This window comes from Bradyrhizobium sp. 482_C4_N1_8 (genome assembly GCF_052075965.1).
GTDB classification, from domain to species: domain Bacteria; phylum Pseudomonadota; class Alphaproteobacteria; order Rhizobiales; family Xanthobacteraceae; genus Bradyrhizobium; species Bradyrhizobium barranii.
Genome location: NZ_CP197231.1, coordinates 1408128 through 1463725 on the forward strand (window position 1 = coordinate 1408128; position 55598 = coordinate 1463725).

Annotated in this window: 53 protein-coding genes (1 of these 53 only partly in view); 30 read left to right on the top strand and 23 right to left on the bottom strand. The window is 65.0% G+C overall.

Annotation, left to right across the window (positions count from 1 at the left end; translation table 11 throughout):
* Window positions 1–121, top strand: partial view of a TetR family transcriptional regulator gene (locus tag AB7Z56_RS06595; protein ID WP_063981105.1) — the end only. 560 nt of this gene lie to the left of the window's left edge; the window shows 121 of its 681 coding nt (coding positions 561–681); its start codon lies off the left edge, out of view; it ends in the stop codon at window positions 119–121.
* Between the two features lie 151 nt (window positions 122–272).
* Here the strand turns inward: AB7Z56_RS06595 and pyk are convergent, their stop codons facing one another.
* Both pyk and AB7Z56_RS06605 read right to left on the bottom strand, forming a co-directional pair.
* On the bottom strand, window positions 273–1709 hold the full coding sequence (gene pyk / locus AB7Z56_RS06600; RefSeq protein ID WP_063981106.1) for a pyruvate kinase: 1437 nt from the start codon (window positions 1707–1709) through the stop codon (window positions 273–275).
* Complete coding sequence (locus AB7Z56_RS06605; protein ID WP_063981107.1) at window positions 1706–2305, bottom strand: DUF1036 domain-containing protein; 600 nt, start codon at window positions 2303–2305, stop codon at window positions 1706–1708. The genes pyk and AB7Z56_RS06605 overlap by 4 nt, the downstream gene beginning before the upstream one ends.
* 180 nt (window positions 2306–2485) lie before the next feature.
* Between AB7Z56_RS06605 and AB7Z56_RS06610 the strand changes: the two genes are divergently transcribed.
* From AB7Z56_RS06610 to AB7Z56_RS06620, 3 genes are all read left to right on the top strand, one after another.
* Complete coding sequence (locus AB7Z56_RS06610) at window positions 2486–2788, top strand: DUF1244 domain-containing protein (protein WP_063981108.1); 303 nt, start codon at window positions 2486–2488, stop codon at window positions 2786–2788.
* A 197-nt stretch (window positions 2789–2985) separates the two neighbouring features.
* Window positions 2986–3258, top strand: a complete 273-nt coding sequence (locus tag AB7Z56_RS06615; protein WP_014492426.1) for a DUF2312 domain-containing protein — start codon at window positions 2986–2988, stop codon at window positions 3256–3258.
* 152 nt (window positions 3259–3410) lie between these two features.
* Window positions 3411–3836: a hypothetical protein gene (locus tag AB7Z56_RS06620; protein WP_063981109.1), complete on the top strand. Its 426-nt coding sequence runs from the start codon at window positions 3411–3413 to the stop codon at window positions 3834–3836.
* Between the two features lie 945 nt (window positions 3837–4781).
* On the opposite strand, the gene AB7Z56_RS06625 is transcribed toward AB7Z56_RS06620, so the two are convergent.
* The 3 genes from AB7Z56_RS06625 to AB7Z56_RS06635 all read right to left on the bottom strand — a co-directional run bounded on the left by AB7Z56_RS06625 (window position 4782) and on the right by AB7Z56_RS06635 (window position 10730).
* Window positions 4782–6389, bottom strand: a complete 1608-nt coding sequence (locus tag AB7Z56_RS06625) for a DUF882 domain-containing protein (protein ID WP_283017559.1) — start codon at window positions 6387–6389, stop codon at window positions 4782–4784.
* Between the two features lie 285 nt (window positions 6390–6674).
* A complete protein-coding gene (locus tag AB7Z56_RS06630) occupies window positions 6675–8867 on the bottom strand; it encodes a L,D-transpeptidase family protein (RefSeq protein WP_063981111.1) in 2193 nt (730 codons plus the stop codon).
* A gap of 366 nt (window positions 8868–9233) precedes the next feature.
* Window positions 9234–10730 carry a sigma-54-dependent transcriptional regulator gene (locus AB7Z56_RS06635; protein WP_063981112.1) on the bottom strand — a complete coding sequence of 499 codons (1497 nt, stop codon included), beginning with the start codon at window positions 10728–10730 and terminating at the stop codon, window positions 9234–9236.
* A 127-nt stretch (window positions 10731–10857) separates the two neighbouring features.
* Here AB7Z56_RS06635 and AB7Z56_RS06640 point away from each other — a divergent pair, with 127 nt between their 5' ends.
* The 10 genes from AB7Z56_RS06640 (at window position 10858) to AB7Z56_RS06685 (ending at window position 22824) form a co-directional block, all read left to right on the top strand.
* Window positions 10858–12765: a M3 family oligoendopeptidase gene (locus AB7Z56_RS06640; RefSeq protein WP_063981113.1), complete on the top strand. Its 1908-nt coding sequence runs from the start codon at window positions 10858–10860 to the stop codon at window positions 12763–12765.
* Between the two features lie 225 nt (window positions 12766–12990).
* On the top strand, window positions 12991–15978 hold the full coding sequence (locus AB7Z56_RS06645) for a cell division protein (protein ID WP_063981114.1): 2988 nt from the start codon (window positions 12991–12993) through the stop codon (window positions 15976–15978).
* Between the two features lie 140 nt (window positions 15979–16118).
* A complete protein-coding gene (locus tag AB7Z56_RS06650; RefSeq protein WP_008136857.1) occupies window positions 16119–16271 on the top strand; it encodes an aa3-type cytochrome c oxidase subunit IV in 153 nt (50 codons plus the stop codon).
* A 138-nt stretch (window positions 16272–16409) separates the two neighbouring features.
* On the top strand, window positions 16410–17537 hold the full coding sequence (locus tag AB7Z56_RS06655) for a Re/Si-specific NAD(P)(+) transhydrogenase subunit alpha (protein WP_063981115.1): 1128 nt from the start codon (window positions 16410–16412) through the stop codon (window positions 17535–17537).
* Between the two features lie 10 nt (window positions 17538–17547).
* Window positions 17548–17865: a proton-translocating transhydrogenase family protein gene (locus AB7Z56_RS06660; RefSeq protein WP_063981116.1), complete on the top strand. Its 318-nt coding sequence runs from the start codon at window positions 17548–17550 to the stop codon at window positions 17863–17865.
* A gap of 39 nt (window positions 17866–17904) precedes the next feature.
* The gene (locus tag AB7Z56_RS06665) at window positions 17905–19302 is read left to right on the top strand and encodes an NAD(P)(+) transhydrogenase (Re/Si-specific) subunit beta (protein WP_063981117.1); all 1398 of its coding nucleotides are present in this window, start codon (window positions 17905–17907) and stop codon (window positions 19300–19302) included.
* 212 nt (window positions 19303–19514) lie between these two features.
* The gene (locus tag AB7Z56_RS06670) at window positions 19515–20315 is read left to right on the top strand and encodes an alpha/beta hydrolase (protein ID WP_135216416.1); all 801 of its coding nucleotides are present in this window, start codon (window positions 19515–19517) and stop codon (window positions 20313–20315) included.
* Window positions 20316–20375: 60 nt separating this feature from the next.
* Window positions 20376–21473, top strand: a complete 1098-nt coding sequence (locus tag AB7Z56_RS06675; RefSeq protein ID WP_063981119.1) for a calcium:proton antiporter — start codon at window positions 20376–20378, stop codon at window positions 21471–21473.
* A 13-nt stretch (window positions 21474–21486) separates the two neighbouring features.
* The gene (locus AB7Z56_RS06680) at window positions 21487–21771 is read left to right on the top strand and encodes a cupin domain-containing protein (RefSeq protein ID WP_063981120.1); all 285 of its coding nucleotides are present in this window, start codon (window positions 21487–21489) and stop codon (window positions 21769–21771) included.
* Window positions 21772–21864: 93 nt separating this feature from the next.
* Window positions 21865–22824: a hypothetical protein gene (locus tag AB7Z56_RS06685; RefSeq protein ID WP_063981121.1), complete on the top strand. Its 960-nt coding sequence runs from the start codon at window positions 21865–21867 to the stop codon at window positions 22822–22824.
* 86 nt (window positions 22825–22910) lie between these two features.
* Here AB7Z56_RS06685 and AB7Z56_RS06690 read toward each other — a convergent pair whose 3' ends face one another.
* Both AB7Z56_RS06690 and rpsU read right to left on the bottom strand, forming a co-directional pair.
* Window positions 22911–23564, bottom strand: a complete 654-nt coding sequence (locus tag AB7Z56_RS06690) for a tetratricopeptide repeat protein (protein WP_166080021.1) — start codon at window positions 23562–23564, stop codon at window positions 22911–22913.
* Window positions 23565–23708: 144 nt separating this feature from the next.
* A complete protein-coding gene (gene rpsU, locus AB7Z56_RS06695) occupies window positions 23709–24008 on the bottom strand; it encodes a 30S ribosomal protein S21 (RefSeq protein WP_063981123.1) in 300 nt (99 codons plus the stop codon).
* A 264-nt stretch (window positions 24009–24272) separates the two neighbouring features.
* On the opposite strand from rpsU, the gene aqpZ reads away from it, so the two are divergent.
* Window positions 24273–24995 carry an aquaporin Z gene (gene aqpZ, locus AB7Z56_RS06700; protein WP_063981124.1) on the top strand — a complete coding sequence of 241 codons (723 nt, stop codon included), beginning with the start codon at window positions 24273–24275 and terminating at the stop codon, window positions 24993–24995.
* Window positions 24996–25031: 36 nt separating this feature from the next.
* Here the strand turns inward: aqpZ and AB7Z56_RS06705 are convergent, their stop codons facing one another.
* On the bottom strand, window positions 25032–26138 hold the full coding sequence (locus tag AB7Z56_RS06705; RefSeq protein ID WP_063981125.1) for a 5-(carboxyamino)imidazole ribonucleotide synthase: 1107 nt from the start codon (window positions 26136–26138) through the stop codon (window positions 25032–25034).
* Window positions 26135–26623: a 5-(carboxyamino)imidazole ribonucleotide mutase gene (purE, locus tag AB7Z56_RS06710; protein ID WP_063981126.1), complete on the bottom strand. Its 489-nt coding sequence runs from the start codon at window positions 26621–26623 to the stop codon at window positions 26135–26137. The genes AB7Z56_RS06705 and purE overlap by 4 nt, the downstream gene beginning before the upstream one ends.
* Window positions 26624–26764: 141 nt before the next feature.
* On the opposite strand from purE, the gene AB7Z56_RS06715 reads away from it, so the two are divergent.
* Window positions 26765–27478 (top strand): GGDEF domain-containing protein, encoded by a 714-nt coding sequence (locus AB7Z56_RS06715; protein ID WP_084794966.1) that lies wholly within the window; start codon window positions 26765–26767, stop codon window positions 27476–27478.
* Between the two features lie 62 nt (window positions 27479–27540).
* On the opposite strand, the gene AB7Z56_RS06720 is transcribed toward AB7Z56_RS06715, so the two are convergent.
* The 3 genes from AB7Z56_RS06720 to AB7Z56_RS06730 form a co-directional block, all read right to left on the bottom strand.
* Entirely contained in the window at window positions 27541–27792 is a 252-nt protein-coding gene (locus AB7Z56_RS06720; protein ID WP_063981128.1) for a hypothetical protein, read from the bottom strand.
* Window positions 27793–27813: 21 nt separating this feature from the next.
* Window positions 27814–28032 carry a hypothetical protein gene (locus AB7Z56_RS06725; RefSeq protein ID WP_014492449.1) on the bottom strand — a complete coding sequence of 73 codons (219 nt, stop codon included), beginning with the start codon at window positions 28030–28032 and terminating at the stop codon, window positions 27814–27816.
* 128 nt (window positions 28033–28160) lie between these two features.
* The gene (locus AB7Z56_RS06730; protein WP_063986093.1) at window positions 28161–28367 is read right to left on the bottom strand and encodes a YdcH family protein; all 207 of its coding nucleotides are present in this window, start codon (window positions 28365–28367) and stop codon (window positions 28161–28163) included.
* 329 nt (window positions 28368–28696) lie between these two features.
* Here AB7Z56_RS06730 and AB7Z56_RS06735 point away from each other — a divergent pair, with 329 nt between their 5' ends.
* A complete protein-coding gene (locus AB7Z56_RS06735) occupies window positions 28697–28879 on the top strand; it encodes a YdcH family protein (RefSeq protein WP_008131172.1) in 183 nt (60 codons plus the stop codon).
* A gap of 141 nt (window positions 28880–29020) precedes the next feature.
* Here AB7Z56_RS06735 and AB7Z56_RS06740 read toward each other — a convergent pair whose 3' ends face one another.
* Window positions 29021–30124 (bottom strand): NAD(P)/FAD-dependent oxidoreductase, encoded by a 1104-nt coding sequence (locus AB7Z56_RS06740; RefSeq protein WP_063981129.1) that lies wholly within the window; start codon window positions 30122–30124, stop codon window positions 29021–29023.
* 202 nt (window positions 30125–30326) lie between these two features.
* Here AB7Z56_RS06740 and AB7Z56_RS06745 point away from each other — a divergent pair, with 202 nt between their 5' ends.
* The 6 genes from AB7Z56_RS06745 to AB7Z56_RS06770 all read left to right on the top strand — a co-directional run bounded on the left by AB7Z56_RS06745 (window position 30327) and on the right by AB7Z56_RS06770 (window position 38074).
* Entirely contained in the window at window positions 30327–33005 is a 2679-nt protein-coding gene (locus tag AB7Z56_RS06745) for a sensor domain-containing protein (protein WP_063981130.1), read from the top strand.
* Window positions 33006–33141: 136 nt separating this feature from the next.
* Window positions 33142–34602, top strand: coding sequence for a glycerol-3-phosphate dehydrogenase (locus AB7Z56_RS06750; RefSeq protein WP_063981131.1), 1461 nt, complete (start codon window positions 33142–33144; stop codon window positions 34600–34602).
* A gap of 75 nt (window positions 34603–34677) precedes the next feature.
* On the top strand, window positions 34678–35835 hold the full coding sequence (locus AB7Z56_RS06755) for an ABC transporter ATP-binding protein (RefSeq protein WP_063981132.1): 1158 nt from the start codon (window positions 34678–34680) through the stop codon (window positions 35833–35835).
* The gene (locus AB7Z56_RS06760) at window positions 35832–36746 is read left to right on the top strand and encodes an ABC transporter permease (RefSeq protein ID WP_063981133.1); all 915 of its coding nucleotides are present in this window, start codon (window positions 35832–35834) and stop codon (window positions 36744–36746) included. The genes AB7Z56_RS06755 and AB7Z56_RS06760 overlap by 4 nt, the downstream gene beginning before the upstream one ends.
* A 4-nt stretch (window positions 36747–36750) precedes the next feature.
* A complete protein-coding gene (locus AB7Z56_RS06765) occupies window positions 36751–37563 on the top strand; it encodes an ABC transporter permease (protein ID WP_063981134.1) in 813 nt (270 codons plus the stop codon).
* 13 nt (window positions 37564–37576) lie between these two features.
* Window positions 37577–38074, top strand: a complete 498-nt coding sequence (locus AB7Z56_RS06770) for a DUF6622 family protein (protein ID WP_063981135.1) — start codon at window positions 37577–37579, stop codon at window positions 38072–38074.
* Here the strand turns inward: AB7Z56_RS06770 and AB7Z56_RS06775 are convergent, their stop codons facing one another.
* The 5 genes from AB7Z56_RS06775 to AB7Z56_RS06795 form a co-directional block, all read right to left on the bottom strand.
* Window positions 38075–39067 carry a hypothetical protein gene (locus AB7Z56_RS06775; RefSeq protein ID WP_063981136.1) on the bottom strand — a complete coding sequence of 331 codons (993 nt, stop codon included), beginning with the start codon at window positions 39065–39067 and terminating at the stop codon, window positions 38075–38077. It lies immediately after the preceding gene.
* 211 nt (window positions 39068–39278) lie between these two features.
* Window positions 39279–40145, bottom strand: coding sequence for a carbohydrate ABC transporter permease (locus AB7Z56_RS06780; RefSeq protein WP_063981137.1), 867 nt, complete (start codon window positions 40143–40145; stop codon window positions 39279–39281).
* Complete coding sequence (locus AB7Z56_RS06785) at window positions 40142–41014, bottom strand: carbohydrate ABC transporter permease (protein WP_063981138.1); 873 nt, start codon at window positions 41012–41014, stop codon at window positions 40142–40144. The genes AB7Z56_RS06780 and AB7Z56_RS06785 overlap by 4 nt, the downstream gene beginning before the upstream one ends.
* Before the next feature lie 97 nt (window positions 41015–41111).
* On the bottom strand, window positions 41112–42497 hold the full coding sequence (locus AB7Z56_RS06790; RefSeq protein WP_063981139.1) for an ABC transporter substrate-binding protein: 1386 nt from the start codon (window positions 42495–42497) through the stop codon (window positions 41112–41114).
* Between the two features lie 208 nt (window positions 42498–42705).
* Window positions 42706–44595 (bottom strand): AsmA family protein, encoded by a 1890-nt coding sequence (locus AB7Z56_RS06795; RefSeq protein WP_283018935.1) that lies wholly within the window; start codon window positions 44593–44595, stop codon window positions 42706–42708.
* 271 nt (window positions 44596–44866) lie between these two features.
* Here AB7Z56_RS06795 and AB7Z56_RS06800 point away from each other — a divergent pair, with 271 nt between their 5' ends.
* Genes AB7Z56_RS06800 through AB7Z56_RS06810 form a run of 3 tightly spaced genes read left to right on the top strand, consistent with a single transcriptional unit; the run spans window position 44867 to window position 46899 of the window.
* The gene (locus AB7Z56_RS06800; RefSeq protein WP_028151658.1) at window positions 44867–45574 is read left to right on the top strand and encodes a CoA transferase subunit A; all 708 of its coding nucleotides are present in this window, start codon (window positions 44867–44869) and stop codon (window positions 45572–45574) included.
* Window positions 45575–45590: 16 nt separating this feature from the next.
* Window positions 45591–46241 carry a 3-oxoacid CoA-transferase subunit B gene (locus AB7Z56_RS06805; RefSeq protein ID WP_011089829.1) on the top strand — a complete coding sequence of 217 codons (651 nt, stop codon included), beginning with the start codon at window positions 45591–45593 and terminating at the stop codon, window positions 46239–46241.
* A gap of 22 nt (window positions 46242–46263) precedes the next feature.
* Window positions 46264–46899, top strand: coding sequence for a GNAT family N-acetyltransferase (locus AB7Z56_RS06810; RefSeq protein WP_063981141.1), 636 nt, complete (start codon window positions 46264–46266; stop codon window positions 46897–46899).
* Between the two features lie 98 nt (window positions 46900–46997).
* Here AB7Z56_RS06810 and AB7Z56_RS06815 read toward each other — a convergent pair whose 3' ends face one another.
* The 3 genes from AB7Z56_RS06815 to AB7Z56_RS06825 all read right to left on the bottom strand — a co-directional run bounded on the left by AB7Z56_RS06815 (window position 46998) and on the right by AB7Z56_RS06825 (window position 49470).
* Window positions 46998–47876, bottom strand: a complete 879-nt coding sequence (locus AB7Z56_RS06815) for an SUMF1/EgtB/PvdO family nonheme iron enzyme (protein WP_063981142.1) — start codon at window positions 47874–47876, stop codon at window positions 46998–47000.
* Between the two features lie 52 nt (window positions 47877–47928).
* Window positions 47929–49026 (bottom strand): copper-containing nitrite reductase, encoded by a 1098-nt coding sequence (gene nirK, locus AB7Z56_RS06820; RefSeq protein ID WP_063986094.1) that lies wholly within the window; start codon window positions 49024–49026, stop codon window positions 47929–47931.
* Window positions 49027–49263: 237 nt separating this feature from the next.
* The gene (locus AB7Z56_RS06825; protein ID WP_063981143.1) at window positions 49264–49470 is read right to left on the bottom strand and encodes a hypothetical protein; all 207 of its coding nucleotides are present in this window, start codon (window positions 49468–49470) and stop codon (window positions 49264–49266) included.
* Between the two features lie 159 nt (window positions 49471–49629).
* On the opposite strand from AB7Z56_RS06825, the gene hemN reads away from it, so the two are divergent.
* Window positions 49630–50982, top strand: a complete 1353-nt coding sequence (hemN, locus tag AB7Z56_RS06830; RefSeq protein WP_063981144.1) for an oxygen-independent coproporphyrinogen III oxidase — start codon at window positions 49630–49632, stop codon at window positions 50980–50982.
* Window positions 50983–51323: 341 nt separating this feature from the next.
* Window positions 51324–51521: a DUF1858 domain-containing protein gene (locus AB7Z56_RS06835; RefSeq protein WP_014492467.1), complete on the top strand. Its 198-nt coding sequence runs from the start codon at window positions 51324–51326 to the stop codon at window positions 51519–51521.
* A gap of 86 nt (window positions 51522–51607) precedes the next feature.
* Here AB7Z56_RS06835 and AB7Z56_RS06840 read toward each other — a convergent pair whose 3' ends face one another.
* On the bottom strand, window positions 51608–52318 hold the full coding sequence (locus AB7Z56_RS06840) for a Crp/Fnr family transcriptional regulator (protein WP_039153608.1): 711 nt from the start codon (window positions 52316–52318) through the stop codon (window positions 51608–51610).
* Window positions 52319–52458: 140 nt separating this feature from the next.
* On the opposite strand from AB7Z56_RS06840, the gene AB7Z56_RS06845 reads away from it, so the two are divergent.
* A complete protein-coding gene (locus tag AB7Z56_RS06845; RefSeq protein WP_063981145.1) occupies window positions 52459–53670 on the top strand; it encodes an NnrS family protein in 1212 nt (403 codons plus the stop codon).
* Window positions 53671–53672: 2 nt separating this feature from the next.
* Here AB7Z56_RS06845 and AB7Z56_RS06850 read toward each other — a convergent pair whose 3' ends face one another.
* The gene (locus AB7Z56_RS06850) at window positions 53673–54710 is read right to left on the bottom strand and encodes an AraC family transcriptional regulator (protein WP_063981146.1); all 1038 of its coding nucleotides are present in this window, start codon (window positions 54708–54710) and stop codon (window positions 53673–53675) included.
* A gap of 202 nt (window positions 54711–54912) precedes the next feature.
* Here AB7Z56_RS06850 and AB7Z56_RS06855 point away from each other — a divergent pair, with 202 nt between their 5' ends.
* Window positions 54913–55533 carry a response regulator transcription factor gene (locus tag AB7Z56_RS06855; RefSeq protein ID WP_063986095.1) on the top strand — a complete coding sequence of 207 codons (621 nt, stop codon included), beginning with the start codon at window positions 54913–54915 and terminating at the stop codon, window positions 55531–55533.
* Window positions 55534–55598: the final 65 nt, after the last annotated feature.

The following is a 55598-nucleotide window of genomic DNA, read 5'->3' on the forward strand; positions in this document are numbered from 1 at the left end:
TGCGGTGCAGACCGTGACGCTGCTGGCCCTGCGCGCCGTCGGCGTGATGGACGCCCGCGCCCGCGGTCTGGTGGTGCAGCAGACGCTGCTGCCGACCGCGAAAGCGCTGGTCGGGGCCTGAAGAGCAGGTCGCGACCGGGGCCGAGACCCGATTCCGCTCAGGTCATTGCCCGAGCGCGCCTTTCCACAAAACCCGAGCACCTTCGCCGGCAACGCCGGCTACTGTGCATGGGGTTGTTTTCGTCTTTTTTTGTTTGCCGGGCTCCCGCGGACTAGATATCCGCGCCGCCCTCGGGGCCGACCGAGGCGATGCGCACCATGTTGGTGGTGCCGGGGATGCCGAGCGGCACGCCAGCGACGATGATCACGCGCTGGCCGGCGCGGACAAAACCGTCGCGGAAGGCGATCTGGCCGGCGCGGCTCACCATGTCGTCCTGGTCGCGCGCGTCTTCCGCCACCACACAATGCACGCCCCAGACCACCGCCAGCCGGCGTCCGGCCGCGATGTTGGGCGTGATCGCCACGATCGGCGGCTTCGGCCGCTCGCGCGCGACGCGCACTGCAGTCGAGCCCGAGCTGGTCCAGCAGATCAGCGCCGGCAGATCGAGCGTCTCGGCGATCTGGCGGGCGGCGTCCGCGATGGCGTCGCCGGCGGTGGATTCCGGCGCGGGGCGCTGCGCGGTGAGCACGGAACGATAAATCGGGTCGCGCTCGACCTCTTCGCCGATGCGGTTCATGGTCGAGACCGCCTCGACCGGGAATTTGCCGGCCGCCGATTCCGCCGACAGCATGATGGCGTCGGCGCCTTCATAGACGGCGGTGGCGACGTCCGAGACCTCGGCGCGGGTCGGCACCGGCGACTGGATCATCGATTCCAGCATCTGGGTCGCGATCACCACCGGCTTGCCGGCGCGGCGCGCCATGCGCGTCATCTGCTTCTGCAGGCTCGGCACGCGTTCCAGCGGCAGCTCGACGCCGAGATCGCCGCGCGCCACCATCAGCGCGTCGGAGGCCTCGATGATGTCGGCGAGGCGGTCGATCGCCTGCGGCTTCTCGATCTTGGCCATGACAGCGGCGCGGCCGCGGATCATCTTCTTGGCCTCGATCACGTCGTCGGCGCGCTGCACGAAGGACAGCGCGATCCAGTCGACGCCGGTCACCAGCGCGGCCTCGAGGTCAGCGCGGTCCTTCGGCGTCATCGCGGAGACCGGCAAATCGGTGTCGGGCAGGCTGACGCCCTTGCGGTCGGACATCCGGCCGCCGACCACGACACGCGTCACCGCGTGCTCTTTCGAGGTCTCCTCCGCGATCAGGCGCACCTTGCCGTCGTCGAGCAGCAGCGAATGGCCGGGCCTGAGTGCAGCCAGGATCTCCGGATGCGGGAGATTGACGCGCGTGGCATCGCCCGGCGTCTTGTCGGAATCGAGCGTGAAGATCTGGCCGTTCTGGAGCTGGACTGCGCCTTCCGCGAAGGCGCCGAGCCTGAGCTTCGGGCCCTGGAGATCGACCAGGATGCCGATCGGCCGGCCATAACTGCTCTCGACGTTGCGGATCGTCGCGACCAGCTCCCGCATCTTGTCATGCGGGGTGTGGCTCATGTTGATGCGGAACAGATCGGCGCCGGCCTCGAACAGGCGGCGGATCATCGCGAGGTCCGAAGAGGCAGGTCCCAGGGTCGCGAGAATCTTGATACGGCGAAGACGCCTCATGGCTTATTTCCAGACGGTGGCGAGGGAGCTGGCGGAAGGCCAGGCGCGGCGGGGGGCGTACCACCGGGCGGACTATTGGGCAAACCCGGAACGCCGCCACCCGGGCCGACAGGGCCCGGCAGGCCGGGCACGCGCTGCTGCTGTGACGGCTGCTCGTTGGCGTCGGTCAGCTGCACTGTCCAAGCCCGCTGCTCGCCGGTATCGACCTCGAAATAGCCGGTCCGGTCGTAGCCGCGCGCGAGGCAATCCTCGGTGCCGCGGATGGTGAATTCCTTGTCGCGCGAGCACATGAAGGCCTGGCCCGACCATTCGCCGCCGCGGTCGTAGTCGATCGCGTAGATGTAATAGTAGCGCGCGACCAGCGTTCCCCGCAGCAGGGTCTCGCAGGAGCGGGACGAGATGTTCCACCAGCCCTCGGTGGTCCAGCCCTCGGCGTCCTTGTAGCCGAGCGCAATGCCGACCCGGCTCGAGGTGTTGTTGCAAAGCCGGAAGTCGGCGGAGGCCGGGCTGGCCCACAGGCACAGCAGGCCACCCACCAGCACCGGGACCAACCGGGCGAGCAGGCGAAGGGGGGCGCGGGGAGATTCGGCGATCATTGTCGCGGAACGTATACCAGATGATTGACGATTTGGCGTAGGGCCGGGGAACCGGCCTTCGGGTTGGCTCTGGCGCCGTTTGCGCCGTGATATGGCAAAATCTGTGACAAGGGCCCACCTGATCCCGTAAGGGTGACCCCCATCGGGGGCAGAACCAATTCAGGCCGAAGGGATCCAGCCATGGCAATCGACGACAAAACCAGAACGGAGCTCGAGGCGGCCGCTTTCCGGCGCCTGGTCGATCATCTGAAGACGCGGACCGACGTCCAGAACATCGATCTGATGAATCTGGCCGGCTTCTGCCGCAACTGCCTGTCGAACTGGCTCAAGGACGCTGCCGACGCGCAGGGCGTGAGCTTAAGCAAGGACGAGAGCCGCGAGGCCGTCTACGGCATGCCCTACGAGACCTGGAAGTCGAAATACCAGGGCACGGCCGCGCCCGAGCAGCTCGAGGCGATGAAGAAGGTTCACCCCGGGCACTGAACGGCCTCGCCGGCAGTCCGGCGGTGAGTCGCACCACACAACTCTTTCTTGGCCTCGCCGCAGGAAGGTGTGGGCGCGCTGTGGACGAGCGCGATGCTTGCTTGAACGCGAGAGCCGCGAACCCTAAGGGTCAACCAGCACGCGCGGTGAGGATGCCGGCGTCACCTCGTTTTGCCAGTTCCATTGGGAGTACCAAGATGGCCACCTCCGCCGCCGTCCGCGACGACGAGCCCGCGACGAAATTTGCCAAGGACCAGCTCAAATCCATCATCGAGCGCATCGAGCGGCTGGAGGAAGAGAAGAAGGCGATCTCCGACGACATCCGCGACGTCTATGCCGAGAGCAAGGGCAATGGCTACGACGTCAAGGCGCTGCGCACCATCGTGCGCATGCGCAAGCAGGACCCGAACGAGCGCGCCGAGGCCGAGACCATCCTCGAGACCTACATGCAGGCGCTGGGAATGCTCTGAGGCGATGCGCCTCTAGCACTGCTGCCGTAGCCCGGATGGAGCGCAGCGAAATCCGGGTTCTCGCAGTATGGAAGCATTCCCCGGATTACGCTTTCGCTCCATCCGGGCTACAAGCGTGGCGTGTTGCACTTCGTTTGTGAACGGAGACCGCTGTGACTGCGCCGCCGCTGCCGCGCGAGGTGAGCCGTGCCTTCGGCGCTCTTCCGGCGCCGATCGGCAAGCGGTTGCTCCAGGTACGTGAGCTGATCTTCGCGACCGCTGCGGCACATCACGATGTCGGCAAGCTCACCGAAACGCTGAAATGGGGCGAGCCGGCTTACCTGACCGATGAGACCGGCAGCGGCAGCACGATCCGGCTCGGCCGCCTGAAGGACTCCGAGCGCGCCGCCATCCTGTTCAACTGCAAGACGACGTTGATCGATACCTTTCGCGAGCGCTTTCCCGATGAGTTCGAATATCGGCAGACCAGGGCTTTGCTGTTGCCCCTATCCGGCGCGCTGCCGAAGCAGGAGCTCACCGTCTGCCTCTCGCTGGCGTTGACATATCATCTGGATCGGCGGGTCAGGAAAGCGAGATAGAAGCTGCAGGCTTCGACACTGTAGTCTTGGAAGTGGCGAGGACGCCATTGCGCCGGTCCGGCACGCAGCCTCGATCCGCAAGATTGTCGGTCTCGGTCTCAATTGCCGCGTCCGCGTTTGGCGTCTCGTCGGGCCTGCGCCCGCTTGTTGGCCTGCGAGACTCTTCCGATTTTTTCCGGTGGGAGTTTCTTGAGCCGGCGACGGCTTGGGATGGACCGCATGCCGTCATGCGAAGTTGGGGTCGTCTGCGGGCGAGAAAACTGACGCGCCCGACGGAGTGCTAACGCCCGTCGCGCCGCTTCCCCGAGCTCCCGTCGTGCTTCAAACTTCCGGATGCGCCTCAGCTCGTTCTTGACGCGCTTGATGGCGGCAGCGAAAACCGATTGGCGCCGGTTTGCATGCTCTGCCGTGCCGGAGAAACTCTTGCCGCGCGGGTCGGCTGTTCCCTTTGTTTCGCGGCGTCGATGCCGCGACAATGTACGCTCCCTGTCGCGCAGATCCCGAAGTCGGGCGCGAAGGCTCTCAAGTCCATCGCGCTCCATCTCTCCGACCACGGGATGGTGCGTGCTCAATATGACTTCGCGCTCGTCGTGGTTCAGAAGGCTGAGCTCAGACTTGCATGGAACTGACATCGCATGCTCCTACTTCGCTGTGGCGACTTCCCTTGAGATGCGGCGCCGCTGCGGAAACGCGGAACACCAAGGCAAACGCAATCGCGTCCTCGGACTTTGTCATCGCGTCCGTTCTGGGCGCATTGCCACAATGCGCGTTTGGAATGCGTAGCGATACCGGGTGGATTACCCGTTGGAAGTGGGGGAATCTCCCTTAGTGCGGATGCGCACCAGGCCGGGACGACACTTGAGCGTGTGGCGCTGTCGTGCCCCAGGATTGCGCTGCGCTTCATCCCGGCTTGCGGGACTACCGAACGGCGTGAGGGGAAAGATCTCAGCGCAGCGCCGCGGTGCGCATGACGAACGACGTCGTCTCGAGCTTCGCGGTCGCACTGCCCGTAAAGCTATCGCAGGACAGGCCCTGCATCGGATCGTCGGCAAAGCCCATCGCGATCACGGCCTGCGGTTTGACGAAATAGCCGCGCAGGGCAACGGTATCCAGCTCGCCCATCAACGTCACCGACATCGCGCGGCTGGCGCTCGGCGACAGCATCACGATCTTGAGCCAGATGCTTTCGCCCCTGGCGGCGGAGAGGCGGGTCGCGGTTGCGATCCTGCCGTCGATGCTCTTGCCGACCACCGTGTTGATCTCGGTCGCGGGCGCAAGGCCGCGCGTCGTGGCAACGGGGCGGCCTGTGCGCGGGACCAGCGCGGAGGCGGCGACGACGTTGGCGCGGTCGACCGGGGAGGCGGACGCCGGCGCATAGGCCAGCGCCTGATAGGCCGCGCTGGAGACGGACGCGGTTGCTTGCGGCTCGGTGGCGGCGGCGAGCGCCTGGCGGGCCTTCAACGCCGCCACTTGAGCTGGCGTCGCCTGCTGCGGGGTCGCAGGGGCATCCCAGAAGCCGCGGGCATTGATGATGTCGGCCGGGGTCTCCGGCTTGCCGGCCGCAGGCTTGTCAGCCACGGGCGCGGGCTTCGGCTTGGGCGGTGCAACGAGCTGCGCATCGGCCGAAGCGAGCTGGATCGCAGCGGCGATCTGCGGCTTGGCGCGCGGTGTCGGCACCGGATCGGCCGGCTTGGCCGCGGCGGCAACCACGGTCGGCGCAACAGACTTCGCGGCCGGGGCGGGCGCGCCCTCGTCATCCTCGTCGCTGCTCGTGGCGGCGGGAGCCGACTTGCTCTTGAACAGAGCGGCAAAGAAACTCGGCTTGCTGCCGGAATCGTCGCCGGTGCCGCGGCGCTCGATGTCGGCCTTGGCCAGCTCATAGCCCTTCAGCGGCGTGCCGTCGGTCGGAACGTGGACCGTGCGGCCATCCGGGAACACGCGGGCGAGCTGGTCATGCGTCATGCGCGGCCAGTGCCGGATGCTGCCGGTATCCAGATGGACGAAGGGCGAGCCGGAGGTCGGATAGAAGCCGACGCCGCCGCGCTGCAGGCGCAGGCCGGCGAAGCGGATCTGCTCCAGCGGCACGCCCGGAATGTGGAAGTCCATCGCATGCCCCAGCATGTGCTGGCTGAAGCGCGCCACGCCGGAGGAGCGGCGGCGGAGCATCGCGTTGGTGGCGGGGGAGCGGTAGGAGGAAATGATTTGGATCGGCTGCTTGCCGTCGACGTCGCGATAGACTTCCCAGAGGATGTCGAACAGGCGACGGTCCATGACCGTCTCGTCCTGGGTCCGCCAGTCGCGCAGGAAGTGGTTGAGCTGCTTCAGCGCGGCCTCGTCGAAGCGGCCATCGCGCTTGAAGGTGACGGTGAGGTCTTCGCCGGAATGGGTGTGGTGGAACGAGAGCGTCTTGGTCTCGTTCAGCGCGGCGGCGTCATGGACCGAGCCCGCGGCAGCAAGCAGCAGTGCGGAAGCGAGGCCGATCCGGGATCCGGCCTTCACTCCCGCATGGGACAACGACAGCACTGCGAATTTGCGTGCGAAACCTGTCAGCACGAATGAGCCCACCCAGTCGACGAGCGTTCAAAATGGACTCTCCCGGCAACCCCGTTAGCGCGCGAAAGAGGATGAACGCTTTCTTAAAGCGAGAAGGTTAATTCGAGGTTGACCTTCTCGACCCCAAACCAAGTCAGAATACGAACCTAAGCGGTTCAGTGTGGCAAAAAAACGCCCGCTGCCGGAGTTCGGGTGGAGAATGGTTAACGTTAAGCGACCCCATCCAGGGGGATGAGGTCGCTGATCTTACTAGAGAATTTCCGACAAAGACCGATCGGGGAGGCCTCAGCGGGTAAACACCCGCTGCTGCTGCGGCCGGCGGCCGACCGGAGCCGGCGGCGGGGTCGGCGCCCCGAACAGCCGCTCGAAGAAGTTCGGACCCGACGAGCCGAAGCCGCCGCCATTGTTGGCAATCGCCACGCCCGAGGGCAGCGTCGTCGCCGGGCGTGAATAGCTCGGCTGGGAGTGAGCAACGACGTTCTCGAGGTCCTTGCCGCGGCCGTTCTTCAGGATGTTGATCATGGTCGCATCACGGCCATAGACGTCCTTGCGGATTTGCAGCTTGCCGCCATCGTCCACGAACGCGGTCTGGTAGGTGATGTTGACCGGGATCGGCGTCGGGAATTTCAGGTCGATCTCGCTCTTGCCGTACATGCTGCGCACGCGCTCCGGCGTGTACTTCTCGTTCGGCATGGCGATGTTGAGCAGAACGGAGGCGTACTGATCCGGGTTCTGCACGCGCATGCAGCCATGGCTGAAGGCGCGATCGTCCCTGGCGAACAGGTTCTTGTCCGGCGTGTCGTGCTGATAGACCAGGAACTTGTTCGGGAAGTTGAAGCGGATGCGGCCGAGCGCGTTGGCTTCACCGGGCGGCTGCGAGATGTGCACGGAGCCGTCGCGGTTCTGCTCGAGCTTGAGGCCCATGCGCTGGAGCACGGTCGGGTCCTGCTGAAGCGCCGGCAGGTATTCGTTGTAGACGATCGACGGCGGCACGTTCCAGGTCGGATTGACCGTGATGTACTTCATCGTCTCGGTGAGCAGCGGGGTCGCATGCGTGCCCGGCTTGCCGGTGACGACGCGAGTGGTCCAGACCTGCTGGCCACGCTGCATCACCTTCAGTGTGTAGTCAGGAATATTGAGGATGACATAGGCATCGCCCAGCGAGGGGACGCCGAGGTCGCGCGGCAGCCAGCGCCAGCGCTCCATGTTCACCAGCACAACGTCGATCTGCTTGTCGCGCTTCGGCGTGTTGATCGCCTTGACGGTCTTGTCGTCGAGGATGCCTGTTACCTTCATCTCGGCGCTATTCTGGAATTTGCGCACGGCTTCGGCGACGGTGGCGTCATAGCGGGTGTCGCCGGCGTTCTCGGGGAGGCCGAGCTTGGCGCGGAGCTGCGGCACGCGCGGATCTTCGACGACGATTTCAGCCTGCTTCTTGCCGGCCGGGGTGTATTTCAGCGCCGGACCGTCGCCGATCTCGATCACCGGGCCGCTGCCCTGGCCGCGCAGCTCGGCGAGCTTGGCCTTCAGCTCCTTGTAGAGCTTCTGCGGCGGGTTGTAGCTGTCGAGCGCTGCGGAGGCGTCGGCTGCGGTCGTGACCTTGGCGAGCACCTCGCTCGAATCGACCGGATGCTCGGGATAGAGGATGTCGCCGCTGACCTGCGACCAGTGCATGCGGCCGCTCTGGGCCTGGCGCGCATAGTCGAACATGCTGGCGGTGAGCTTCAGCTCGGCATCGGCGAGCGCATCGGGCGTCGTGGCGGCGGCGAAATCCGGCACCGGATAGTCGGCGGGATTGAGACCATCGGAGGCCGCATCCTTCAGCCGCGCGATCACGCCCTTGGCCGCGGCGGTCAGGCTGCCGGCCTGGGTCCAGACCGGCGCGAAGTCGCGTGCACCGTAAAACTTCTCGATCGCGGCGCGCTCGTTCTTGCGGTCGAAATGGCGCGAGGTCTTGGCGCCGATGATGTCCTTGAGCTTGTCGGCGACCGGCTGGTCGGCGGCGGGAACGTTGCTCGCGGCCTTCACCGGCTCGGCGGCCGGAGCCGCAGCGGGGGCCGCAGGCGCGGCCGGCGTTGCCGTCGCGGTGTCGGCCTTTGCCGGTTCGGATTTGGCAGGCTCGGTCTTGGCGGTTTCGTTCTTCGGCGCCTCAGCTGCAGGCGTGGTGGCGACGTCGGAAGGTTTGGTCTCGACCTTGTCGGGAGCCGGTGCGGCTTCGGCCTTCACCGGTTCCTTGGCCGGCTCCTTTGCGGAATCCTGAACCGTCGCGGTGGTGTCGAGCTTGATGTCGGATGCGGTCGGGGGCGGGACGTTGGCGGGCTCGGGGCGCGGGATCGCGGCTTCGATCGCGAGTTCGGCGGCGCTGCTGCGCGCCTGATCCTGCGCCAGGGCCGAGCTGGCCGATACCGTGAGGAAGGTCGCCGCGACCGTCATCAAGACGCGGTCAAAGCCCGCACGGTGGTTCAAACAGTCACGCATTGTGTCGCACCCCTCGGGTGAACTGTCCCTCGTGGAACAGCTTCATTATCGCCTAATGAGCTTCGGGCTAAACTGCGCCGGCCGCTCGAAAGTTGCACGCCTGCACGCAACGATTCATACGCGGACGAACGAATCCTACGCAGACGATATACAGGCCCCGTTTGGGCGGCCAGCGCTACCCGGGACAACTCACGACAAACTGACTTCAAGAAAGCCCGTTTGCAACGGATTGTGCGGCTTTGGCAGACGCTTTTCCATGTGTCTGTCACTTCCAAGTCACGGTTCACGTCGCAGCCGGATTTTGCCGTAATGCGAAGGGCTTGCGGCGTCATCGCAACGCCAGGCGAACCTCCGTTCGCATGAGGCTCAGGGCGTCTCCTCACCGCTTTTGCCGCCATGTCCGGGAACCCCGGCTTCGTCGAGCTTGCGGTAGAGCGTGGACCGGCCGATTTTGAGGCGGCGGGCGACCTCGGACATCTGCCCCCGATAATGCGAGATCGCGAAACGGATGATCTCGCTCTCCATGTCCTCCAGCGGGCGGACGTCGCCGGTGGGGGTCAGCATGGAAAGGGTGCCCGCCAGCGGCAGCGGCGCGATCGGTATTTCACCACCCGACACCACCGAGGGCGCCGCGATCGGCTCGAGCATCAGCGGCGCGGTCGGGATGTCGGTCTCGAGATGCGGCTGCGAGGTGAGCAGGGGGAAGTCGGCAAGGTCGAGCTGGTCGCCCTCGCTCATCACCACCGCGCGGTAGACCGCGTTTTCGAGCTGGCGGATGTTGCCGGGCCAGTCGAGCTGGGCGAGGTGCGCGACGGCCTCGCCGCTGATGCCGGTGATGAGGCGATTCTCCTCGGCGGCAAAGCGCGCCAGGAAATGCCGGAGCAGATACGGGATGTCCTCACGCCGCGCCCGCAGCGAGGGGATCGTCAGCGGCAGCACGTGGAGGCGATAGAACAGATCTTCGCGGAAATGGCCCTGCTTCACCCGCTCCAGCAGCCTGCGGTTGGTCGCGGAGATGATCCGGACGTCGACCTTCAACGGCTTGCGTCCGCCGACCGCTTCGACCGCGCCTTCCTGAAGTGCGCGCAGCAGCTTGACCTGCGCGGTGAGCGGCAGCTCGCTGACCTCGTCCAGGAACAGCGTGCCGCCATGAGCCTCGACGAACTTGCCGGTGTGCCGTTCGGTGGCGCCGGTGAAGGCGCCCTTCTCGTGACCGAACAGGATCGACTCGACCAAATTGTCGGGGATCGCACCGCAATTGACCGCGACGAACGGCTTAGCCTTGCGCTCGCCGCTGCCATGGATGGCGCGTGCGAACATCTCCTTGCCGACGCCGGACTCGCCCTCGATCAGCACTGGGATCGACGAGCCCGCGGCCTTCTGCGCGGCACGCATCACGGCCGCCATCGCCTCGGCGCGGGTGATGATGTCGGAGAAAGTCAGCCGGCCCTCGCGGCTGTGACGGATACGCTGCAACTCGCCCTTGAGCGCGGAGGCATTGAGTGCGTTGCGCAGAGAGACCTGGAGCCGCTCCAAGCCAACCGGCTTGACGACGAAATCGGCCGCGCCCGCGCGCATCGCCGAGATCACGTTGTCGATGCCGCCATGGGCGGTCTGCACGATGACGGGGACGCCGAGGCCGGCCTCGCGGATTTTCGCCAGCACGCCCATGCCGTCGAGGCCGGGCATCACGAGATCGAGGATGACGGCGTCGATCGCCGGTGCATCGGGGGCGGTGAGGGCGGCGATCGCGGCGTCGCCGGAGTCCACGACGACCGTCTCATAGCCGCATTTCTGCACCATGTTCTCGACCAGCCGGCGGGCTACTGCGTCGTCGTCGGCGATCAAAATACAGGCAGCCATGGTGTTCCCCGCACGCTACTACTATCTGTCTCGAATCGGGTCACTCTGGCCGAAGCCGATTAACGCACTCTTAAACCTTGATGCCCCCGCCCGCCGTCGCGCTTGTTGAACACAGGTTTCCCACACAATGAATTCGCGCTCCAAATCTGCTCTCAAGAAATCTGCCTCCAGCAAGCCCGCTCTCCGCAAGCCAAGCACCAGGAAATCCGCCGCCAAGGCAAAGTCCTCCAAATCTTTGCCCGCAAAGCCTGCGGGCAAGACCGGCAGGCTTCCGGAGTGGAACCTCGCCGACCTCTATTCCGGGATCGATGCGCCGGAAGTGGCGCGCGATCTCGAAAGGATGGACGCCGATTGCGTCGCGTTCGAGACCGACTACAAGGGCAAGCTCGCTACAGGGACAGCAAACGAAGATGGCGGAAAATGGCTCGCCGAGGCGGTGCGACGCTATGAGGCGATCGACGATCTCGCCGGCCGTCTCGGCTCCTATGCCGGTCTCGTCCATGCCGGCGACAGCGTTGATCCCACGATTTCAAAGTTTTACGGCGATGTCTCCGAGCGGCTAACGGCGGCGTCCACGCATCTCTTGTTCTTCGCGCTCGAGCTCAACCGCGTCGATGACGATATTTTGAACCGCGCGATGCAGGCCGCCGAGCTCGCGTATTACCGTCCTTGGATCGAGGATCTGCGCAAGGAGAAGCCGTACCAGCTCGACGACAAGCTCGAGCAGCTCTTCCTCGAGAAGTCGCAGACCGGCTATTCCGCCTTCAACCGGCTGTTCGACCAGACCATCTCCGGCCTGCGCTTCAAGGTCGGCGCCAAAGAGCTCGCGATCGAGCCGACGCTCAATTTCCTGCAGGACCGTGACGGCACAAAGCGCAAGGCTGCGGCCGAAGCGTTGACAAAGACCTTCAAGGCCAATGAGCGCACCTTTGCGCTGATCACCAACACGCTCGCCAAGGACAAGGACATCTCCGACAATTGGCGTGGGTTCAAGGACGTCGCGGATTCTCGGCATCTGAGCAATCGCGTCGAGCGCGAGGTGGTGGACGCGCTGGTCGCCTCGGTGCGCGCGGCCTATCCAAAGCTGTCGCATCGCTATTATGCGTTGAAGGCGAAGTGGTTCGGCAAGAAGCGGCTGGCTTATTGGGACCGCAACGCGCCGCTGCCGTTCGCCGCGACCGACGTCATCGGCTGGCCCGATGCGCGCAACATGGTGCTGACGGCCTATCGCGGCTTCTCGCCCAAAATGGCCGAGATCGCCGAGCGCTTCTTCACCGATCGCTGGATCGACGCGCCGGTTCGCCCCGGCAAGGCGCCGGGCGCGTTCTCACATCCGACCACGCCGTCGGCGCATCCTTACGTGCTGATGAACTACCAGGGCAAGCCGCGCGACGTGATGACGCTCGCGCATGAGCTCGGCCATGGCGTGCACCAGGTGCTGGCCGCGAAGAACGGCGCGCTGATGGCGCCGACGCCGCTGACGCTGGCCGAGACCGCGAGCGTGTTCGGCGAGATGCTGACCTTCCGGCGGTTGCTGGCGCAGACCAAGAGCGCCCGGCAGCGCCAGGCGCTGCTCGCCGGCAAGGTCGAGGACATGATCAACACGGTGGTGCGGCAGATCGCGTTCTATTCGTTCGAGCGCGCGGTCCACACCGAGCGCAAGAACGGCGAGCTCACCGCGACGCGGCTCGGTGAGATCTGGCTGTCGGTGCAGGGCGAGAGCCTCGGGCCGGCGATCGAGATCAAGGCGGGCTACGAGAACTACTGGATGTACATCCCGCACTTCATCCACTCGCCGTTCTACGTCTACGCCTATGCCTTCGGTGATTGTCTCGTGAACTCGCTCTACGCCGTCTACGAGAATGCGGCCGAGGGCTTTGCCGAGCGCTACCTCGACATGCTCGCCGCCGGCGGCACCAAGCATTATTCCGAGCTGCTGCGGCCGTTCGGGCTCGATGCCAAGGATCCCAAATTCTGGGACGGCGGTCTCTCGGTCATCGCCGGGATGATCGACGAGCTCGAGGCGATGGGCTGAGGCGAAGCGCGAGTTCCTTCCGGGCGCACGGAATGCGGGTGCCGCAGGTTTTTTTGCGGCCCCCAGTTCCATCCGTGGGCGTGGGCGACCTTCGCGGCGGAGGCCGGCGATTTGCTACGTGCGATTGAACGTTCGCGCGGCCCGCAAGACTAACTCAACAGATACTCGGAAATGATTTTCTACTATTGATTGTGGATTGATCGGTTTCTCCCTGGGGAGGCACCCATGCTCCATCAAGGGCCCGCCACGCCGGTTCCGATGGCGAGAAATGCTGCCGCCGTCGATCAGGAAACGCCCTGGTGCGAGAAGCACCATCAGATCGTTTGCGATGAGATCGAGGCGATCAACACCCGCCGCGAGCCGGAACGGCGCCTCGACGCCGACGGCCTGCAACCCTGCCAGTTGCTCGACGTCGTCGGACTTGCGTTGTCCGGCGGTGGCATTCGCTCGTCGGCCGTTTGCCTCGGCGTGCTCCAGGCACTGAACCACCACAACCTGATCGGCCGGATCGACTATCTCTCCACGGTGTCGGGCGGCGGCTATATCGGCACCTCGCTCAGCGCCACCATGACGACCGCACGGCGCTTTGTGTTCGGCGAGAGACCCGCCGGCGGAACCGTCACGTCCGCCGAGATCAGCGATACGCCGTCGGTCGGACACCTGCGCAACTATTCCAACTATCTGATCCCCGCCGGTGCCCGCGATCTCCTGACCGGAGTTGCGATCGTCGTGCGGGGACTGGTCGCCAATATCGGGTTGACGTTGCCCATCGTGCTGCTGCTTGCCGCCATCACCATCTGGTCAACGCCGCTGCGGAGCTGCCTGACGGATGCGAACATCTTCGGCATCAGTCTCAACAACAGGTCGTTGTGCGAGCTGCATGATTTCAGCGACATCGATCGTTACGGTTTCAGCACATTCGGCCTGGTCGTCGCGCTCGTGATGTTCGCTTGCAGCGGGCTCGCCTATTTCACCTCCCGCTCCGTCCGCGGCAGCGGTCCCAGCGTCGTGTTCGCCTATATTGGCGGGATCGCATTGTTGCTGGGCGTCGCGTGCGACTTCGCCCGGTTTCTCAAGGTCCAGCATTTTGCGTTGAGCCTGTCGATCGCAATCATCGGGGGCGTCCTGTTTTTCGGATGGGCGCTCAAGCAGTCGCTCGCGAGCCCCGGCAAGCGGCAGGAGTTCCGTTCGCACTGGCCGAGCATGGGCGCGACCTTCCTGGTGCTGCTGGCGGTGATCGCCTTCTTCGAGTTTCAACCCTTCATGCTGGAGCAGATGTTCGATGTCGCCGAGAGCAGCGCAATCGGTGGACCGGCTGCTGCGGTTGCGATCACCTGGATCAAGTCGCTCGCGGCAGTGGCTGCGCCAATCGGTGTCTTCGTCACCGCGTTCAGGCAGCAATTCGTGGAATTGCTGAAGGGCAACAGCGCATCCTCGCAATGGGGTTCGCTTGTGCTCGCGGTCGTGGCCAAGGTCGCGCTATGGATCGCGGGCCTTGCGCTTCCGCTCGTCATCTGGGTCGCATACCTCTATCTATCCTATTGGGGCATCGCCAACGATCTGTTCGAGAGGTGCCCGTCCGTTATGGGCGCAACCTCCCAGCGAGAGTGCCTGGTCAATGCCAAATCGAACGCGCCGTCCGGAAGCCTCGCAGGCAGGATTCAGTTCGATGTCAGCAAGGGGACCTTGTCGGCGGAAATCACGCCGAAAGCCGCACCGCAGGTCGTGGCAGATGCCGAGCAGTTGACGCCGATCTGGCACACGCCCGCCTGGCTCCTGTTCCTGGCTCAGAAAGCGGGGCAGGTGGTTCAGGTTCGTTTTCCCAGCCTGTTCCAGGGCAATGCTTCGGAGCTCGCCTACTCCTACAGCCTGCACATGGTGATCCTCTACACGTTCGCCGGCGCCCTGCTGTTCGCCATCTCGTTCTGCCTGACGCCGAATGCGAACTCGTTGCACCGGCTCTATCGCGATCGCCTGAGCAAGGCCTTCCTGTTCGATCCGACGCGTTCGGCCGACGGGCGCGTCGCGCCCGCCGAAGCCAGTCTCGACCAGGGGCGCGATTTCAAGGCGCTCGATCGCATGAAGCTGACGGATCTCTACGCCGCTCCGGCCGCGACGGCCCGGATTCCAGGGCAGCCGGCTGCGCCGAAGCTGCACGCGCCCTATCAGCTCATCAATACGGCGCTGAATATTCAGGGCTCCGACTTTGCCAACCGGCGCGGACGCAACGCGGACTTCTTCGTGTTCTCCGCCCTGAACGTCGGCAGCGAGGCGACGGGCTATGCGCCCACCGATCTGGTGCAGGACGACGAGCAAAGTCTCGATCTCGCCACCGCAATGGCGATTTCCGGAGCCGCGGCCTCCTCGAACATGGGTTCGAGCTCGATCAAGGCGCTGACGCCCACGCTTGCGCTCCTCAACGTCCGGCTCGGCTATTGGCTGAAGAACCCGCGTTACGTCGATGAGCGTGTCCGGCCGCAGCGCCGCTCCACGCCGATCTATTTCTGGTCGGAGATCTCGGGGCGCCTGTACGAGAACAGCGACAGCGTCTATCTGACGGACGGCGGTCATATCGAGAATCTCGGCGTCTACGAGCTGTTGCGCCGCCGCTGCAAGGTGATCATCGCGGTCGATGCGGAAGCCGATGCGCCGATGAATTTCGGTTCCCTGATGACGTTACAGCGTTACGCCCGCATCGATCTCGGCGTCCGCATCGACCTGCCATGGACGCCGATTCGCGAGCGCACGCGTGCGCTGATGGCGCGCAATGCCGACAAGGCGGGTGATCCCGGCGCGGCCGACGAGCGCGACGACATTGCGCGAGACCACGTCCACGTCGCGATCGGCACCATCGACTACGGAGGCGACGAGCAGGGTTATCTCGTTTACGTCAAATCGTCGCTCAATGGCGACGAGAACGACTACATCCGGGACTACGCGCGGCGAAACGACCGCTTCCCGCACGAGACCACGGGTGACCAGTTCTTCTCGGAGGAGCAGTTCGAGGTCTACCGCGCGCTGGGCTTCCACATGGCGCACGGTTTCCTGTCCGGTGACAATCCGGTCGCGGTCGGGTCCGGCGTCGATCCGCATATGGCCCGATTCACTGAAGCGGGCGAGCCGGCGATCGACGCGGTCCGCGAGGCGCTCGGTCTTCCGGTACCTCGGCGGCAAACCGCGAGCGTCACCGCCACGATGATCGATCAGGGCTGAGCAGCGCGACAGCCGGATTCCCGGCAATCGGAATTCCAAATCACCTGATTTGCCCGAAAACCGGCCATCGGTGCCGTTGCCCTGCCCGAAGGTTTGCGGTATCCCAGCCCAAGAATTCGACTTTCGACTGGGGACAATACATGGCTGACCATAGCGAAGTGGCGTACACCACCGCCGACGGCAACGACTACGTTGCCCACGAGCAGACCTATGAGGGCTTCATCAAGCTGGTGAAGTACGGCACGGCCTCGGTCGCGCTCATCGTGATCCTGATGGCGATCTTCCTGACCTGACCTATCGGCAGCTGCACACGTCAGCAGCAGCTGCCGCCTACAAAATTTGCATCCAAGCCGGTCCCAAAACCGGTATCGAACGCTGCGGGAGTAACGCTTAAGTTTGCGCGCGCGCTGTCCCGCGTCGCCGGAGGGCCTATGAAGATCGCCGTTGCCAAGGAAATCGATCCGTCGGAGCCGCGTGTCGCCGCTTCGCCTGATACGGTGAAGAAGTTCAAGGCGTTGGGCGCCGAGATCGCCGTCGAGCCGGGCGCCGGCCTCAAATCGGGCCTGCCGGATTCCGAATTCACCGCCGTGGGCGCCACCGTCAGCGCCGATGCGCTGAAGGACGCCGACATCATCATCAAGGTGAAGCGTCCCGAAGCCTCCGAGCTCGCGCAGTACAAGCGCGGTGCGCTCGTCATCGCCATCATGGACCCCTACGGCAACGAGGCCGCGCTGAAGACGATCGCCGATTCCGGCGTCTCCGCCTTCGCGATGGAACTGATGCCGCGCATCACCCGTGCGCAGGTGATGGACGTGCTGTCGTCTCAGGCGAACCTTGCCGGCTACCGCGCCGTGATCGAGGGGGCCGAGGCCTTCGGCCGCGCCTTCCCGATGATGATGACTGCCGCCGGCACCGTGCCCGCCGCAAAGGTGTTCGTGATGGGCGTCGGCGTTGCCGGCCTCCAGGCGATCGCGACCGCGCGCCGTCTCGGCGCCATCGTCACCGCGACCGACGTGCGGCCCGCGACGAAAGAGCAGGTGGAATCGCTCGGCGCAAAATTCCTCGCCGTCGAGGACGAGGAGTTCAAGAACGCGCAGACCGCCGGCGGCTACGCCAAGGAAATGTCCAAGGAATACCAGGCCAAGCAGGCCGCGCTCACCGCCGAACACATCAAGAAGCAGGACATCGTGATCACGACGGCGCTGATTCCGGGCCGGCCGGCGCCGAAGCTCGTTTCGGCCGACATGGTCAAGTCGATGAAGCCGGGTTCGGTGCTGGTCGATCTCGCCGTCGAGCGCGGCGGCAATGTCGAAGGCGCGAGGCCGGGCGAGGTCGCCGATGTCGATGGCATCAAGATCGTCGGCTACACCAACGTTGCCGGCCGCGTCGCGGCGTCCGCCTCCAGCCTCTACGCGCGCAACCTGTTCAATTTCATCGAGACCCTGGTCGACAAGGGCAGCAAGGCTCTTGCCGTCAATTGGGACGACGAACTCGTGAAGGCGACGGCGCTCACCAAGGACGGCGCCGTGATTCACCCGAACTTCCAGCCGAAAGCTTAGGAGAGCCGCCATGGAGCATGTTGCACAGGTCGTCGACCCCTTCGTCTTCCGGCTGTCGATTTTCGTCCTTGCCGTCTTCGTCGGTTATTTCGTGGTGTGGTCGGTGACGCCGGCGCTGCACACGCCGCTGATGAGCGTGACCAACGCAATCTCCTCGGTGATCGTGGTCGGCGCGCTCCTCGCCGGCGGCGTCGCCAATGTCTCGAGCGGCTCGGGCTGGGCACGCGCCTTCGGCTTCGTCGCTCTGATCTTCGCCTGCATCAACATCTTCGGCGGCTTCCTTGTCACCCAGCGGATGCTGGCGATGTACAAGAAGAAGTCGAAGTAAGCGGCCACCTCGGGCTGAAGGGATCAATGGGGACCTGAGATGAGCGCCAACCTCTCTGCATTTTTGTATCTCGTGGCGGGAGTGCTGTTCATCCTGTCGCTGCGCGGGCTGTCGAGCCCGGCTTCGTCGCGCCAGGGCAATCTGTTCGGCATGATCGGCATGGCGATCGCGGTCGCCACCACGCTCGCCAACCATCCGCCGGCAGACGGCCTCGCCTGGGTGCTCGTCATCGTCGGTATCGCGATCGGCGGCGGCATCGGCGCGGTGATCGCCCGCCGCGTGCCGATGACCTCGATGCCGGAACTGGTCGCCGCCTTCCACTCGCTGGTCGGCATGGCCGCGGTGCTGGTCGCCGCCGGCGCGTTCTACGCGCCGGAAGCCTTCGACATCGGCACGCCCGGCAACATCCATCCGCAGAGCCTGGTCGAGATGTCGCTCGGCGTCGCCATCGGCGCGCTGACCTTCACCGGCTCGGTGATCGCGTTCCTGAAGCTGTCCGCGCGCATGAGCGGCGCGCCGATCATCCTGCCGTTCCGCCACGTCATCAACATCGCGCTCGCGATCGCGCTCGTCGTCTTCATCGTCGGGTTGGTGATGTCGGGCAGCGCGCTCGACTTCTGGCTGATCGTCATCATCGCGCTGGCGCTCGGCGTGCTCATGATCATCCCGATCGGCGGCGCCGACATGCCGGTCGTGATCTCGATGCTGAACTCCTATTCCGGCTGGGCTGCGGCCGGCATCGGCTTCACGCTGGGCAATTCCGCGCTGATCATCACCGGCGCGCTGGTCGGCTCGTCGGGTGCGATCCTGTCCTACATCATGTGCCACGCGATGAACCGGTCCTTCATCTCGGTCATCCTCGGTGGCTTTGGCGGCGAGACCGCCGCGGCCGGCGCTGGCGGCGGCGAGCAGAAGCCCGCCAAGCTCGGCTCGGCCGACGACGCCGCCTTCATCATGAAGAATGCGCAGAAGGTCATCATCGTGCCCGGCTACGGCATGGCGGTGGCGCAGGCCCAGCACGCGCTGCGCGAAATGGGCGACATCCTGAAGAAGGAAGGCGTCGAGGTGAAGTACGCCATTCATCCGGTCGCGGGCCGCATGCCCGGCCACATGAACGTGCTGCTCGCCGAGGCCAACGTCCCCTACGACGAGGTGTTCGAGCTCGAGGACATCAACTCCGAATTCGCGCAGGCCGACATCGCCTTCGTGATTGGCGCCAACGACGTCACCAACCCGGCGGCCGAAGAGGACAAGACCTCGCCGATCTACGGCATGCCCGTCCTCCAGGTCTGGAAGGCCGGCACCGTCATGTTCATCAAGCGCTCGCTCGCCTCGGGCTATGCCGGTATCGACAATCCGCTGTTCTATCGCGACAACACCATGATGCTGCTCGGCGACGCCAAGAAGGTCACCGAGAACATCGTCAAGGCGATGTAGGGCGGGAAGGCGAGCGGACCGTGGCCCTGAACAAGGAGTGGCACCGGTCCCATCGCATGCCACCGAAGGCGACGCGCGAGCAGCGTGTCGCGTGGCACGTTGCCCATGCGGCGGCGTGCGGCTGCCGCGAGATTCCCTTGAGCATCCGGCCGGACGTTCTCAAACTGCTCACGAGCCGCCGCAAATCCTGAACTCCGGAATGGCGGGCCGCGATGACATTCCTGAAATGGACCGCCACCATCCTCGCGGCCGGCTACCTCGCCGGTCTCGTCCTGTTGTTTGCCAAACAGCGCGCCATGCTGTTTCCGATTCCGACGGCCGAGCGCACGGCGCCTGCCGCCGCGGGACTTCCAGACGCCGAAGAGCATGTCCTGACGACGTCTGACGGCGAGAAGGTCATCGTCTGGCACGTGCCGCCAAAGCCTGGCCGTGCCGTGGTGCTGTTCTTCCACGGCAACGGCGATTCTCTGGCCGGCCTTGCCGGCCACTTCAAGGCGATCACGGCTGACGGCACCGGTCTCGTCGCGCTGTCCTATCGCGGCTATTCGGGCTCCAGCGGCGCACCGGGCGAAGATGGCCTGCTGCGCGATGGCGCGGCCGCGTACGCGTTCGCGGTGGCGCGCTATGACGCCCGGCGCCTCGTCGCCTGGGGCTTCTCGCTCGGGACCGGCGTTGCGGTCGCCGTCGCCTCCGAACATCCGGTCGGGAAGCTGATCCTCGAGGCGCCCTATTCGTCGATCGCCGACGTCGCCGCCGCGCATTTCTGGTTCGCTCCGGTTCGCCTCCTGATCCGCGACCCCTTCCACTCGGATGAGCGCATCGCACGCGTCACGGCTCCGCTCCTGATCATGCATGGCGCGCAGGACCAGACCATCCCGATCGCATTCGGCGAGAAATTGTTTGCGCTGGCCCGCGAGCCGAAGCAGTTCGTCCGCATTCCCGGCGGCGGGCACGACGATCTCGGCAGCTTTGGCGCCATCGAGATCGCACGAAACTTCATCAATGGGTCCTGAGGGCTGACGGATGCGATCTTCTCGCGCATAATCGGTCTCCCATTGGAAGGAATCGCCCGCATGAGCGCACACGGACCGATGCCGCGGTCGTCCTGGATCTTCCCCGCTCTGGCGGTGCTGCTGTTCCTGATCGTGACCGCGACCGGCTACAGCTTTACGCTGACGGCGGGCGGAGCCCTGTTCGCGATCGTGCTCCTGGTGATCCTGTTCGGCACCGTCTTCGCGGCCGTTCATCATTCCGAGGTGATCGCCGAGCGCATCGGCGAGCCCTATGGCACGCTGCTGCTGACGCTGGCGGTGACCATCATCGAGGTCGCACTGATCACCACGATCATGCTGGGCGACAAGCCGGCCCCGGAGCTCGCCCGCGACACCGTGTTCGCGGTCGTGATGATCGTCTGCAACGGCCTGGTCGGCCTCTGCGTCTTCATCGGCGGCATGCGCTATCGCGAGCAGGGCTTTCAGGTCTCGGGCGCCAACGTCTATCTCAGCGTGCTGATTGCGATGGCAACCATCACCCTGATCATGCCCAACTACACGCTGACGACGCCGGGCCCGATCTATTCGACGCTCCAGCTCGGCTTCGTCGATCTCGCAACGATCGTGCTCTACGGCGTGTTCCTCTACACCCAGACCGTCCTGCACAAGGACTACTTCGTCCACGAGAGGGCGGACGGCGAGGGCGGGGAGGCGCATTTGTCGGGCAGAATGCTGGTGCTCAGCATCGTGCTGCTGCTGATCTCGCTGCTGGCGGTCGTCCTCCTCGCCAAGAAGTTCTCGCTGGTGGTGGACGCGGTCGCCGTTCAGATCGGCGCCCCGCCGGCGTTCGCGGGCCTCCTCGTCGCCCTCCTGATCCTGATGCCGGAGGGTGTCTCGGCGATTGCGGCGGCGCGCAAGAACGACCTCCAGAAGAGCATCAACCTGGCGCTCGGGTCCTCGCTCGCAACCATCGGCCTGACCATTCCGGCGGTCGGGATCGCCACCTACCTGCTCGACCAGCCGCTCGTGCTGGGCCTGAACCCGGCGAACACCGCACTCCTGTTCCTGACATTCTTGTTGAGCATGCTGACCTTCGGCACCGGCAGGACCAATGTCCTGTTCGGGCTGGTCCATATGGTGGTATTTGCCGTCTACGTGTTCATGGTTTTCGTGCCGTAGAAGGAAATTCCCGATGCTTGCCGCCAAATCCGAGGTTCAGATCGACAACGAGCAGGTCCGGGTGACCGAGTGGCGGCTCGACCCGGGCAGCGCGACCGGGCATCACACCCACGGCATGGACTATGTCATTGTTCCCGTCGTCGCCGGCGAGATGACCATCGTGGCGCCCGGCGGCGAGCGTTCCAAGGCGCAGCTCGCGGCCGGAAAATCTTACTTTCGCAAGGCCGGCGTCCAACACGACGTACTTAACGAAACCTCAACCGAGATCGTGTTCCTTGAGATCGAGCTGAAGCCGTAAGGCGGGCGAACCCTTTGCCATCGATCCGTCGCAGTTGATCCCTTACAATGCCCCAAAGTTCCCGCATCTGATCGCGCGGGGAGTGGCCGAGAAATGCTGAAATACCTCGCTAAAATCTCGATGGATATTCTCCCCTCGGTGCTCGCGACGATCATCGGGGCGTACATCGTTAACCACTACATCAACGCCAAGCCGGCGGCCGATGCCCCCGCGGCCGTGGTAGCGCCTGCCGATGCCGGCAAGAGCGGCAAGCCCTCCGATGTGGCCAACCTCCCGGCGCCCGGCGTCAAGGCCAAAGGCGTCTCCGAGAAGAGCGTGACCGACAAGGCGGCGGCCGAGAAGCCGGCCGACAAATCCGGCGAACACCCGGCCGAGACCAAGGCCGCGGACGTTGCTCCCGCCGAGGCCGGCCCGCGCGGCCGCAACCCGGCGCGTGAGAAGGCGGCCGCCAAGTCCGCTCCGGCTGTCACGGCTCCCGCCACCACCCCGGTGGTCGAGGCCAATTCGGCACCGGCGTCCCCGGCTGCGACGCCCGACGCCAACGATCTCGCGCGCGCCGCGATCGAGCGCCTGCGCAAGTCGCCTGAGGGCAAGGCCGCCGAGGCCAGATCTTCCGAAACCAAGTCTTCCGAGAGCAAGCCTTCCGAAGCCCGGCCGGCTGAAACCAAGTCGGTCGAGAGATCGCCGGAGCCTGCGGTTCGGGAAGCCTCCCGCACCCCGGAAGCCCCGCGCGTCATTCCTGCTGAGCCGTCCGCGCTCCGTCCGCTGCCGCCGCCGATCACGGTGTCGACGCCTTCGTCCGAAGCCTATGGCAATGGCGGCGCGTCGCCGGTCAATCCGCCCTACACCGCCTCGATCGGCAACGACGATCCGAACCGGATGACGCCGCCGGCCGACATTCCGGTGCCGGTGATCGCGCCGCCACTCGACCTGCGTGCCGATGCCGGCGCGACCATGCCGCGGCCGAAGAAGACCAATGTCGCCGACGAGATGCTGTCGGGCATGAAGTCGATGTTCCACTCCGTCCTGCCGAAGAGCGCCACCCCCGATTAAGGCGGTGGCTGAGAGCGTCTTCGAGCGACGTGGACACCGCTTCGCGTGAAGAAAACGCGTCAAAACGAGCAGCTCTAGCCGCGCTGTCAGCCGCCGACGCGGGCGAGACCGCTGCGGGCGGTATCGTCGCGTGGACGTAGCGCGACCGCCTTGTTGTAGGATGTGGCCGCCTTGGCCTTGTCACCCAGCCGCTCATAGGCCTGTCCGCGCGTGGTCCACACCTGCGCGTTGTGCGGATCGACCTCAGAGGCCTCATCGAGATCGGCCGCCGCTTCCTTGACCTTGCCGAGGGCGAGATAGCTGATGGCGCGGCCGAGCAACGGCTCGACCTTTTGCGGATTGAGCCCGTTGGCGGCGCTGAAATCGGCGATGGCGAAATTATGCTCGTTGTTGCCCTGATAGATCAGGGCGCGACCATAAAGTGCCTGCGCGTTATAGGGATCGAGCGCGACGGCCCGGTTGAACTCGTCCAGCGCGCCAGCCGTCTCCCCCGCCTTTGCCAGGGTCTGGCCTTTTGCGGTGTGAGCCTGGGCCTCGCTGACATTGCCGGCGCTGACCGCGCTGTCGGCGGCCGTCGCAGCCGCCTTGGGCGCCTCCTGCGGCTTCTCCTTCTCGGGCATCATGGAGCCGAGATCGAAGGAGCAGCCGCACAGCACGATCCCCATCAAGCCGAGCGCGAACGGCTGTCGCCAGATCTGGCGTAGCCGCGCCAAGCGGCGTTCGGGGAAAGGGGAGGCCATCTACGGTTCGCTCGCGCTGGTGCCGCATCGGTAGTGCCCCCGTCCCAGAGAAGGCACCGCTCACAAAACAATAACGCGGGCCAAGGGCCCGCGTCATCGAAAACTGAAGTCTTGGAAAACTGAAGTCTTGCAAGTCAGGCGGAATCAGCGCGGTCCGCGCGGACCCGCACCCGGGCCGCTGCTACGGCCGCCACGATCACCACCGGGACCGGCGCCGAACACCGGCTTCGGCTTCATCGGCAGCAGGCCTTCGCGCTGCAGCTTCTTGCGGGCCAGCTTGCGCGCGCGGCGCACGGCCTCGGCCTTTTCACGGGCCTTCTTCTCGGAGGGCTTCTCGTAATGACCGCGGAGCTTCATCTCGCGGAAAATTCCCTCACGCTGCATCTTCTTCTTCAGCGCCTTGAGGGCTTGATCGACATTGTTATCGCGAACGAGAACCTGCACGCGGCATCCTCTTCAGTGGATCGGATTTGAATTCTGGTAAGTCAAAGGGGATGGCGAAACGCACAAGCCCTTAACCTTGAGGGCGCGGATGTATCAGACAAAACCCGCGATGTCCACCTGCCAAGCAGATTTTCGGGCCAAGTTCAGCCATTAAATAAGGCGAAAATACCTCCGTACGGCCCCGATTTGGGTGATTCGGCGCCAAGGGTGGGGCAGTTCCCGGAGCTTTGCTCCGGAAATTCCTGGAATTAGGGGAGACGTCACATGGATATGAAGAAATACGCTGCCGAGGCGATCGGCACATTCTGGCTCACATTCGCAGGCTGCGGCAGCGCGGTGATCGCCGCCGGCTTTCCGCAGGTCGGAATCGGCCTGGTCGGCGTGTCCCTGGCGTTCGGCTTAAGCGTCGTCACCATGGCCTATGCAATCGGGCACATCTCGGGCTGCCACCTCAACCCGGCCGTCACCGTCGGGCTTGCCGCCGGAGGACGCTTCCCGGCGGGACAGATCCTGCCTTACGTGATCGCACAGGTCTGCGGCGCGATCGTCGCCGCCCAGCTGCTTTACATAATCGCCAGCGGTGCTCCCGGATTCGACGTCAGCAAGGGTTTTGCGTCGAACGGCTACGACGCGCATTCGCCCGGCCAGTACAGCCTGATCGCCTGCTTCGTCACCGAGGTGGTGATGACCATGATGTTCCTGTTCGTCATCATGGGCGCCACCCATGGCCGCGCGCCCGCGGGCTTCGCTCCGCTCGCGATCGGGCTCGCGCTGGTGATGATCCATCTCGTCAGCATCCCCGTCACCAACACGTCGGTGAACCCGGCGCGCAGCACCGGGCCCGCACTGTTCGTCGGCGGCTGGGCGCTGTCGCAGCTCTGGCTGTTCTGGGTCGCTCCGCTGATCGGCGGCGCGCTGGGCGGGGTGCTCTATCGCTGGCTCAGCGAGGAGCCCTCTGGCGTCGTCGCGGGCGTGAAGACGGCCTGATCGAAAGGCGGGATCGCGGCATGCGCCGCGGTCCCGCTACTTGCCCTTCGTCGGCCTGACTTCGGTGACGTGGCCCATCTTGCGGCCGGGGCGCGGCGCGCCCTTGCCGTAGATGTGCACGGTCACGCCCGGCACGCTCAGCCACTTCTCGTAATCGTTGATCTCGTCGCCGATCAGATTGGTCATGGTGACGATTTCGCCGTGGCGCACGGCCTTGCCGAGCGGCCAGCCGGCAATGGCGCGGATGTGCTGCTCGAACTGCGAGACTGAGGCGCCGTCGAGCGTCCAGTGTCCGGAATTGTGCACGCGCGGAGCGATCTCGTTGACCAGCACCTTCGGCCCGGTGCCGTTGGCGAGCACGAACATCTCGACCGCGAGCACGCCGACATAATCGAGCGCCCCGGCGATCTTGCCGGCGATGCTGCGCGCTTCTTCCGCGAGCGCATCCGGAATCTGTGCGGGGGCGCGGGATATCTTCAGAATGTGGTCGCGGTGCTCGTTCTCGGTGACGTCGAAGCACTCGACCTGGCCGGTCGCCGAGCGCGCCGCAATCACGGAGATTTCGCGCTCGTACGGGATGAAGGCTTCGAGGATCGCCGATTTGGTGGCGAGGCTGGTCCACACCTTGGCGATGTCGTCGCCCTCGCGGATGATGGCCTGGCCCTTGCCGTCGTAGCCGAAGCGGCGGGTTTTCAGCACCGCAGGGAGGCCGATCCGGACGATCGCCTCGCGCAGCGAGGAGACCGAGGTGACGTCGGCATAGGCTGCGGTGCCGATGCCGAGCCGCGTCACGAAATCCTTCTCGGCGAGCCGGTCCTGGGTGGTCTCGAGGATCTTGCGGTTGGGCAGCACCGGGCGGCGCGCGTCCAGCACCATCGCGGCGGCAGACGGCACGTTCTCGAATTCGTAGGTGATGACGTCGACGTCGTTGGCGAACAGCTCGAGCGCTTCGACGTCGGCATATTCGGCGCAGGTCGCGTTCAGCACGACGTCGAAGGCGGGCGAGTCCGGATCGGGCGAGAATACCTGGCAGCGCAGGCCGAGCCGCGCCGCAGCCATGGCGAGCATCCGCCCCAATTGTCCGCCGCCGAGGATTCCGATGGTGTCGCCGGGCTTCAGCTTCACCTGCTTTGCGTCAGTCACGCCTTGTCCTCCGGGCGCTCCGCAACCGCCTCGGTCTGTGCCTTGCGCCAGGCGGCGAGACGGTCGGCCAGGGCCGGATCGGACAATGCGAGCACTGAAGCCGCAAGCAGCGCCGCGTTGATCGCGCCGGCCTTGCCGATGGCGAGGGTGCCGACCGGGATGCCCGCGGGCATCTGCACGATCGAATAGAGCGAATCGATGCCCTTGAGCGTCCTGGATTCGACGGGAACGCCGAACACGGGCAGTTCCGTCAGCGCCGCCGCCATGCCGGGCAGATGCGCAGCGCCGCCCGCGCCGGCGATAATGACCTTGTAGCCCGCCGCCTTGGCGCCCTTGGCGAATGCAAACAGCCGGTCGGGGGTGCGGTGTGCCGAAACGATGCGGGTATCGGCGGCAACGCCGAGCGCTGCGAGCGTGTCGGCGGCATGCCGCATCGTATCCCAGTCCGACTGGCTTCCCATGATGATGGCGATCGGCGCGGTCATGACGTCAATTGTGCTCGGAAAACAGAAAGATAGGCCAGATTAACGGTTCCGGCCGGTGGCTCGCAAGGCGGTGGCAAGGAGAAGGGAATGCACTATCCTGTCTTGGTGAATCCCCGCAAGCCTTCATTGAGCAGGATGCCCATGAAGAAACCAAAAAGGGCGAGCGCTGCGAAGGCCAAAAAGGGCCGAAAGACCAGCGCCAGCCGCTCCAAAGCCGCCCCCAGGCGACTGGCGAAGCGCTCGGCCAAGCCGGCGCGGCGCGGAGCGTCGGCCGCCGACGACCTCAGGGCGACCATCCGCGGCTTGCGGGGCAAGCTCAAGGAGGCGGAACGCCGGGTCGCGGAACTGGAAGCTGCGGCCGACACCGATTTCCTGCTCGAGATTCCGAACCGGCGCGGCTTCGAGCGCGAGCTCGCGCGCGCCATCGCCTACATGAAGCGCTACCGCGCCAGCGGCGCGCTGATCGTCCTCGACGTCGATCGCCTGAAGCCCATCAACGATTCCTTCGGCCATGCCGCCGGAGACGAGGTGCTCAAGGCGATTGCGGCCACCCTGACGCGGCAGGTCCGCGCCTCGGACGTGGTCGGCCGGCTTGGTGGCGACGAGTTTGCGTTGCTGCTCTGGAATCTCAGCGAGACCGACGCCAAGGCGAAGGCAGCGGCCTTCGAGCAGGCGATCGACGAATTGTCGTTTGCCTTTCGCGGTCAGCGCGTGACCGCGGGCGCCTCCGCAGGTGTCGCGCTGCTGGGGGCGCAGTCCGATGCAGGCCGCGCGCTGGAGGAGGCTGATGCCGCCATGTATGTGCGCAAGGCGCACCGGCGGCACGAGCCGCTGATCAGGCTGGTCAGCAACTAGGGCACGATCTTCGCGACAAATGCGGACCGCGTTGCGCGGAGATCATGCTCAAGCAACAACCCTTACAGCGTGGCCAGATCTTCCGGCACGTTGCCGAATTTACGCAGCAGCGTGGCGTCGCCGAATTCGCCGGTCATGGGATCGCCGCTGCGGCTGAACGCAACCGCGCCGATATGGCCGGCACCGTGCGCCAGGATCTCGGCGCGCCGCAACGCGGCCGCCGAGCTCTGGCATTCCTCCGCGGCGCCCGCGACAGGCGATCCGTCGGCATCGATCAGGAAGGGCATTGCAACGTAGTAGGTCACATCCGACATGGCGTTGCTCCGATGTTGAACTCAGGCGGCGCTGCTGTTGCTCCGCACCTTGCTGCGTGCGGTCTCGGGAATGCAGCCGGCTGAAATCGCCGCCTGTAATTCTTCCAGCTCTGCTTCCAGATATTCGTTGGCCATGATCAGCGCCTTGATGGTGCTACGCAGATTGCCGTCGCACATCGCGATCGCCTGGTCGCAGGCCTGTTCATAATGGCTGTTGTCGAGAAGGGCGGTTGCCGACATCTGCGTTGTCCTCGGGGGTTTCCTGGGCGTTTCCTGGGGCGTTGGGATGTCCAAATGTTCCTATTTTGTTCTTTTCGAGTCAAGCGGATTCGGATGCGGCGTGCTGCCACGAAAAAGGGCCTCGCGGTTCAGGCGATGATGTCCGGCGTGATCTGGTCTTCGATGAACGCGATACGGTCGCGCAACAACAGCTTGCGCTTCTTCAACCGTTGTAACCGCAACAGGTCGGGGGCAGGCGATTGATGCATCGCATCGATCGCGGCGTCGAGATCTCGGTGTTCTTGCTGCAACCGGGTGAGCTCGGCTTCGAGCTCACGCTCGTCTTCATTGGTCATGTTCGCGGTGGCCGAAAACCCGATGGGCGTGAGATTCAAGGCTGTGGATGCCCTGTGGAAATTATCGTCCTTGCGCGCCGTGATCGCAAGCGATCTCGGGCCGCCGCTCACCGAACTCTCGCAAGATATTTCGACGATTCGTTGCGGCGTTGCGCAAGCACGTTGATATCATGGATTTTTCCAGCGTGGTTCCTTACTCACGATTCGTTACATATGAATTTTCAAAAATGACGCTGCGACGACGGATACATATCGACAGAACGAATCGGTGATGTACACTTGTTTGTCCGGATCGAATCCAAGGTTTCCCCCTACCGAGGAGGTTTCGAATGACAATTCAGGCACATCTGGTTGAATTGGAACGGAAGCACAAAACGCTCGAAAACGAATTGCACGAAGCTCTCGTGCACCTTTCAACAGACGACCTGCAAATTGTTGAGTTGAAGCGACGGAAGTTGATGGTCAAGGACCAGATCGAGCGTTTGAAGCACACCGGCGACACGCTCCACTAGTAACCCCTGTAACAGTGTAGAGTTGAACTTACCCTTTCATGCAGGGGTGAGAGCTGTTGCGCTCATCCCTGCATGAAGGTGCGCAGCGTGCAAAGTTATTTGCGCGGCGCTTGGAGCCTTTCCGCTCCGATGGAAAATCCCCTAGATGCCTGCGAGCTCAGCGACGTGATCCGCGATCGCGAGCGACGACGTCAGTCCCGGCGATTCGATGCCGAACAGGTTGATCAGGCCTTCGACGCCGTGATCGCGCGGGCCCTGCATCAGAAAATCCTGCGTGGCCACCGCCGGCGGCACGATCTTCGGGCGAATGCCTGAATAGCTCGGCATCAGCGCGCCGTCGGGCAGCGTCGGCCAGTATCTCCGGATCGCCGGATAGAAGCGTTCGGCGCGTGACGGATCGACCTCGTAATTGATCGTCTCGATCCACTCCACGTCGGGGCCGAAGCGTGCCTGCCCGGCCATGTCCAGCGTCAGATGCACGCCGAGCCCGCCTGGCTCGGGCACCGGATAGATCAGGTGCGAGAATGGTGCTCTGGCGTTGCAGCTGAAATAGTTTCCCTTGGCGAGATAGGCCGGCGGAATCCGGTCGATCGGCATGCCGTCGATATGGCGTGCGACCGTTGTCGCCGAGAGCCCGGCGGCGTTGACGAGCAGGCCGCATTGCAGCGTCATCGGCGCTTCGCCGCCGGCCTCGATCTCGATCACATCGCCGGCTGCCTTGGCGCGGATCAGCGGGGTGTGAAACGCAAAGGCCGCGCCGGCCGCCTCGGCCTCGCCGCGCAGCGAGAGCATGTAGGCGTGGCTGTCGATGATGCCGGTCGATGGCGAGAGCAGCGCGGCATCGCAGGCGAGCGCCGGCTCCAGCGCGCGTGCGGCTTCGCCCGTGAGCAGCTGCATGTCGAGCACGCCATTGGCCTCGGCATGCGCCTTGATCGATTGCAGCTTCTCGGTCTCCTTGGCGCTGGTCGCGACGATCAGCTTGCCGCAGTTCTTGTGCGGGATGCCGCGCTCGCCGCAGTAGCGGTACAGCTCATGCTTGCCGCTGACGCACATGCGCGCCATCCAGCTGCCGGCGCGGTAATAGATCCCGGCATGGATCACCTCGCTGTTGCGCGAGGAGGTGATGGTGCCGATGGCCTCGGCTTCCTCGAGCACGATCACCTCGCGCCCGGCCTGGGCAAGCTTTCGAGCCACCGCGAGCCCGACCACGCCGGCTCCGATGACGACGCAGTCGACCCTATCCATGGTTGTGCAGTGTATCCATTGAAAGCATCGGTGGCATCAGGCCTGAGAACCACGGCACCGGGCCGTTTTCCATTAAGGAAGCATTTATCATGTCAGGGCAATTGCCGTATTTGGCGTCACATTTTTCTGTTGCGCGTACAGGCGTTTACCCGATCCAAACCCGTGAAGCCAGACAATCCGACGTTGAAAGCGCGGGTGGCTGATGGCTGAGAAGAACTGGCACGTGGGCAGCACGCTTCCGATTGCTGTGCAGGCCGTCGTGTGCCTGGGCAGCGCGGTCGCGCCTGCGCGCGCCTTTGCGCTCTCGGACAGCTTCGCGCCACCAGGCAAGCTCGATCCCAATTTGGTCTGGGAAGCGCTGATCGGCGGCATCGTCGTCTGTGCGTTCCTGGCCGCCATCGCGCTGTGGATCCATTCCTCGCTGCGCCGCACCAAGCGCTTGCAGCTGCGGCGCAACGCCTTCGTCTCCTCCGCCATGAACAATCTCAACCAGGGCGTGGTGATGACGGATGCGCAACGACGCATCATGTTCTGCAACGACCGCTATCTCGAGATCTACGGCCTGGCGCGCTCGGATCTGTGGACCGGGATGACCGGCTACGACATCCTCGAACTCAGGCGCAAGCGCGACGTCCTCGGCGGTGTCTCCGACGATGAGTTCTACGAGAAGGCGGCGAGCCCCAACGGCCTGATCACCGAACTGCCTGATGGCCGCGCCATCCTAGTGAAATATTTCGTGTTGCCGAACGGCGGCTCGGTCGCGACGCATCTGGACGTCAGCGATCAGCGCAAGCTGTCACGGCAGCTCGCCTCCACCAAGCAATTCCTGGAAACCGTGCTGGACCACGTGCCGGCCTGCGTCGCCGCGAAGAACATCGAGGACGGTCGCTACATCTTCGCCAACAGCGCCTATGAACGGTTCTGGGGGTTCTCGCGCGACCACGCCGTCGGCAAGAATGCGCGGGAGCTGTTCGCGCCCATCTCGACGGCCAGCATCGAGGCGGCCGACAAGGCGGCACTGAATTCGCCGGACGGCCAGTTCCGCAATGAATTCGAGGTCGACCGCGCCGGTGAACGGCGCATGGTTGCCTCGATCCGGATCGTGGTCCGCGACGAGAGCAACAAGCCCGAATTCCTGATGCTCGTGTTCGAGGATATCACCGACCGCCGCTCGCTGTCGCAGGAGCTGGAGAGCACGAAGAAGTTCCTGGAGCTCGTGGTCGACAACATTCCGGTGGCGCTGATCGTGGAGCAGGTCAAGGACGGCCGCTACCTGCTCGCCAATCGCAGCGCGGAGACCATCCTCAACCGCCGGCGCGAGGAGGCCACGGGCCTGACCGCCTCCGACATCTTCAATCCCAAGGAAGCCAAGCTGATCATCGCGCGCGACGAGGCCGCGATCAAGAAGCGCGGGATGATTACCGAGGAGCACCCGATCTCCACCAAGGACGGCCTGCGGCTGTTCCTGACCCGGCGGGCGACCGTGCTCAGCGATGCCGGCGAGCCGCAATATCTGATCAAGACCCACGAAGACGTCACCGACCGCCGGCAGACCGAGTCGCGCATGGCGCACATGGCCTATCACGACGGCCTGACCGATCTGCCGAACCGCGCCGCCTTCCTCCAGGCGCTGACCCAGATGATCGAGGCCTGCGAAGGCACCAGCGAGGAGTTCGCCGTGCTCTGCCTCGACCTCGACGGCCTCAAGGAGGTCAACGACGTCTTCGGTCATGCGCTCGGCGACAAGCTGTTGATCGAGGTGGCCCAGCGGCTTCAGGATTCCGCGCGCGGCGGCGTGGTGGCGCGCCTGTCCGGCGACGAGTTCGGCCTCATCATCGACGGCAAGCAGCCGGAGGCGGGCCTTGCGCTGGCGCAGCAACTCGGCGAGGCCGTTGCCCAGGAATTTCAGATCGACGGCCGGGCGGTCCGCGCCGGCGTCACCACCGGCATGTCGATCTTCCCGCATAATGGTGCCGACGGCGCATCGCTGCTGGCCAATGCCGGCGCGGCGCTGTTCCGCGCCAAGCAGAAGTCGCGCGGCACGATCGGCCTTTACCAGCCGGAGATGGACCAGCAGATCCGCGACCGCCGCGTGCTGCACCAGGACCTGTCGAAAGCGATCAAGAACGGCGAATTGTCGCTCGCGTTCCAGCCGCAGGGCATCGCGCGCCACAGCGTCGCCGAGAGCGAGATTATCGGCTTCGAAGCGCTGGCGCGCTGGCAGCATCCGGTGCGCGGCCAGGTCTCGCCGGCCGAGTTCATCCCGATCGCGGAGGAGAGCGGCCTGATCGTCGAGATGGGCGAGTGGATCCTGCGCGAGGCCTGCCGCGAGGCGGCGTCCTGGCCGAAGCCGCTCCAGGTCGCGGTCAATTTGTCGCCGGCGCAGTTCATGCACGGCGACGTGGTCGGGCTGGTCCATTCAATCCTGATCGAGACGGGCCTGGCACCCGGCCGGCTCGAGCTGGAAATCACCGAAGGCGTGCTGATCGAGGACTTTGATCGGGGTCTTGCACTGCTGCGCCGGCTGAAGGCGCTCGGTGTGCGCATCTCCATGGATGATTTCGGCAGCGGTTACTCTTCGCTGAGCTATCTCCAGGCGTTCCCGTTCGACAAGATCAAGATCGACCGCGCCTTCATCATGAATCTCGGCCGCAACCCGCAATCGGCGGCTATCGTCCGCGCCGTGATCGATCTCGGCCACGGCCTCGAAATGTCGATCATCGCCGAGGGCGTCGAGACCCTCGATCAGCTCGTCTTTCTTGCCAAGGAGGGCTGCGACGGCGTGCAGGGCTACCTGCTCGGCAAGCCGCTGCCGATCGGCAAATATGCCGGCCTCGTCGGCCGCGCCGAGACCATGGAGCTTGCGCTGAAGACCGGCTAGAGCGTTATCGAGCCAAGCGGATACCGGTTCGCGCAAAGAAAACGCGTCAAAACAAGAATCCAAAGCCTCGTTCCGATTTCATCGGAATGGAAATGGCTCTAGTGATGGCGGGCGCTAGCTCCCATTCGACGGCTTCATGGCGGATTACGACCTTGCGATCATCGGCGGTGGCCTGAACGGTGTCAGCCTCGCCCGCGATGCGGCCGGCCGCGGCCTGCGGGTCATTCTGCTGGAGCAGGGCGATCTCGGCGGCGCGGCGTCATCCGCGACGCCACGGCTGATCCATGGCGATCTGTCGGTGCTGGAACGCCGCGGTTTTCGGCGGGTGCGCCGGGCGTTGGCCGAGCGCCGGACGTGGCTTGCCATCGCGCCGCATCTGGTCCGGCCGATGCGCTTCGTGATCCCGGCCCATTCCGAGGAGCGTCCACCCTGGCTGCTGCGTGCCGGCTTATACCTCTATGACGGCCTCACCGGTCGGAGCGGCCTGCCTGCCGCGACCACCCTCGACATCACGCATCATCCGGTCGGCAACGCGCTGAAGCGCCCGTTCGGAACGGCTTTCGAATATTCGGACTGCGTCGTCGATGATTCCCGCCTGGTGGTGCTGACGGCGCTGGACGCCGCCGAACGCGGCGCTGCGATCCGGACCGGGACGCGCTGTGTCCGCGCCGATCGAACCGACACATGGCGCCTCGCGGTGGTCGATCGTGGCCATCGCCGCGTGGTCACGGCCCGGGCGCTGGCCAATGCCACCGGCGGCTGGACGTCGATCGTCGCAGAGACCGTGCTGCGCCAGCCGCAGCCTGCCATGGCGGCCATGCAGATGAGCCAGATCATCGTGCCGCGGCTGTTCGAGTCCGATAACGTCTACGTCTTCCAAAACAGCGATGGGCGGCTGATCTTCGCGAGCCCCCTTGAGCGCGATTTCACGCTGATCGGCACGGTCACTCGTGATTTCACCGGTGATCCCGCGATCGTGGCGATGCCTGGGGCTGACGTCAGCTATCTCTGCGAGGCCGCCAGCCGCTATTTCCGCGAGCGCGTCGCGCCCACCGACGTGGTGCGCGCGGTCTCCGGCGTCAACCTGACGCTGGCGTCCGTGCGGCGGCGCGACGGGACGACGCTGTTCCACGCGCGCCGGCGCAAGGCGCCGCTGATCACGATGTTCGGCGGCGACGTCACCACCTCGCGCCTGCGCGCCGAGCGCGCGGTGACGAGGCTGACGCCGTTCTATCCGATGTCGCCGCCCTGGACCGCCGGCGCCGCGTTGCCCGGCGGAGACTTTGCCTGGGATCGTTTCGACACCGAAGTCGACCTCGCCCGCGACCGCTGGCGCTTTCTGTCGGAGACGCAGGCTCAGCGTCTGGTCGCGGCCTATGGCTCGCGCTTGCCGGCCGTGCTGGGCGAAGCGAAGACGCGCGACGAACTTGGACCCGCCTTCGGCCCCGAACTGACCGGTGCCGAAGTGCGCTATCTGATGACCCGGGAATGGGCCCGCTTTCCCGAGGATATTCTGTGGCGGCGTTCCAAGCTCGGCCTGACGATGCCCGCGGCGGACCGTGACGCGCTGGCCATGTTCATGGCGAATGTGATGTGAACGACGCGCTCCGAACCGGTTGAGATAGGGACGATCGGCCGCTAGCGTGCGGCGGAATCGGGGTTGGCAGGGACCATGACGGACGAATTGCCCAAGATAGACGCCGGCGCGGATGCGCTTCCCGCGGCGGGGCAGCCGCTGCTGCGCATTGAGGGCGTCGCCAAGACGTTCGGGACGTTCCGGGCCGTGGACGGCGTGTCGCTCGAGATCAAGGCCGGCGAGTTCTTTGCGCTGCTCGGGCCCAGCGGCTGCGGCAAGACCACGCTGCTGCGCATGCTCGCCGGGTTCGAGGCGCCGGACGAGGGACGCATCCTGCTCGGCGGCCGGGACATCGCGCAGGCGCTGCCGCATGAACGCCCGATCAACATGATGTTCCAGAACTACGCGCTGTTTCCGCATCTCTCCGTGCGCGACAACATCGCCTTCGGCCTGAAGCGGGCCGGCATGGCGCGTGCCGACATCGCCACGCGCGTGGCGGAAATGATTGCGCTGGTGAAGCTCGAGGGGCTGGAGAAGCGCAAGCCCGACCAGCTCTCCGGCGGTCAGCGTCAGCGCGTGGCGCTGGCGCGTGCATTGGCGCGCCGGCCGCAGCTTCTGCTGCTCGACGAGCCCCTCGCGGCGCTGGACAAGAAGCTGCGCGAGAGCACGCAGGGCGAGCTGATGGAGCTGCAGCGCCGGCTCGGCATGACCTTCATCATCGTCACCCACGATCAGGAGGAAGCCATGACGATGGCGAGCCGGATCGGCGTGATGAGGGCCGGGAAGCTCGCCCAGGTCGCGAGCCCCCGCGAGCTTTACGAGGCGCCGCGCTCGCGATGGATCGCGGAGTTCGTCGGCGACATCAATCTGTTCGACGGCGAGTCCAAATTGCGCGACGGCCATCGTCTGATCATCGGCACGCGCGATGCGGGTGCGCTGGTGGTGGCCGAGCCGCGCGAAGGCGTCGGCGCGGGAAAATTGTCGGTCGCGATCCGCCCCGAGAAGGTCAAGCTCTCGCGCCGCGGGCCGGTGAGCGAGGCCGGTCGTGAGACGGCGATCAACAGCCTGGACGGCGTGGTCGCCGACATCTGCTATCTCGGCGGCACCACCACCTTCAAGGTGAAGCTCGATGCCGGCGGAATCTTGCAGGCGTCGGTCCCCAACAGCGCGCGCCTCGACGTCGACGCCTACAGCCTGAACCAGCGTGTCGTCGCCTGGTTCACGCCCGACGACTGCGTGGTGCTGCAATCATGAGCTCGCGCCGCATCTTCGCAAGGCCCGCGCGCTTTGCCGCGATCGCGCCCTATGTCTGGATGCTGCTGTTCTTCCTGGTGCCGTTCGGCTTCGTGCTCAAGATCAGCCTGTCGCAGACGGCGATCGCGCAGCCGCCCTACGAGCCGGTGTTCGACCTGATGGCGGGATGGGAGGCGCTCAAGGCAGCGTTCGCCGCGCTGTCGATCGACAATTTCAAGCTGCTCGCCTCAGACGACATCTACGTGTTCGCCTATGTGCGCAGCCTCACCGTCGCCGTCACCGCGACTGCGCTATTGCTCGTGATCGGCTATCCCATCGCCTATGGCATGGCGCGGTTGCCGAAGCGCTGGCAGGCGGTGGCGATGGTGCTGGTGATCGTGCCGTTCTGGACCTCGTTCCTGATCCGCATTTACGCCTGGATCAACATCCTCCAGCATGACGGCCTGCTGAACCAGATCCTGCTGGCGCTGCATCTGGTCAGCCAGCCGGTGGTGTGGCTCTCGACCGACAGTGCGATGTATATCGGCATCGTCTATTCCTATCTGCCGTTCATGATCCTGCCGCTCTACGCCACGCTCGCGAAAATGGAGCCGGTGCTGGAGGAGGCGGCCTCTGATCTCGGCGCGCCGCCCTGGCAGGTGTTCTGGCTCGTGACCTTTCCGCTGTCGCTACCCGGCGTCGGGGCGGGCGTGCTGCTGTGCTTCATCCCCATCGTGGGCGAATTCGTGATCCCGGACCTTCTGGCCGGCTCCAATTCGCTGATGATCGGCCAGACCCTTTGGCTCGAATTCTTCACCAACAAGGATTGGCCTGTCGCCTCCGCGGCAGCCATCGTGCTGCTCGTTGTGCTGCTGGTGCCGCTGCTGCTGTACGAACGGCTGCAGAAGCGGCAGCTGGAACAGGGGCGCTGAAGCGATGCGCAAGGTCTCCCGCCTGTCCCGCTTCAACATCGCCTCGCTCGCATTCGGCCTGGCATTCCTCTATCTGCCGATCCTCATCCTCGTCATCTACTCCTTCAATGCCTCGCGGCTGGTGACGGTGTGGGGCGGCTGGTCGCTGCGCTGGTACCACGAGTTCTTCAACGACCGCGCCATGATCGAGGCGGCCTGGATGAGCCTGCGGGTCGCGGTCTCCTCCGCGACCATCGCCACGTTGCTCGGCACGCTCGCAGCCGTTGCGCTGTCGCGCGGCGAGCGCTTTCGCGGCCGCACGCTGTTCTCGGGCATGCTCTACGCGCCGCTGGTAATGCCGGAGGTGATCACCGGATTGTCGCTATTGCTGCTGTTCGTCGCGCTCAACGCCGAGCGCGGCTTCTGGACGGTGACGATCGCCCACACCACGCTGACGATGTGCTTCGTCGCGGTGGTCGTGCAGTCCCGCCTCGGCTCGCTCGACCGTTCGCTGGAGGAGGCGGCGATGGACCTAGGCTGCAACCCGGTTCGCGCGTTCGTCGCCGTGACGCTGCCGCTGATCGCGCCCGCGATCGTGGCGGGCTGGATGCTGGCCTTCACGCTGTCGCTCGATGATCTCGTGATCGCGAGTTTCACCACCGGCCCCGGCTCGGCGACGCTGCCGATCCGGATCTATTCGGAGGTGCGGCTTGGCGTGAAGCCCGAGATCAACGCGATCTGCACGCTGGTGATCGCCCTGATCGCGGTGGTCATCGTCATCGCCTCGCTTGCCTCGAAACTCTCGAGTTCGCAGGGCGAGAGCGCGGCGCCGCTGTAGGCGAGGAGCAATCATGACATTCGCCTACCAGATCCTGATCCACACGCCGGTCTGGGTCTGGATGCTGCTCGCCTATCTGGTGTGGCAGGGCGTTCAGGCGATGCAGCCGCGCACGACGCCGATCTGGCGCGCGCTGATCGTGCCGGTCGTGTTCATCGTCTGGGGGATTTCGCGGCTCGGCTTCGGCCACCAAGACAGCGTTTGGCCGCTGGTCGCATGGATCGCGGCCGCGCTGGTGCTGCTGCCGCTCGGCGTGCTGACGCCGCGCCCGTTCGACGTCGATCACGCGACCGGGCAGATCATCCGTCCGGGCAGTCCATTTGGTCTGGTCCGCAACCTGATTGTCTTCGCCTCGCAATATGCGGTCGGCGTGATCTCGGCGATCGATGCGGGCGACCGCGCGCTGGCGATCGTCGTCGGCCGCGCCATCTCGGGCGCGACAGCCGGCTACTTCATCGGCTCGACGATCGCCCTGCTGGTCGCGTATCGACGCAAGAGCGCGGAGAGATGATCAGCGTGACCGGGTTGCGCGTTTCGCGGCCTTGGTGCCCGTAGAACGCGACCGCGTCGCGGAGGCCGCGATGGGCCCCGCATATCGCGCGCGCACCGCGCCCTGCATCGCGGCGCCGAGCTGCCGCAGCGCGAGGCTGTCGAGCGGAAACTCGAGCAGGATGTGAATCAGGCTCAGCGCCAGCAGGAAGGTGAAGCCGAAAGCGTAGTCGTAGAAGTACAGCGCGGTGGAGGCGGCGCTTGCGGCGGCCATCGCCGCCAGCCGCGCCTTGGGCACCTCAGTCCAGCGGATGACGTCGGCTTTGATGAACCAGTTGAGGTAGTGGTAGGTGTAAACGAAAGCGAGCAGGCTCGTCAGCCTGGTGTCGAGGACGAGGCCGGGCACGCCGAACAGCCGGCCGAGGGCAGGGCCGACATTGCCGAAATAATCCTGGCCGACCCGGGCAAAGCTCGCGATCCGGACTCCGGCAGTCGGCGGCAGCAGCAGGATCGTGGCGATTGCGACGAGGTAGACGGCCACCAGCGCAGCTTGCGTGCGGCTGCCGGATCGGTGTGCGCCGAGCACCATGAAGATCAGTGTGAACAGCGAGACGTGGATCAGGGTCGGAATCAGGATGCCGATGACCGCAAGCGACGATCCGCTCGAATACATGATCGCGGACAGGGCGATCGCCACCATGAACAGCAGCATGCTCTCGATCGCGGAGGTGGTGGCTGCCAGCATGGCGCAGACGACCAGCGCGCCCCACATCGCAAGGCCGAACCACGAGGCGTTGTCGATCAGCACCGCGACCACGGCGACGATCGCGAGCATCGCCGCGATCCCGCGATGGGGCAGATAATAGCTGCGATCGTGCAGCCACGAGATCTCGGTGAAGTAGTGCGCCGGGCCGAGCACGACATAGGCCAGCAGCAGCAGCTCGAACGGCACCAAATAGGACGCTGCGAACGCCAGCAGCATCAGGCCGAGATGGATCGCGTCGTTGCCTCGCATGGTGACGTGCCCCGTGACAGGGCTGCGAGGTTAGAGCAGGCGTGGACAACCCGCAATTGTCCACGTCGTCGCTCGAACGCCCTGCTTGCGGCGACGCGATGCGTCCGGGAGCGATTTCGAGCGAAGTGGATACCGGTTGGCGTAAAGAAAACGCGTCAAAACAAGAATCGAGAGCCCCGTTCCGATTGCATCGGAACGAGGCTCTCGATTGTCAGGACTTCACCGCGCCTGCCGTGAGCCCGCCCACCATGTAGCGGCGGAAGGCGTAATAGACCGCGGCCGGCGGCAGCGCGTAAATGAAGCCGGTGGTCATCAACAGCTCCCAGGGCGAATCGTCGGCAGCGAGGAAGTTGCCGAGCGCGACGGGGAGGGTGATCTCGCGGTCGTTGGACAGAAGCAGGAACGCGTAGAGATATTCGTTCCAGGCGAGCAGCACCGCATAGGTGCCGATCGCGACCAGCGAGGGCATCATCAGCGGCAGGTAGACCAGGCGGAAGATCTGGAGCGTCGTGGCGCCGTCCATCACCGCGGCCTCGTCCAGCTCGACAGGCAGCTTGTCGGAGGCCTGCTTGAGCACCCAGATCGCGTAGGGGCTAGCAATCGTCACCATGGCCAGGATCAGCGACCAGTGATTGTTGAGCAGGCCGTAATTGCCCATGGTGCGGTACATCGGCACGGCGAGGAACGCCGCGGGGATGAAATAGGTGAAGAGCGCGAGGTTCAACACGGTGCGGCCGCCCGGCACCTTCAATCGCGAGATCGCGAACGCCGCGGCGGTGGCGATGAACAGCGTCATCACGCCGACGGAGACCGCGATCACCGTCGAGTTCCAGAACTGGATGTAGAAGTCGCGCAGGAAGTAGTGCTGCTGCTTGAACACGATCTCGAAGTTGTGGAGCGTCGGATGATCCGGCCACAGCTTGCCCGAGAACGCGTCCTCCTTCGGGGAGATCGCGAACAGGAACATGTGGTAGATCGGAATCATCGTCCACAGGAAGACGGGAATACCGATCAGCAGCAGCCGCGCTTCGACCGCGACGTCGCGCCAGGAAAATTCGCTTACGCCGGGAAGCTTCATCGCGACAACCGTTTCATCATAAAGTACACGAGCGGCAGGACGAACGGCATCGCGCAGACGATGGAGGCCATCGCGAGCGAGAGCTGGTCGAGCCGGAGATAGCGGATACCGAGCGTCGCCAGCACGTGCGTGAGGTCAGCCGGGCCACCGCCGGTGAGCAGATAGACGCTGTTGAAATCGCCGAGCGTCCAGATCATCGAGAGCAGTGTGCAGGTGATGTAGAGCGTCTGCATCGACGGCCAGGTGATGTAGCGGAATTTCTGCCACCAGCTCGCACCATCGACCTCGGCGGCCTCGAACAGATCGTGCGCGATCGCAAGGCGTCCGGTGATCAGGATCAGCGTCCAGAACGGCAGTGATTTCCAGATGTGCACGCCGATGGCCATGCTCAGCGCCACGGTCGGGTCGTTCAGCCAGTTCGGGCCGTCATCGCCGGTGAGGGAGAAGATGAGGTGGTTGACCACGCCCCATTCGGGATTGAACATGAAGCGCACCGACAGGATGGTCGGGATCGACGGTACCGCCCAGGGCAGGATGAAGATCACCGAGAGCCATTTGATCCAGGTGCGCTGCTGCGCGAAGAAGCCGGACAGGAACAACGCGATCAGCATCTTGATGTTGATGCCGATGACCAGGAAGATCAGCGTGTTGACCGCGGCGCGCGCGAAGATCGGATCGTGAAACAGCGCGACATAATTCGACGGGGCCCGCGCCAGCCACAGCCCGTAGCAGACGGGATAGACGACGAAGGCGAGGAAAACGAGCAGATAGGGCGCGAGCAGCACGATGCCCCAGACCTGCGCCGGGGTCAGCCGCGACGACAAGGGCGGAGCGGGCATCGACTGATCGCCAGAGAGCGTAATCGCCATTCTTCAGGACTCTTTGAAAGGACTTCCGGCCGCACGAGGCGGCCGGTATTAGCGTTTCGCCTCTCCCCGCGCCAGCGGGGAGAGGAAGAAAGAGGATTTAGCCTGCAACCTGCTTGATGCGGGCGATCAGCTCGTCGACGGCCTTGTCGACCGGGACCTTTTCGCTGACGACCCGGTTCATCGCCTTGGCCCAGACGTTCTCGTTGTTGAGGATCGTGAACTTCCAGTTCTTGGTGAAGTCGAACGCGGCGGTACCGCCGGTGAACTGGGCGTAGACCGCCTTGCGATGCTTGTCGGCCTGCCAGAACGGGCTGGCCTGGCTTTCCTTCGTCACCGGGAACCAGCGGCCGAGCGCGCCCTCGATATAGGGACGAACATTCTCTTCCTGGAGCAGGAAGCTGATGAACTGCTTGGCCTCGGCCTTGTTCTTGGCCGCGGTGAACACCAGCCCGGTCTTGACGTCGGAGCGGTAGCGGATGGTCGAACCGTCGGGCGCCTTCGGGAAGGACGCCGTGACGATGTCCTGCTCATAGGCCTTCTTGCCGGCGTCGCGTTGCTCCTGCGTGAGCGCCTGATTCTGCGAGTCCTCGAACCACTTCGCCGCGATCGAGATCGTGAAGTTGTGGGTCATCACGATGGTCTTGTTGTGGAAGGCGACGTTGTTGTCGGGGTCCTTCCAGGTTGTGGAGGAGGGCGGCGTGCAGCCCTTGATATAGGTGTCGGTGTAATCCTTCAGCGCGCTGATCAGATTCTCGCGCACCTTGGGATCGTCGACCAGGAGCTTGCCGTCGTCGTCGACCAGCTTGACGTGGTAGGCGTCCATGAAGGTGTAGAACGACTGGAAGGCGTCGGTGGATTCAACGCCCATCGGCTGGCCGACGCCGTAGATGCGCTGGCCGGTGGCTTTACGGATACCCGGCTGCACCTTGTCGCACCAGAACGTCCAGTAGCCCGCCCAGTCGGTCGGGATGTCGGCGAGCTTGAAGCCGGCCTTCTCCAGCATGTCGTTCCAGATCTCGACATGCATGCTCTGCTGCTTCAGCGGGAAGCCGTAATAGGCCTTCTTCTTGGTGACGTCGTTATAGAGGATCGACGCGTCCAGCGTGTTCTGCACGAACCGGCCCTTGATCGGCTCCATGACGTCCGTGAGGTCCTCGAGCTTGCCCTCATAGGCCCACTTGCCCTGCGCCTGCACGTCGTAGGAATCGGAATAGGCGACATCGGGCACAGTGCCGGCATCGAGCGCGGCCACCGTCTTCGGAATCATGTCCTGGATCGCGTACTGCGACAATTCGACCTTGATGCCGGTCTTGGCTTCGAACTTCTTGATCGTCTCGATCAGTGCGTCGTCTTCGGACCGATAGAAGCCCTTGCCCCACCAGACCGTGATCGTTTTCTGCTGCGCAAAGGCGGGTGCAGTGGCCGCAAAAAGCCCAACCGCAGCGACCGCCAATGAAACTGCGCCAATAACCTTGGATCTCACGTTTTTCTCCCTCAAACGGCCGGTGTTTTTAACCGGTCGTATAAAACACTAGCGCATGGCCGTCAGCCGATCTAGCGGCATCTTGTCAGACATAGGTCGTGGGGTGTCGGGCCAGCGGAGATGCTTAATCCGCGCATCGATCCAATCGCCGCATCAATTCGGCCGGATCAATTCGCGATGGTCCGGCAGCGCCGGACGATCGCCGTCCTCAGTTGGACTTCGCGTTGTCCTTGGCGTTATCGGCCGTCGGCGAATCTGTCGGCGCAGGGTGCTTCTCGCCGGTGATCCGCCGCTTCAGGAGGTCCAGGAAGGGGGACGCCGCAGGCGACTGGCGGATCAGGCTTTCAGGGTCGGGGAAGATCAGCGGATCATCCCAGGGACCCTGCACCATGAAGGGCAACTGAAAGCCGGACGTCGTATTGAGGCTCGCCACGCCCTTCATGTCGTATTCGCGCGTCGGCACCGAGGCAGTGCCCGTCAGCGTGATCTTCGCAGCCGGCCCCTCGATGCGGATGTCCTCGGCGGTGGCGACCCCATCGGAGAATTTCACCGCGATGGTGAGAGTGTCATAAGGGGTCGAGCCGTTGCGGAAATTGCCGCCGCCCGACAGCGGCCGCCGCTCCAGCCGCTTCAGGAGCTGCTCGGCGTTGAAGCCCGAGATCGCACCGTCGTGCCCGGTCACGGTGGCAGTGCCGTCGAGCGACTGCACGAGGCCGAACGGGCTGGAGCCGGAGGCCAGCAGCGAGACGTTGATGTTGCCGCGGCCGGACAGCTTGTTGAGGCCGAACAATTCGGAAGCGCAGGCCTGAAGATCGACATCGGTGAACTGGAATTGCGCCTTGACGTCGGCGACGGTGTCGGAGCGCGCGATCCCGAACGAGCCCTTGGCGATGCCGCCATAGACCTGGGCTTCGCCGACCGAGAGCGCCAGCGTGCCGTTGCGCAGATTGGCGCCGATCGCGGTGCGGCCGAGCTTCGACGACCCGACTGTCAGCCTGGCTGCCGACAGGCGCATGTCGAGGTCGGTGGTCGAAAGCCCGTTGAGATCGAACAGCTGCCTGTTCCAGTCGCGGGCGCCGCTGGCGAGCAGGCGGAAGGTCGAGATATAAGGTGTGAAGTCGAGCGCGTCGGCGGCAAGCGTCGCTTGCAGCGTCTGCCGGCCGTTATTGGCGTAAGTCATCACGCCCTCGGCGGTGTTGCCGTCGAGCTCGACATTGACGTTGGTGAGCGCGATCGAGGCGCCGACGACATTGGCGCGCGCCTTCAGCGCGAAGCGGCCGAAGCCGCCGCTGCCGGGCTGCGGCTGACCGGTCCAGCGCAGCGCGTTGCGCAAGGACGGGCTGTCGATGGTGAGCGTGCCTTCCATCATCGGGCTGGTGCGGTTGGCGACGCTGCCGTCGAAGGCAAGCTTGAGCGGGGCGCTGGCGATCCGCGCCTTCAGCCCGGAGCGGTCGCCGGAGAGGGCGGCGACGAAATCGGCGAAGCTGATCGAGCCGTCGACGCGCTCGCCGCGCCAGTCGAACTGTCCGGTCGCGGCGAAGGACCGCGAGATCGAGGGCCAGGCCAGCGACAGGTCGATGTCCTCGAACTTCTCGGCGGCGTGGGTGGTGGCGTCCTCGTAATTGAGCACACCGTCCTGGATCCTGATCTCGGAGAACGACACCTGGTTCTCGGCGCCCGGCTTCATGGTGCGCGCAATGGTCTGGATGAAGGGCGTCCAGTTGCTTTCGCCGTCCTGCTTCAGGCTGACATGGATGCGCGGCCGCAGCAGGGTCAGGTCGGCGATCTCGAACCGCTGCAGCAGCAGCGGCAGCAGCCGGAGATTGGCGGTGAGCACGTCGACATGGAGCGCGGGATCGCTGGTGCCGCCGCCCTTCAGGCCGACGTCATGGAACGAAATGTAGCTCGCCGGCAGCAGCGAAATGTCGATGCTGCCTGCCACGCTGAGCTCGAGCCCGGTGACGTCGCGGATCTGCGTTTCCACCGCCTTGCGCAGCGCGTCGCGGTTGATGAGCCAGGAGGTCGCGATCAGGGCGATCAGCGCGAGGCCGAGCAGCGCCGCGATCGGCGTCCCGAGGCGCTTCATTCCTTGGGCCATGGTCAATGGCATGTCCTGATCGGGTTGGTCGCGGGAGCCAGAAGGGCGGACCGGAAACCTGCGTGCCCACGCCCAACCCCCGCAACTTGATGGGTTTTCTTGTCGCTTTCAAGGCCGCGGACGGGTCTGCCCACGGCGTGGGCAGCTTCTATCACCGGAGGACGGAACGGAGAACCCCGTATCATTGACGGCTTTGGACGATTTCGCCTAATAATCGCCGCCAATGAGGCGCGACGCCTGCCAGCCGAAGGTTCACCCGAAGGTTATTTGCATGAACAAGGTCTATCCCGACGCCAAGTCGGCTCTCGAAGGCGTTCTGAAAGACAACATGATGATCATGTCGGGCGGCTTCGGCCTCTGCGGCATCGCCGAGGAGCTGTCGGACGCAATCCGCGAGTCCGGCGTCAAGGGCCTGACGGTCGTCTCCAACAATGCCGGCGTCGACGGTATCGGCCTCAGCCGCCTGCTCGAAACCCGCCAGATCAAGAAGATGATCTCGTCCTATGTCGGCGAGAACAAGCTGTTCGCCCAGCAATTCCTGGCCGGCGAGCTGGAACTCGAATTCAATCCGCAGGGCACGCTGGCCGAGCGCATCCGCGCCGGCGGCGCCGGTATCCCGGCCTTCTACACCAAGACCGGCGTCGGCACGCTGATCGCCGAAGGCAAGGAAGTGAAGGAGTTCGACGGCGAGAAATACCTGATGGAGCGTGGCCTGTTCGCCGACCTCGCCATCGTGCACGCCTGGAAGGGCGACACCGCCGGCAACCTCATCTACCGCAAGACCGCGCGCAACTTTAATCCGATGATGGCGACCGCCGCCAAGATCACGGTGGCCGAGGTCGAGCATCTGGTTCCGGCCGGTGAACTCAATCCCGACCACATCCACACGCCCGGCATCTTCGTGAAGCGCATCGTCGAGGTCGGTACGGCCAAGAAGCGCATCGAATTCCGTAACACCCGCCCGCGCACCGCCGCTTAAGCGTCAGGAGACTCACATGGCCTGGACCCGTGAACAGATGGCTGCGCGCGCCGCGAAGGAACTGCGCGACGGCTACTACGTCAATCTCGGCATCGGCATCCCGACGCTGGTCTCGAACTTCATCCCCGATGGCGTCGATGTCAGCCTCCAGAGCGAGAACGGCATGCTCGGCATGGGCCCGTTCCCCTATGAGGACGAGGTGGATGCCGACCTCATCAATGCCGGCAAGCAGACCGTGAGCGAGCTGCCGTCGACCTCGTATTTCTCGAGCGCGGATTCTTTCGGGATGATCCGCGGCGGCCACATGGACCTGTCGATCCTCGGCGCCATGCAGGTGGCCCAGAACGGCGATCTCGCCAACTGGATGATCCCCGGCAAGATGGTCAAGGGCATGGGCGGCGCTATGGATCTCGTCGCCGGCGTCAAGCGCGTCGTCGTCGTGATGGAGCATTCGGCCAAGGACGGCTCGAAGCTGCTGAAGAAGTGCAACCTGCCGCTGACCGGCGAGCGCGTGGTCGACATGGTCGTCACCGATCTCGCGGTCTTCACCATCGACAAGCACGGCGACGGCGGCATGGCGCTGATCGAGCTCGCCGACGGCGTCTCGCTCGACGAGGTCAAGGCCAAGACCGAAGCCGAATTCCGCGTCGCGCTGAAGAATACGTAAGGTCGTCGCAACGGGGGCGCGCATGACGATACGGTCTGCGCGTCCCGAAGACGCCGATTTCATCGCACAAACCATCCTGTCGTCGCAGCGCGGCTATCGGCCGCGCGGTTGGTTCGACGTCGCGCTCGGCTGGCCCCAGGCACAGTGCCGCGATTTCATCGCGCGCATCGCGACCGCACATGCGGTGTCGATGTGGCATGTCTCGCAATTCCTGATCGCCGAGATCGATGGCAAGCCTGCTGCCGCGTTGTGCGCACTGCCGGCGGCCGGCACGGGGCCTGCGGCCTGGCGTGCCATCGAGGAGGTCGGTGCCGCGACCGGGCTTGCCGCGCCGGAGCTGGAAGCCATCCGTCGCCGCGGCACCTACACGCGCGCCTGCTGGGTTCAGGGCGGCGAGGGTGATTGGATGATCGAGCACGTCGCGACCGATCCCGCCTATGGCGGTCGCGGCCTCGTGCAGGCGTTGCTTGCGCTCGCACTGGATAAGGGACGAGCGGCCGGATTTGCCCGCGCGACGATATCGTTCCTGATCGGCAATCAGCCGGCTGAACGCGCCTACGCCAGGGCAGGATTTGTCTTCGCAGAAGAGAAGCGCGATCCCGCGTTCGAGGCGATCATCGGCGCGCCCGGATTTCGCATGTTTGCGCGAACGATGTGATGCGCCGTAGCCCGGATGGAGCGTAGCGAAATCCGGGGTGCTCGTGGATGGTCCGATCCCGGATTGCGCTGCGCTCCATCCGGGCTACTCGGCGATACCTACGACCTTGCCGCCCACACCTTGCCCCACCGCGCCGACACGCTTGCGACCCATGACGGCTCCTCGCGCACCAGGCGGAAGCCGAGATTGGCGGGCGGCACGCCCTGTGCGCAGCCGCCGGCGCGAGCGTCGCGGATGAAGTCGGTGACGTAGGCGCGGTGCGCACCCTCGGCGACGCGCACGCCGCAATTCACGGTGGGGCGGCCGGCCTTGCCGGCTGCGTCGATCCGCGAGCGCACGAAGCAGGTCGAGGTCCATTCCCAGACATTGCCGGCGAGATCTTCGATACCGTGCTCGTTGGTGCCGAACTTGCCGAACGGATAGGCCGTCGTGTCGGAGAGGTCGCGCTCGGATTCACGCTCGTAACGGCTGAGCCAGAGCTTTGAAGGATCGTCTGCGTCCACAGGCGCGCCGTCGTCCCTGAACCGGGAGCCGGCCGCAAAGGCCCATTCCGCGTCGCTCGGCAGGCGATAGGTGTGGCCGGTCTTGCGCGACAGCCAGCCCGCATAGGCCTGCGCATCGTGCCAGCTCACCTGGACCGCGGGACGATCGGACGCAATCGCGACGCCACGATCGAGCGCGCGGCACGCGCTATCCTGCACGCAAAGCTGATAGTCGGATGACGAGACCTGGTGCCGCATGATGTGCAGCGGCCGGTTGAAGCGCATCGCGCGCAGCGGCACTTCGGCCTGCAGCCCCGCGCGGGTGAAATCGCCGGCCTCGCGATAGGAGAGATTACCCGGCGCGACCCTGACGATCGCAGGCTCCGTCGCCGTGCCATGGACCGCCATGTCCGAGACCAGCGGCGCCACGGCGATCGGCCCTGCGAGCCCTGCGGCGCAGGCGAGCAGCAGTTTCAGCTTGAATGCGATCAGCATGGTCGTCCCCCGAAGAAGGAAGGGGCCGGCGATGACCGGCCCCCTGTCGCGTCTAGTTGGTGTTGGGAGCCGGTATCTCCGCGGGCGCCTTCACCTGGGTCATCAGATCGTCGTTCCACTTGCCTTCGACCTTGAAGTGCGCGGTGGCGCCGAGGTCGGCTGCCTCGATCAGATTATGCGTGACATAGGCGTAGATGCCGGGCTGCAGGAACTTGTAGAGCGCAGCTCCCGCCGAGCCGCCGCGGATGAACCAGGTCTCGAGGCCCGTCTCCGGCGCGTTGGAGAATTTTCCGGTCTCCCAGACATAGTCGCCATGGCCGCCGATCAGGTGCGGACGGCTGTCGCGATTGGCCTGCGAATGCACGATCAGCACGTTCTCGCCGACCTTGGCCGTCAGCGCGTTCTTGCCGGTGAGCGCGCCGACCTTGCCGTTGAACACGACATGGGAGGGGATCAGCTTCTTCATCACCTCTTCGGTCTCGGTGAAGGCCTCGCCCGGCGAATCGTAGGACTTGAAGTTGCCCTTCTCGTCGCGCGGTACATACATGTCCTGCTCGCCGACATAGTAGACCTTGTCGTATTTCAGCGCATGGCCCTTGCCGTCGTTCAGTCCGTCGCGCGGCAGCACCATCACCGCGCCGTTCATGCCGGAGACGACATGCCAGGGGATCATCGGGCCGCCCGGGGCGCAGTGATAGACGAACACGCCGGTCCGCGTTGCCTTCCAGCGCAGCACGACCTGCTCGCCGGGATTGACCAGCGTGAGCTCGGCGCCGCCGAGCGCGCCGGTCGCGGAGTGGAAGTCGATGTTGTGCGGCATGGTGTTGGTCGCGGGATTGACCAGCGTTACCTCGACGTAGTCGCCTTCATGCACGACCATCAGCGGGCCCGGCATCGAGCCGTTGAAGGTCATGGCCTGGAACGTGGTGCCCTTGTCGTCGATGACGACCTTCTTCTCCTCGATGTTGAGCTTGAACTCGACGATCTTGGGCCCCTGCGTCGTGGCCTGCTCGTGCGCGTGCACGAAGGGCGGGGCGACCAGCTCGACCTTCTGCCGCGGCAGCTTGAGATCGCCGGCGGCGAACGTGGGTGTCGCGAGCATCAGGGCGGTCGCGGCGGCGCTGATCAATGCGGCTCTGCGGGTGAACATCGGAAGCATCCTTCATCTGAAAGGGTTTTGATGACGGATGCAGTCTGCGCCTGTTACGGCAAGAGTGTTTGCGCTGCGACAAGCTTTTGCCGAATTCGCCTCCGGTAAAATCCTTAGGAGGTTTGCCGAAGCGCGTATCGGCCGTGCGAAGCACGCGGCGTCGCGTGATATCAGTCGCGCAAGCGGCAAATCGTTCGCATGTTCAACTATGCGCGATTGTGAATCTATGGTTGTCGATCAGAGAAGCTGGATCGCAATCCAGACCGTGCCCCAGACCGCGAGCGACAGCGCTGCAAAGATGGCGGCCGTGATCGCCAGCACCCGCACGAGATAACCTGCGCCGACGGCGGGTGCCGCGGGGGCGGGACGAAAATCGTCGAAGCGCGGGATATGACCGCGAGCGCCGGTGAGCCAGAGAACGAGATCGAGCGCGAGCGACGCCATGGCCTATCTCCAGTGAGTCATGATTGAACGTCATCATGGCCCCGATCCGGCGCTCGGACTTTGAGCGAGCGCAAGGTGGTCCGCCCGAAAACGGGTCATCCAATGCCATCCGGGATTTGCCGCGCCACCGCGCGGCATCGATTTACGAATGGGTAAGACATGAGGACAGATCTCGCAGCGAGCTACGGCGAAGAGAGATTGCCGCGCTACACGAGCTATCCGACCGCACCGCATTTCTCGCCGGCGGTCGGCCCGGATGCTTATGCCGAATGGCTCGCCGGGCTCCCGGCAGGCGCCAGCGCGTCACTCTATCTGCACGTGCCGTTCTGCCGCGAGATGTGCTGGTATTGCGGCTGCCATACCCAGATCGTTCGCCGCGACGGGCTCATTGCAGCCTATCAGCGGACGCTGCGCAGCGAGATCGCGCAGGTGTCTGAGACCATCGGTCGCCGCATCAAGGTCGAGCACATCCATTTCGGTGGCGGCACGCCGACCATCATGGCGCCGGAGGCTTTTGCCGAGTTGATGGCGGCGATGCGCCATTCGTTCTTCGTGCTGCCCTCGGCCGAGATCGCGGTCGAGATCGACCCGCGCACGCTGACATCAGAGATGGTGGAGGCCATGCGGCTCTCCGGCGTCAACCGCGCCAGCCTGGGCGTGCAGAGCTTCGATCCGGTCGTGCAGCGCGCGATCAATCGCGTGCAGAGCTATGAGCAGACGGCTTCCGTCGTCGATAGGCTGCATCGCGCCGGCATCAACGGGATCAACTTCGACCTCATCTATGGGCTGCCGCACCAGACCGTGGCGTCCTGCCTGGACACCGTTCGGCGCAGCCTCGAGCTCGGGCCCGATCGTTTCTCGGTGTTCGGCTATGCGCATGTGCCTGATTTCAAGAAGCACCAGCGCATGATCAACGAGGCCGTACTGCCCGACGGCCTCGCACGTCATGACCAGGCCTGCGCGATCGCCAATGCGTTGAAGGAGGCCGGCTACGTGCAGATCGGGCTCGATCATTTCGCGCGACCCGACGACGCCATGGCCGTGGCCTTCGAGGAACGGACGCTGCGGCGCAATTTCCAGGGCTACACCACCGACAAGGGCGAAGTCCTGCTCGGTTTCGGCGCGAGCGCGATCGGGCATCTGCCGCAGGGCTATGTGCAGAACCAGGTGCAGATCGGCGCCTACGCGCAGAGCGTGGCCGCCGGCCGCCTCGCCACCGCGAAGGGCTACGGGCTCACCGACGACGACCGGCTCCGCGCCGACATCATCGAGCGCATCATGTGCGAGTTCAGCGCCGATCTCGGCGACATCTGTGCGCGACATGGTGCGGAGCCCGAAGCGATGCTGCAATCGGCCGCGCGCCTAAAGCCGCTGATCTCGGACGGCATCGTCAGGCTCGACGGCGACCGTCTCGCGGTCGCAAGCGACTCGCGCTTCCTGGTGCGCAGTGTTGCAGCGGCGTTCGATGCGCATCTGGATCCGGGCAAGCAGTTGCACAGCAGGGCGGTGTAGTTCACCTCGCGCCGCCTACGGCAGGGACTTTTGCATATGAGCTTGGCGGGGTCTGAGCGAGCGCCTCGTCCTTCGAGACGACCGCTCCGCGGTCTCCTCAGGATGAGGCTGAGCGGCGGCTTTGCCTGTCGAAATAGTGACCACGTACTCCGTCCTCATCCTGAGGGCCCGCCGGAGGCGGGCGTCTCGAAGGATGGCTGCGGGCGAGCTTCCCGCCACGTTTTTTCTCATATGCGATAGCCCTGCCGCTTGCGGGGAGAGGGAGAAGCAACCACCAGCTTGCGCTTCAACAAAGAAGCTCGGACCCACCCGGCTATCGTCACTTCGGAACGGAGTTGTCCATGCCCTTCCGATCCGACGATCTGGTCGATGACATCATGCGAGCGGCACCGCACACGATCCGCGTGTTCCTCGCCTTCAGGATGGCCTGCGTCGGCTGTCCGATCGCGACCTTCCATACCGTGGAAGACGCCTGCCGCGAGCATGGCATCGATCGCGACAAATTCCTCGCTGCGCTGTGCGAATGCGTACCGGCGTGAGGCGAGTCGGAGTTCGCGCGGGTCGCGCGCGGACTCCCGGGTGAGGGCAGGCTTGCGCCGTAAGCGGAAGCGCCCTCACCCCTATCTTACGCAGAATTGCCGTCCGCCGTACGCTCCGCCAGCACGACGATCTTGTGCGGATCGCGCAGGATGATGCGCTGGCGGCCGCTCTCGACGAGGCCCTGGCTCTCCCAGCCGCTGAGGATGCGGCTGACGGTATGCAGCGTGGTGCCGGTCATCTGCGCGATGTCCTGGCGGCTAATCGGGAAGTCGATCTCGATGCCGTGGTCGAGCTTCTTGCCGGACTGTTTTGCGAGCCGCAGCAGCGCATGCGCGACGCGCTGCTCGACCTGCTGGGTCGACATTTCCAGGATGCGGGTATGGCTCTCCTGCAGTCGTGCGCCGACGGTTTGCAGCGTGTTGGCGGCGATTGCCGGAAACCGCTCGATCAGCCGCGGCCAGGCCGAATTCGGCCAGATCAGCACCACGCTGTCGTCGACCGCCATCGCGGTCGCCGGATAGTGCGCGGCTCCAATCGCCATCGCGAGCCCGAAGGTCTCGCCGGGGGCGACATAGCGCACCACGATCTGCTCGCCGGTCGGGGTGGTCTTGGCCGCGCGGACGTGGCCGTGCAGCAGCAGGAAGAAGGATTGCGCGTCGGCGCCCTGTTCGAAAATGGCGGTGTTCCTGGGGTACCGCGCCGAGCGGGCCTCGCGCAGGATTTCCTCGAGGTCCTCCGGCTTGACGCCTGAAAACAGCGGCAAATGCGCAACCAGCGATGTGTCGACCTTGGCCATTCTGCCTCCTTGGCGCTCGGAGTGTGATGGCACCTGTATTCGTCAGGCAGTTTGCGATAGCGCAAAACGGGCCGGCCGGACGGCAGTATTTTTCCAAATGACGATCCAGGTGACCGTCCGAATTCACAGGAGTTGCCCCCATGGCTGGCGCCCGATCCCGTAACTTTGAGGGCTGGCCGCTGTTTGCGAACAGCTTTCGGCCGTTTTTCCTGCTCGCCGCGATCCAGGCGGGGCTTTCTATCCTGGCCTGGCTGCCGATGTTCTACGGCGAATTGTCGGTGAGCTCTGCGTTCGCGCCGCGCGACTGGCACGTCCACGAAATGCTCTACGGCTTCCTGCCGGCGGTGATCACGGGATTCCTGTTCACGGCGATCCCGAACTGGACCGGGCGGCTGCCGATCCAGGGGACGTCGCTGGGCGCGCTGCTGACCGTGTGGCTGGCCGGACGTTTTGCAGTGACCCTGTCCGCCGATATCGGTTGGGCGTTCGCGCTCGTCGTCGATGCCGCCTTCCTGGCATTGGTCGTCGCTGCGGCCACGCGCGAAATCATCGCGGGCGGCAATTGGCGCAATCTGCCGGTGGTGGTGCTCGTGCTGGTGCTGCTCGCCGGTAACGTCGCCTTCCATCTCGAAGCGCACTTCGAGGGCGCGGCCGATGTCAGCATCCGCGTCGGCATCGGCGTGGTCGTGCTGCTGATCTCGCTGATCGGCGGCCGCATCATCCCGAGCTTCACCCGCAACTGGCTGGTCAAGTTCAATCCCGGCCGCCTGCCGGTGCCGTTCGGGCGCTTCGACGGCGCGATGATCGGATTGAGCGCGTTCGCGCTGATCGCATGGATCGTGGCGCCGCTGAACACGGTCACCGGCGCGGTGATGGCGCTGGTCGGCGTGCTGCACCTGGTCCGGCTTGCACGCTGGGCCGGCGATCGCACCACGCGCGAGCGGCTGCTGCTGATCCTGCATGTCGGTTATGTCTTCGTGCCGCTGGGCTTCCTGCTGCATGCCCTGGCTGTCTTCGGCGCGCTGCCGCCGAGCGCGGGCATTCACGCCTGGATGGCTGGTGCGGCCGGAACCATGACGCTCGCGGTGATGACCCGCGCGAGCCTCGGGCATACCGGACAGGCGTTGACGGCCTCGCCCGCGACGCAGGGGATTTACGCTGCGATCATCGTCGCGGCGCTGGCGCGGGTCGCTGCGGTGGTGCTGCCTGCGCATGGCGATGTCCTGCTGCACATCGCCGCCTGCGGCTGGATCGTCGCGTTCCTCGGCTTTGCGATTGCGTTCGGCCCGCTGCTCGCCGGCAGCCCCCGGCGCGCCCTTGCCATCATGGGCGTGCCCGCTCCGGCACGCTGAGCCTAGGCCGCGGACGCCGAGGGAACGCCGGCGCGCTTGGCCAGCGGCCGCACGCCCTTGCGCCATGCGGTGATGTTGCAGCCGAAGCGGCCACGGAACCAGCGCGCCATCGCGCTCTGCGCGGAGAAGCCGAGCTGGGTGGCGATATCGGCCAGCGGCCGGCCGGGGTCGTCGATCAGCTGGGTCACGAGATCGGCGCGCTGCGCGTCGAGGATCGCCGAGAAGCTGGTGCCCGATGCGGCGAGGTGCCGATGGATGGTGCGGCGGGTGCAGGCGAGATGCTCGGCCACGCGCTCGACCGTGCAGTCGCCGCTTGCGAGCAGGATGCGTACCACCTCGTCGACCTTCTCCTCCCAGCTTGCCGGCCGCGTCTCGATCGCCTCGATCCGCTTGCGCAGATAGCTCGCGATCAGCGGATGCGCGCTCGGAATTCGCCGCTCCATGTCATGCGCCGACAACAGGATCGCATCGTCATCGGCATTGAAGGTGACGCGGCAACCGAAGAAGTCGCGGTAGCGCTTGCGGTCGTGTGGCGGCGGATAATGCAGATGCACCTCGAGCGGCCGCCAGTCGCTGCTGAACAGCGACTGGATGATGCGGTGGACGCTGCCGAGCGCCATGTCGATCGACTGGCGCGGCGCGGTCGGCTGCCGGCCGCGCAAATGCAGTGTGACCGTCACGGTCTGCTTATCGCGCGTGACCTCAAGCTTCATGCCGTCGTGATGAACGTGGATGAAGCGCGAGAACGCTTCGATGGCCTCACTGACGGTCGCCTGTTCACGCACGATCAGGCCGACCGCGCCGAAATTGGTCAGCCCGCCGCGCTCGGCGAGCCGCAAGCCGAAATCTTCGGCACCCGATGCCTCTGCCGACAATTCGAGCAGCCGGCGCAGGCTGGTCACGGCAATGGGGGTATCGGGCTTGTCGAGCACGGCCAGTGGCAGCCTGACCTTGCGCATCATCTGTTTCGGGTCGAGCCCGACCGACCGGGCGACATCCGGGTAGTAGCTCAAGCCTGCGCTGCGCATGAGGTCGGTCATGCGACCCGTTCCAGTCAGCCATTCCCGCAGATGTCCCGAAATGTAAAGTTTCTGTCCCGATCCGTCAAATCCGGGAACAGGATGGAACATACATAAGGGAAACCGAAGCACGGGCGTGAATGCCGTGCGTATGACGACGCGGCGCGACGAAGCCCCGCTGCCGTCTCGGGCCATTTGACCAAGACATTGCTGGATCGGGATGATGCCGGGAAACATGCTTTCCAAGGGTGAGGTATTCGTCATTGAAACTGACGCGGCCTCCCGCGAACAACTTTCAATGGCGCTTCAACAGAGCGCCTATGACGTGATCTGCTTTGCCGACGGCGCGTCGCTGCTGTCGGAAGCCAAGGCCCGGATGCCGGCCTGCGTGTTGCTGGAGATGCCGCCGGATCGTTCCGCCCTCGACGTGCTCAAGCGCCTGCGCGAGGAGAACTGCATGGCGCCGGTTCTGGTGACCTCCGCGAACGGCAGCATCGCCATGGCGGTCGACGCGATCAAGAGCGGCGCGGCCGACTTCATCGAGAAGCCGTTCCGCACCCGCGACATCGTCGACCGGATCGATGCTGCCATCGACGAGTTCGCGCAGCCGGGTTCAAACCGGCAACGCTGGCTGCCCGGCTGCGAGCCCCTGACCGGGCGCGAAGTCGATGTGCTCGAGCACCTTGCTGCCGGCCTGACCAACAAGGAGATCGCCCGGCGCATACATCTGAGTGCGCGGACGGTCGAAGGCTACCGCGCAGGCATCCTGAAGAAGGCCGGCGCCCGCAACGTGACCGATCTGCTCCGCCGCATCTTCGGCCAGGGTTCGCCCACCCCGGTTTAAGGACCTAAGTTTAACGGCTTCGCCACGGGACGACGACACGTTCCGCGGCCTTGGTGCGGCCGCGG

Bases quoted from the DNA above. Each gene is read 5' to 3' on its own strand.
- AB7Z56_RS06685 (WP_063981121.1), top strand. From the start codon at position 21,865: ATGCTGAAATACCTCGCTAAAATCTCGATGGATATTCTCCCCTCGGTG.
- AB7Z56_RS06660 (WP_063981116.1), top strand. From the start codon at position 17,548: ATGGAGCATGTTGCACAGGTCGTCGACCCCTTCGTCTTCCGGCTGTCG.
- AB7Z56_RS06750 (WP_063981131.1), top strand. From the start codon at position 33,142: ATGGCGGATTACGACCTTGCGATCATCGGCGGTGGCCTGAACGGTGTC.
- AB7Z56_RS06680 (WP_063981120.1), top strand. From the start codon at position 21,487: ATGCTTGCCGCCAAATCCGAGGTTCAGATCGACAACGAGCAGGTCCGG.
- AB7Z56_RS06665 (WP_063981117.1), top strand. From the start codon at position 17,905: ATGAGCGCCAACCTCTCTGCATTTTTGTATCTCGTGGCGGGAGTGCTG.
- AB7Z56_RS06850 (WP_063981146.1), bottom strand. From the start codon at position 54,710: ATGACCGACCTCATGCGCAGCGCAGGCTTGAGCTACTACCCGGATGTC.
- AB7Z56_RS06745 (WP_063981130.1), top strand. From the start codon at position 30,327: ATGGCTGAGAAGAACTGGCACGTGGGCAGCACGCTTCCGATTGCTGTG.
- purE (WP_063981126.1), bottom strand. From the start codon at position 26,623: ATGACCGCGCCGATCGCCATCATCATGGGAAGCCAGTCGGACTGGGAT.
- AB7Z56_RS06655 (WP_063981115.1), top strand. From the start codon at position 16,410: ATGAAGATCGCCGTTGCCAAGGAAATCGATCCGTCGGAGCCGCGTGTC.
- AB7Z56_RS06675 (WP_063981119.1), top strand. From the start codon at position 20,376: ATGAGCGCACACGGACCGATGCCGCGGTCGTCCTGGATCTTCCCCGCT.
- AB7Z56_RS06640 (WP_063981113.1), top strand. From the start codon at position 10,858: ATGAATTCGCGCTCCAAATCTGCTCTCAAGAAATCTGCCTCCAGCAAG.
- AB7Z56_RS06725 (WP_014492449.1), bottom strand. From the start codon at position 28,032: ATGTCGGCAACCGCCCTTCTCGACAACAGCCATTATGAACAGGCCTGC.
- AB7Z56_RS06835 (WP_014492467.1), top strand. From the start codon at position 51,324: ATGCCCTTCCGATCCGACGATCTGGTCGATGACATCATGCGAGCGGCA.
- AB7Z56_RS06605 (WP_063981107.1), bottom strand. From the start codon at position 2,305: ATGATCGCCGAATCTCCCCGCGCCCCCCTTCGCCTGCTCGCCCGGTTG.
- AB7Z56_RS06690 (WP_166080021.1), bottom strand. From the start codon at position 23,564: ATGGCCTCCCCTTTCCCCGAACGCCGCTTGGCGCGGCTACGCCAGATC.
- aqpZ (WP_063981124.1), top strand. From the start codon at position 24,273: ATGGATATGAAGAAATACGCTGCCGAGGCGATCGGCACATTCTGGCTC.
- AB7Z56_RS06805 (WP_011089829.1), top strand. From the start codon at position 45,591: ATGGCCTGGACCCGTGAACAGATGGCTGCGCGCGCCGCGAAGGAACTG.
- AB7Z56_RS06760 (WP_063981133.1), top strand. From the start codon at position 35,832: ATGAGCTCGCGCCGCATCTTCGCAAGGCCCGCGCGCTTTGCCGCGATC.
- AB7Z56_RS06670 (WP_135216416.1), top strand. From the start codon at position 19,515: ATGACATTCCTGAAATGGACCGCCACCATCCTCGCGGCCGGCTACCTC.
- AB7Z56_RS06840 (WP_039153608.1), bottom strand. From the start codon at position 52,318: ATGGCCAAGGTCGACACATCGCTGGTTGCGCATTTGCCGCTGTTTTCA.
- AB7Z56_RS06810 (WP_063981141.1), top strand. From the start codon at position 46,264: ATGACGATACGGTCTGCGCGTCCCGAAGACGCCGATTTCATCGCACAA.
- AB7Z56_RS06815 (WP_063981142.1), bottom strand. From the start codon at position 47,876: ATGCTGATCGCATTCAAGCTGAAACTGCTGCTCGCCTGCGCCGCAGGG.
- AB7Z56_RS06630 (WP_063981111.1), bottom strand. From the start codon at position 8,867: ATGCGTGACTGTTTGAACCACCGTGCGGGCTTTGACCGCGTCTTGATG.
- AB7Z56_RS06825 (WP_063981143.1), bottom strand. From the start codon at position 49,470: ATGGCGTCGCTCGCGCTCGATCTCGTTCTCTGGCTCACCGGCGCTCGC.
- AB7Z56_RS06635 (WP_063981112.1), bottom strand. From the start codon at position 10,730: ATGGCTGCCTGTATTTTGATCGCCGACGACGACGCAGTAGCCCGCCGG.
- AB7Z56_RS06775 (WP_063981136.1), bottom strand. From the start codon at position 39,067: ATGCGAGGCAACGACGCGATCCATCTCGGCCTGATGCTGCTGGCGTTC.
- AB7Z56_RS06770 (WP_063981135.1), top strand. From the start codon at position 37,577: ATGACATTCGCCTACCAGATCCTGATCCACACGCCGGTCTGGGTCTGG.
- AB7Z56_RS06855 (WP_063986095.1), top strand. From the start codon at position 54,913: ATGCCGGGAAACATGCTTTCCAAGGGTGAGGTATTCGTCATTGAAACT.
- AB7Z56_RS06795 (WP_283018935.1), bottom strand. From the start codon at position 44,595: ATGGCCCAAGGAATGAAGCGCCTCGGGACGCCGATCGCGGCGCTGCTC.
- AB7Z56_RS06755 (WP_063981132.1), top strand. From the start codon at position 34,678: ATGACGGACGAATTGCCCAAGATAGACGCCGGCGCGGATGCGCTTCCC.
- AB7Z56_RS06800 (WP_028151658.1), top strand. From the start codon at position 44,867: ATGAACAAGGTCTATCCCGACGCCAAGTCGGCTCTCGAAGGCGTTCTG.
- AB7Z56_RS06845 (WP_063981145.1), top strand. From the start codon at position 52,459: ATGGCTGGCGCCCGATCCCGTAACTTTGAGGGCTGGCCGCTGTTTGCG.
- AB7Z56_RS06735 (WP_008131172.1), top strand. From the start codon at position 28,697: ATGACAATTCAGGCACATCTGGTTGAATTGGAACGGAAGCACAAAACG.
- AB7Z56_RS06650 (WP_008136857.1), top strand. From the start codon at position 16,119: ATGGCTGACCATAGCGAAGTGGCGTACACCACCGCCGACGGCAACGAC.
- AB7Z56_RS06740 (WP_063981129.1), bottom strand. From the start codon at position 30,124: ATGGATAGGGTCGACTGCGTCGTCATCGGAGCCGGCGTGGTCGGGCTC.
- pyk (WP_063981106.1), bottom strand. From the start codon at position 1,709: ATGAGGCGTCTTCGCCGTATCAAGATTCTCGCGACCCTGGGACCTGCC.
- AB7Z56_RS06715 (WP_084794966.1), top strand. From the start codon at position 26,765: ATGAAGAAACCAAAAAGGGCGAGCGCTGCGAAGGCCAAAAAGGGCCGA.
- AB7Z56_RS06720 (WP_063981128.1), bottom strand. From the start codon at position 27,792: ATGTCGGATGTGACCTACTACGTTGCAATGCCCTTCCTGATCGATGCC.
- nirK (WP_063986094.1), bottom strand. From the start codon at position 49,026: ATGTTCACCCGCAGAGCCGCATTGATCAGCGCCGCCGCGACCGCCCTG.
- AB7Z56_RS06730 (WP_063986093.1), bottom strand. From the start codon at position 28,367: ATGACCAATGAAGACGAGCGTGAGCTCGAAGCCGAGCTCACCCGGTTG.
- AB7Z56_RS06780 (WP_063981137.1), bottom strand. From the start codon at position 40,145: ATGAAGCTTCCCGGCGTAAGCGAATTTTCCTGGCGCGACGTCGCGGTC.
- AB7Z56_RS06615 (WP_014492426.1), top strand. From the start codon at position 2,986: ATGGCCACCTCCGCCGCCGTCCGCGACGACGAGCCCGCGACGAAATTT.
- AB7Z56_RS06610 (WP_063981108.1), top strand. From the start codon at position 2,486: ATGGCAATCGACGACAAAACCAGAACGGAGCTCGAGGCGGCCGCTTTC.
- hemN (WP_063981144.1), top strand. From the start codon at position 49,630: ATGAGGACAGATCTCGCAGCGAGCTACGGCGAAGAGAGATTGCCGCGC.
- AB7Z56_RS06765 (WP_063981134.1), top strand. From the start codon at position 36,751: ATGCGCAAGGTCTCCCGCCTGTCCCGCTTCAACATCGCCTCGCTCGCA.
- AB7Z56_RS06645 (WP_063981114.1), top strand. From the start codon at position 12,991: ATGCTCCATCAAGGGCCCGCCACGCCGGTTCCGATGGCGAGAAATGCT.
- AB7Z56_RS06785 (WP_063981138.1), bottom strand. From the start codon at position 41,014: ATGGCGATTACGCTCTCTGGCGATCAGTCGATGCCCGCTCCGCCCTTG.